The organism is Gilliamella sp. Occ4-3 (genome assembly GCF_001690675.1).
Taxonomy (GTDB): Bacteria; Pseudomonadota; Gammaproteobacteria; order Enterobacterales; family Orbaceae; genus Gilliamella; species Gilliamella bombi.
Map to the genome: position 1 here is coordinate 1 of NZ_LZHR01000029.1, position 44,558 is coordinate 44,558.

Sequence of the window (44,558 nt, forward strand, 5' to 3'; positions counted from 1 at the left end):
ATCGGGCATCGGGCATCGGGCATCGGGCATCGGGCATCGGGCATCGGGCATCGGGCATCGGGCATCGGGCATCGGGCATTTTGTTAATCGTTTTATTTCACCTTTAATATTACGGCAAAACGTTTTATTTTTACTGTTATCTTTCTGTTTTAAACACTTCCATTGCAAATCTCACTTTGTTGCCAAAATAACAACACTTACAGCTCACTCAAAACCGAAACTTGCTCAAATAATGGGTTTAATCTTATTATCACAATGGATACATGTTGGCTCAGCTAATGCAATACTAACAGCAACTTCGAGTCAGGTTATTACAGGGAATGCACCGCAAGTGGTGGCGTTATCGAGTGCAGATAAACATGGTTTTACTGTCAACGGTGTTTTTTACAGTGAGGCGAGTGGCACTATAAAATCTAGTGAAGTGAAAGAATTTGATGGTAATTTAACGCTTAACGATTTTAAAGTGGCGATTTATACTTCAACAAACTTAGATAAAGTTGAAAATTACAGCGATATAGATGGTGATAGTGCCGATCCACAAAAGCCGTTTAAGGTTGAATCGACTAATTATTGGTGGTATGACAATAATGGTGTAAGAATAATAGGTAATGATAAGAAAAAAATGATAGGTTGTGGTAGTGGCTTTTCAATGCCATTAAAGCTCATCATAAAAACCAATGTTAGTGCTCATTCAGCATACGGAATTCCTGATAAAGGCGAGCAGATTACCCTAGCTAAAACTTATCAAATCGCACCAAAATCGCAAATTTGTTATGCTAAACCGAATTCTACTATAGTGCATCCAGAATACCAATGGATTGGAGTTGATTTAAAAACAGATGAATATTATTTTAATCGACCTGAATATGCTAATCGCCACCCTCTAGTTGGTGGTGGTTATACTCAAGATTACGTACCTAATTATGGTTTTAAAGCACAGCCAATAGTTTCATCAAACACTTTCCCAACAACAGGGTTTCCAGGTGCTAAATTTCAATTAGTGATGACAGGAGCACAAGAGGATTACCATTATCAAGTGATCAATAACCCAGGAGGAGGTGCTGCAATTGATCAAAATGGTGTAGTAAAACTTAATAGTAAACCCTCAGGAACTGTTACAGTGAGGGCAACTTTAAAAAGAGATAATTCTGTCATTCATGATTACCGTTTTAACCCAACTTCTATTTGGGGGGTGCCGCAAAATTTTAGAGGATCGTTTAATGCTGTACAACAGCATTGTGGAGGTTTACAAAATATGATGAGTCGAGCCCAATTAACAAATTCGCCACGATATGAAGGTCAAGGGGCTGAATTAACTGGATTGTCTAATAGCTATACTCGTGTAATAGGTGGCTCTATTTTGGGTGAATGGGGGTGGACAACTAAATCTTCTTACCCTGATTCAGAATGGCAAGAATATTATGCTCCGCCTGATTTTACCTCTAGATATTGGACATCGGATTCTTCGGTGATTGAAGGTGTACAGCTTCCATATGTTGTACATAACCATGATGGTTTTACTAGCACGTTTACAACTGAAGCTCCTTGGTTAGGTTACGCTATTTGTAAAGGATAGAAAATATTTTAAATGTGATATTAATTATTTATTCAATAAAGATGCATTTATAAAATAGGATTGTTTTAATAAAATAATGGGTTATTTATATTTCATGATTAAAATAACCCGCTTAAACACATAAAGGCGTTTTACCAGAAATAGCTTTATGTATAACCATATTATAAATGTGAATAAGTAGCTTAGACTTTTGTTCTCTATTTTCTGTATTGTTAAATATTTTTTATATCATGCCACATTGCAATTAAAGTATGTATCATGCTTTCGGTTTTTCATTCGTTTATTGGTGGGCTGGTTTCGTAAATTTTGATTAATAAAATGGCTATCAAACGTTTTAATGAATAGATACAGCGATACTTTAATTAATTATCAAATGGTATAGAGATCTTGAATGTTTCTCACAAAAATACAGCCTAAAAAGTGAATAGTCATGTAAATATTCACAAATCATGCCGAGAATTACATTGTTTATTTTAGTCCTTTATATTAAATGGATGATTATTTAATGCTTCATGCGGTTTTTAGGTGTTATAAATGGAATATGTAAATGTTTGGTGTCGACCTGAAACTGTCGTCTAGCTAGGCTTTGTTATTACTTTTAGCCACCATTGATAAATCTTTAGTTTGATTTTTTTGTATGTTCATTGCTGTCGTTCCTTAAATTACGGTAAACAATGAGAGTAATTTCTACAACTAAAAATAGCATTTACTATATAATCACTTGTTTTACGCACAAAGAAAACATAAATAAAATCAATGCTCTACCTGAACGATTTTATACCTTCAAAAGGCGCTTATTTTACCAGTCAAAGCCGACCAACTAATCTTATTTTACCTCACCACGAACAATTATTTACAATAAATTAACAAAAAGCTAGCCAACCATTTTTTAAATGGTTATACTTTTAACGCTATAGGGAAACAAGCTTATTAAACAAGCAAATAATTATAAAAATATAAATAAAACAAATAATTACTTGACAGGTGAACCATAATGCATTATCATTTTAGGCACAAGGCACAAGGCACAAGGCACAAGCACTGGCAAACCTATGTCTTAAGTTTATCAAATAATCTTATTCGACGAGTTTTTACACGAAACTTATTTATATCTTCCAAATTATTTCTCAACGAATTATCGAAATTATCGCTCAAATCACCTAAATCACCTAAAACAGCTCTGCTAGTATCAGCACTGTTATTATTGTCATTGTCATGGAATGTACAGGCGAATGGTAAAAAGGCTCGAGCAGGTAATCGTAGTGATGCAATAATGCTACAACCGTCGCCAGTTATCAATTATGTAAGGCCATGTCTACATTGGGGTAGAGTTAATTATAATCATGATTTCAGAGGTCCAGCTGACATATGGAATCCTGATAAGGGCTTTTTAGTTCAATCAACCAATCCTGAATCATACAACCTCAATTTTCCGACCACTGGTATGAATGGTTTATATTTTGATTTACTCATAAGTGGAGTAGATATAAATGAATTGACATGGGAACCAGTCACGCATGAGGGAATTACTGCAACAGTGACAAATGTTGTACCTAATAATACTGAGCATTGGATTCCTGATGAAGATAAGGGACAAGTTGTCGCCCGTGTTAAGCTAACAGGTCCAAGGCAAAGATATTGGTGGGAGAATCCCAGTCATAATTCTAATTCTAGTCCTAGTCAAATTACCGTGCCATCTTTGCCGCAGACATTTGAGTTGGTTGGTAGGGATAGAAGTGGTAATGAGGTGATGTATGGCTTTGTGTTGAGGCAGTGGTTCGTCTATCGGGATTCTTGGGAGGATGTGTATTCTAATCAAACCACATGGTGTAATAGTTTTGGTTATCGGATGCCACGGATAAGGGATTTAACCAATGCGAAGTGTGGTGTAGAGAATTATAGGTTCCCATGTATAAATGGCATAGATAGCGCCACGCCTAGCTCATCAGGTAATCATTACCAGCGTAACATAGGGGCAGGTCTTTTCTCGGAGTGGGGCGTCATGATGTACTACGCTGATATAGCAAGCTTACACGACACCGACAACTGGACAAGCGACGCAGCAGGTCGCGCCCCCTTCGTTGTCAACCTGGTTGGCATGGTCGACCTCAGCACCCCTATCCACACTAACCAGGTTTTTTGCACCGCACCCTAGCTTTTAGCGTTTAGTTCTTAATCTTTAGGGCGCGGGGGTGGTTATGGTGCGTGAGAGGATAATATAGACAAGAATAAAGCCTCGGCGTAAGTTTAGGCCATCCTTAGGGTTGTGCGCCACAAAACTGCGCCGCCCCTACCGCCACCGACGCTGAAACCACCGCACCAATCTATTTTATTCACCAAAACAAAAAGAAATTATTTTTCACTAAAAATCAGTCAGAAAAGATGATGATTTTATTAAAGTTTTCTTAACTGTTTTTTTACCGAAAAACACTCCACACACACTGGCAATAAAGCCACAAAACCTTTATACTATATAACAGTTTTTAGTATGACAAATGGCATACTAATATAATTCGTTCTTTAACATCATCAATTGGAATAAATTTATGCATCCGATGCTGAATATTGCTATTCGTGCTGCTCGTAAAGCAGGTAATGTAGCCATCAAGGCTTATGAAAACCCTAGTTCAATCGAAATCGAAACCAAAGGCGCTAATGATTTTGCCACTAATACCGATCGTGCGGCTGAAGCTTTGATTATTGAAACAATTAAAAAAGCTTATCCTGACCATACTATCATTGCCGAAGAAAGCGGCTTAGCTAAAGGTAATGATGCCGATACTCAGTGGATAATTGACCCAATTGATGGTACGACCAATTTTATTAAAAATATCCCTCATTTTGCAGTGTCTATCGCAGCTCGGGTTAAAGGTAAGACCGAAATTGCTGTTGTTTATAATCCAATGAGTAATGAGCTGTTTACTGCTGCTCGTGGTAAAGGCGCTCAACTTAATGGTTATCGTATTCGAGTGAGTAATGCGAAAGATTTAGACGGTAGCGTGTTGGCAATGGCTTTTCCGTTTAAAGCTAAACAATATAGCGATAGTTATTTTGGCGTATTACAAAAATTATTTGTTAGATGTGGCGATTTTCGTCGCACTGGTTCTGCCGCTTTAGATCTTGCCTATGTTGCTGCAGGTCGTTTAGATGGCTTTTTTGAAATTGGCTTAAAACCATGGGATATTGCTGGCGGTGAGTTGATTTTGCGTGAAGCTGGTGGCGTTATTACCGATTTTGCAGGTGGTAATAATTATATGGTTTCGGGCAATGTTGTTGCGGGTAATCCTAGAATTGTTAAGGATTTATTAGTTTCTACTCAAAATGAGTGGCCCGAAAAATTACGTAACTAACGTTATCTTTTTTATTTCCTCTTATTTTGATCGCAAGTTAAATTCTTGCGATCTGTCTAGTATTTTTCTGCATTGTTATCAATTTTGAGTATATACTAATCAATAATCGTATAAAAATTAAGGCTGCATTTTATGAAGACAATACAATATCATCTTAATATTGAAGGAATGAGTTGTGCCTCTTGTGTTAGTCGTGTAGAAAAAGCAATTAAAAAAGTTGATGGTGTGACTGATGTCAGTGTTAATCTGGCTACTGAGAAAGCAACTATTAATGCAGATACTCATGTTAAACTTGAAGCATTAATGTCTGCGGTTGATAAAGCGGGCTATCGTGCTATTAAAATTTCAGATCAACAATCAGGTGCAAAGAAAGTTAACAAACAAGCACCTATTTGGCCGATTGTGATTTCTGTTATTTTAGCCATTCCTTTTGTGTTACCTATGTTATTAGAACCTTTTGGGTTTCATTTGATGATGCCAGCTTGGTTACAACTGGTTATTGCATCTATTGTGCAATTTGGACTTGGTGCTAAATTTTATCGAAGCGGTTTTAATGCGGCTAAAGCGTTGTCGGGTAATATGGATTTATTAGTGGCCATTGGTACTAGTGCGGCATATGGGTTATCAGTTTATCAGCTTATCATGGGCAATGATGAGCACCTTTATTTTGAATCATCAGTTATTATTATTACCTTAATTTTGCTTGGTAAGTGGTTAGAATCAAGAGCTAAACATCAAACAACACAAGCAATTGAAGCCCTGTCTGCGCTACGCCCTGATGTTGCTTTAGTAAGGCGTGATAATCAAGAAATCAGTTTACCCATTAACCAAGTTAAAGTGGATGATATTGTTATTATTAAGCCAGGGGAGCGTATTCCAGTTGATGGCGTTGTGATTGAAGGTGCATCTAGTAGTGATGAATCAATGCTAACAGGTGAGAGTTTTCCTGTAAATAAAGCCGTTAATGATGTTGTTACTGGCGGTACAATTAATGGCGAAGGGGTACTTATCGTTAAAACCACAGCGATTCAAGCGGATTCTACTTTATCCAAAATTATTGAAATGGTTGAATCTGCTCAGGCTAAGAAAGCACCAATCCAACGAGTCGTTGATCGCATCAGCGCTATTTTTGTGCCAGTGATTTTATTGATTGCACTTGTTACGTTATTGGCTTGGGGCGTGATATCGCATGATTGGCAACAAGCATTACTCCATGCGGTGGCTGTGTTAGTGATTGCTTGCCCTTGTGCATTAGGTTTGGCAACACCAACAGCAATTATGGTTGGTACAGGAGTGGCTGCTCGTCATGGTATTTTAATTAAAGATGCCGAGGCATTAGAAACACTGCATAATATTAATATGGTTGCATTTGATAAAACAGGCACATTAACTATTGGTAAACCAGAATTAGTTGAAATGGATGTTATGGGTAGTGAGACGCCTGACCAAATTTTATCGCTCGCAGCGTCATTACAAGCAGGTAGTGAGCATCCACTTGCTAAAGCTATTTTAAGTAAAGCTAAAGAGTATCATTATGCTCAAAATATTACTTCGGTAGCTGGTTCAGGAGTGATGGCAACCGTTGATAACACCGAATATTATTTAGGTAGTTTGCGTTGGATGAAATCATTAAATGCCTATTTTGTTGGTATGGACGATAAAATTAATCAGTTATCGAGTAAAGGTTATACCATTTCATTTTTAGCGAAACAGCAATCAGAAGGTAATGTGGTGATATTAGCACTCTTGGGTTTTGCCGATGTAATAAAGGGGGAAGCCGAAAAAGCTATTCAAGCATTACATCAGTTAAATGTAAAAACCGTTATGTTAACTGGTGATAACCAGAAAGCAGCTAATTATGTGGGTCAGCAGTTAAGCTTAGATAAGGTTATTGCTGAAGTATTACCGCAAGATAAAGCAAACTATATTTATCAGCTACAACAAAGTGAAGATATAACTGGCAATAAGACGGTGGCAATGGTAGGAGATGGTATTAATGATGCTCCAGCCTTGGCGGCTGCCGATATTGGTATTGCTATGGGCACAGGCACCGATGTGGCTATGCATGCAGCAAGTATTACTCTAATGCGTGGTAATCTGTTTTTAATTGCTGATGCGATCGATATTTCTCGCCGAACCTATAATAAAATTAAACAAAATCTATTTTGGGCATTTTTCTATAATTTAATCGGTATTCCGCTAGCGGCATTGGGATTTTTAAATCCAATGATAGCTGGTGCCGCTATGGCGTTAAGTAGTGTTAGCGTTGTAACCAATGCACTTTTACTTAAACGTTGGAAGGCAAAATCAGAAAACCAATAATATAAGATTTTTGTTTTGAATTAAGGAGGCTCTAAGCCTCCTTTATATTGATTAGAAGACAAATTAACTTAATTCATTCTACAAATAAGCGTACATTCTTGTTAAAAAGTTTCAGGTAACATGGTGTTTGAGTATAAAACTGATCAAAAAAAGTACGTCCAATATTGTTAAATAGTAATAATAAACAAGATAAATATGCCTTATTTTGTTTACTGAATTATTTTAGGGTGGTATCGATCTAATAGCATGTTATTGAATTTATTTTCTGGGTCTAATTGTGCTTTAAGTTTAAAAAAGCGATCTGCTTGTGGGTATGCGCGCTGAAATTGTTCACCAGTTGCATGTAATTGATACGGTAAATAATAACTACCACCTTTTGCTAATACTGCATCGATTAATTCTCGTGTCCAGATTCCTACTTTCTTTTTGCTTTGTTCATCAGTATCTTGTTGATAATAAATAACAAAAGCAAACACTTCGGTATTAGCCCATGCTAGTAATGAACCGCTATCAGGATTTGCATGACGAATCGAAATATTAATTACATTGGCCTGATGTTTTTTTAGGATAGCAATTAATTCAGGGTAAAAATCCTCAAACCGCTCTATGGGGATAAAATACTCCTCTAGAGCAAAACTTTTATTTTTGCTTTTAATTGGCTGTAAATTCGACACATCATAACTGGCTTCATAATTACGCCACATTACTGGTTGTTTTGTATAATCTATATCATCATACAATTTACGTAAATGCTTGCCTAAATTTGATGAGGCAACAATTTTTATTTTTTGTTCCTGTTCAAACGAATATTGGTCAGTTGGGCGTAATCTGTCCAAAATAGTCAATGGTTCTTGTGTTTCTTTAAAAGTGACAGCACGAACTTTTTCAAAATCTGGTGGGTAAATTACCGAGTTGTGGAATATGGCACTTTTGTCAGAACAAATCTGTTGCATAAAATATGGGTAATACTTGGCAATTGGCATAACATCGCTAATGCGTTTTACTTTAACATTATCAACAAGTTGCAAAGTGACTTCTGTAATTACGCCTAATCCACCATAACCGCCGATAGCGCCATAAAATATATCTTGATTTTCTTTTGGACTGGCTTCGACAATAGCGCCATCAGCAAGGACAATTTTGAACTTCTCAACAGATAAAATCATAGGGCCTTCTCCAATATAACGCCCATGCACATTTACACTAAGTGAACCACCAATACTAAAATTGGCATAGCTTTGCATGATTTTTACCGATAAATTGTAGGGATCAATCAATTCCTGTACTTGACGCCAAGTTGCGCCTGTTTCAATGGTTAAAAGTTTCTTTTCAGGGTTGAAATCAATCACATGGTTGAGTTTTTGTGTATCTATTTGAATTCCATTGTTTATTGCTGTTTGTCCACCCATGCTGTATTTGCCACCAGCTATACTAATTGGACCAGAGGTATTTTTAACTAGTTCAGAGACCTGTTGAGTCGATTCTGGTTGCATAACCGCAGATGCTTGTACTGGTGTCATACCTGTAACATCATTTACAACGACAGCTTGCGCTTTTAGTGGTAGTAGTAAGAAAAGATAACAGCTCAATAAAGTTAATTTTTTCATTATAAGTTATTATTTATTTTGGATATATTAAAAATATGATTCTATCTATACAAATTAAATAAATCAATGCTTCTATAATTTTTATGTGTTTATTTTTGAATAAAGTAGTATGGGAAAATAAACAGCAGTGGTGAACATCTTAAAAAGTGAGAAAATAAAAATGAGTCATAACTACCTTATTAATCAAAAATTCACCAAAGCAGCCTACCCACAAACAAATGGAAAGCCGAAAGAGTAACACGAACTTTGAATTGCGATGTGGCATAATCAGCAAATATTTAGCGATTCAAAAGGTAGAAAACAAAAACTTGAACGCTTTATTAATTTTTATAATATCGCTAAACCGAATAAAGTGATTTTTGGAAAAATACCTTATGAGTTTTTAGAGGATTATTTTAACCTATGAAGTGCAAACAACTCGGCGTTTTTCTATAGATTATTCCATATCTCAATTCTAATTTCGTATCACTCTATAAAACGTTTAACCCAATCAGTGATAGTCATTTTTTCTTTATGAAAAGGCGTTATATTTTATATTCATTACAATCGTTCCCAAATTATTGTAAAAAACTTGAGTGATTTCTATATGGTATGGGTTTTTACTTATTTAGCTAGGATTTGAAACTAATTACCGCTAAAATACGACGCAATTGTGTTGGCTATGGGATAAATCAAAAATAAACCGATGATACTTTCATGCCAAAGTAAATGAGTTAATGAGGTTGAACGTTGTGATTACATCTGAAGAGATTAAAAGTCGCTTATGGGATGGTGCCAATGAACTGCGTGGTTCGATGGATGCCAGTCGTTATAAAGACTATATGTTAGGTTTAATGTTTTATAAATTTTTAAGCGATAAAACATTATCATCATTTAAAATGATGATAACCAGAGATGAGATCACGCAGTCCGAGCTTATCGCTAATTATCATAAAAGCATGGCTGAACGTGGTCCTCAATTAGAAAGCATGCTGCAAAATACACTAGGTTATTATGTTTTACCCGAACACCTTTATCAAACTTGGATTGAAGATATAAATAAAGGTAATTTTGAAGTGCAAAAAGTGATCGACAGCTTAAATCACTTTGAACGTTCAATTGCCAATAGCAAAGATGCCGATGACTTTAAGAATCTGTTTTCTAATTCAACCTTAGATTTAACCGATACTGCACTTGGTAGTAATTTACATGAGCGCAGTAAAAATATTAAAGCCTTAATCTTATTATTTGCCGATCTTGATATGGTCGCTTTACAAAAAGGCGATGTATTAGGCGATGCTTATGAATACCTGATTGGGCAATTTGCCATGGAAGCGGGTAAAAAAGCGGGAGAATTCTATACACCACGTCAAGTGAGTGAAGTAATGGCACAAATTGCCGCCAAAACGCCAAATATTCGTTCAATTTATGATCCAACGGTGGGGTCAGGCTCATTGTTACTAACTGTTAAAAAACATTTAACGAAACAAGCGCAACAAAGCTTAACCTATTACGGTCAAGAAAAAAATACCGCTACTTATAATTTGGTGCGGATGAATTTATTACTGCATGAAGTCAAACCCAATAAAATGACTATTAGAAATGGCGATACTTTAGCCCATGATTGGCCAGAAGATCCTGAGCGCCCTTGTGAGGGCGTCCAATTTGATGCGGTGGTAATGAATCCGCCTTATTCAGTCAAAAACTGGAATCGCGCAGGATTAAAAGTCAGCGATCCCCGTTTTGAAATAGCTGGCGTATTACCGCCCGATTCAAAAGGTGACTTTGCCTTTTTATTACATGGACTATTCCATTTAGGGCAAAGTGGCACTATGACGATCGTACTGCCACATGGGATCTTATTCCGTGGCGCGGCTGAAGGCGAAATCCGCAAACGATTATTAGAAAAAAACTATATCGACACTGTAATTGGCTTGCCAAGTAATCTTTTTACCAACACTGGCATTCCCGTTGTTATTTTAGTGTTAAAAAAGAATCAGTCAACTGACTGATCCGGTATTAATCATTGATGCCTCAAATACCTTTATAAAAGTCGGTAAGCAAAACGTCTTGCAAGAAAAGGACATTGCCAGAATTGTTGATACTTATGTATCACGCCAAGCGCAAGCAGGTTATAGCCATTTAGCCAATCGCCAAGAGATTATTGCTAACGAATATAACTTGAATATACCCCGTTATATCGATGCTATTGACGATGATATTGCCCACGATGTTGAAGGTCATCTATTAGGTGGCATACCACAGCACAATATTGAACAACTTGCCGTTATCCGTGCCACCACGCCCGACTTATTACAGGCAGCATTAACACCTGTGCGTCCGCAATATTTCACCTTAAAAGAAGAGATTAGCGAATTAAGCACTAAAATCTTAAATGATGAACGGATACGACAGCAATCGGCGCAATTAGCGCAGCAAACGCAAGCTTATATAGAGCGCTATTGGTCACAAATCATTGCAATTAATGATCCTGAGCAGATTCACCCGCTAATGGAAGCGATGTTAAACGACATAAAAAGCCTACTAGCTAGCTTTAATCATCTTGATATCTATGACGGCTATCAGATTATTGCCGAAATTTGGCAAAATGCATTACTGCATGATATTGAAATTATTTCAGCGCCTAAAACTAATTTTTATACCGCAGCACGTAACCGAGTACCGAATATGGTTAACAAAGGTAGCGGTGCGAAAAAACGGTCTGAGCAAGACGGCTTTATCAGCAGTCTAATCCCAAGCGAATTAATTGCTCGTGAATTATATGCCGATGAGCTAACCAATATCGACAACAATAAACAGCAAATCCAAACGCTAGAAAGCGAACTTGCGGATCTTATTGAAGCGGCCAAAGTGGAAGACAGCCCTGAGTACGATGCGCTGTATGAATCGTTGAAAAAGAACGATGACGACGAACCATTAGACTCATTTGATAATAAAAAACTCAAACAAGAGTTAAAAGATACACCCAAAGATAGTGAAGCCTATTTAATACTTAAAAAAGTCGATAAATTAATCAGCCAAAAATCGACATTAAGTAAAAAAATCAAAACGGAAGAATTGGCATTAAAAGAAGCAGTGCAAGAACGAATTTTAAGCTTAACGGATCAAGAAATTAACACACTAATGTACAAAAAATGGTTTGGTAATACCATTGCATTACTGAGCGAATTAATCGAAAAACCGATTAAAGCCGAATTAAAAACCCTGCAAATGTTAAACGAACGTTATCAAGATACCTTAACTTCGATTGATAAAGAAATCGAACAACTCGAAGCCGAGTTACAAGCGATGATGCAAGATCTGGTGGTAACGCAATGAGTGAAAGTAAAAAATTAATTCCTAAGCGGCGGTTTAAGGGGTTTGAGGGAGCTAGCCATTGGAATATTATACAATTAGGGGACATAGCCGATATTATTGGTGGTGGAACACCTAGTACAAATATTAAAGCTTTTTGGAATGGTAATATAGATTGGTATTCTCCAACAGAAATTGGTGAACAAATATATCTGAATAATAGTGAAAAAAAGATAACTCAATTAGGGCTAGAAAAAAGTTCTGCTAAGATTCTACCGATTGGTTCAATCTTATATACTTCTAGAGCAGGGATTGGAAATACAGCTATTCTTGCCAAAGAAGGATGCACTAATCAAGGATTTCAATCTATAGTTCCTGATAAAAATAAGTTAAATTCTTATTTCATTTATTCAAGAAGTAAAGAATTAAAAAAATATGGAGAGATAAACGGCGCTGGTTCAACGTTTACTGAAATTTCAGGAAAACAATTGGCTAAAATGCCAATTACATTACCAAATCTAAAAGAACAAACCCAAATAGGCGAATTCTTTAAAAAACTTGATAACCTTATTAATACTCAACAAAAAAAACTAGAAAAAGCCAAAACCCTAAAATCTGCCTATCTGAGGGAAATGTTTCCGAATGAGGGGGAATTAAAGCCTAGATTGCGGTTTACTGGATTTAATATTAGTTGGAAAGAAAAAAAATTAGAAGAAATAACTAAAACAACTATTGGGGAGTTTGTTATTAAAACTAAACAAAACCCAAATAGTCCTTATCCTGTTTATAATGGAGGTATTTCGTATACGGGGTTCTATGATGAGTTTAATAATGAGGCTAACAAAATAGTTATAAGTGCAAGAGGTGCAAATGCTGGTTTTATAAATATTGTTAGGAATAGATATTGGGCAGGAAATAGTTGTTATTCTATAAACATAATAAATAATACGTTATTATCAATTGACTATCTTTTTTATTCATTGAAAAGAAATCAACATTTTTTTACACAAAATCAACAGGCTGCAAATATACCTTCAGTATCAAAGAAAGAAGTCGAAACTTTTACCGTTCTGTTAACTAATATCACAGAACAAACCAAAATCGGTAATTTCTTTAAATTACTCGATGATAAAATTGCATTAGAACAAAAAAAATTAGATAAATTAAAAAATATCAAACAAGCTTATTTAAACGAAATGTTTGTATAAAAAGGAGTTAAGGAATGAGTCAGGTTGTAAAAGATGCCGCAGAAAAAATTTTTCAAGAAAACTTTGTTAAAGAATTAGAAATATATAAATGGCAGGCACCTGACTTTTTAGATGGTAATCGACGTAAAGTAACGGTTAATGATTTAGTCACCCACTGGCGGAGTGAACTTAATCGGCTTAATGCCGATCAGCTTGAGGGCGTTGAGTTAACCGATAACGAATTTAGCCAAGTAATGGCAAAAGTTAACCAACTACAAAACAGCTACCAAGCGGCAAAACTGCTCGCCATGGAAGAGTCAAAAGGCAAAATCGATGGCATCTATCGCGATGATAACCCGCTTATCACCCGTAAACAAATCACCTTAACTATCTTTAAAAAACCCGAGGTGCGTGGCGGTGATTCCTGTTATCGCATTGCCCGCGAAGTGCAAACACCTAACGGTAACCGTTTTGATTTGGTGCTGTTAATTAATGGTTTACCGTTAATTAATATCGAACAAAAACGTACCGATAAAAACCTTGACGAGGCATTCGAACAGTTTAAGCGTTATTATCGAGATGGCGAATATAGCAACAATTTTATGGCTTTTTCGCAAATGATGGTAATAAGTAGCGAAATCGAAACCCGTTACTTTGCCACGCCCAAAACAATTAATGACTTTAATCCTAGCTTTGTGTTTCATTGGGCGAATAAATCAAATCAACCGATCAATCATTGGCAGCAAGTAATAGAACAATTTTTAATGATCCCAATGGCGCATCAAATGGTGGGCGACTACCTAGTCATTGATGAAGCCAAAGAAGAAGAAAACCGCCGACATATGCTAATGCGCCCTTATCAGGTCTTTGCTTTGCAAGCGGTAGAAGGGGCGGCATTTGGTTGGGATAATCCCGATAAAAAACCACATGGCGGCTTTGTTTGGCATACGACGGGTTCAGGTAAAACCATTACCAGCTTTAAAACAGCTCTATTTTTATCGACCCGTGCAGGTTTTGATAAAGTGGTCTTTTTGGTCGATCGGCGTGAACTTGATAGCCGTACCAGTGATAACTTTAAAGCTTATGCTGCTTTTGAACCAGTCACCGTTGATGATACGCACAGCACCGCGCAGCTTAGAAAACACCTTAGCTCGCCACACAATGGTATTGTGGTAACCACTATCTTTAAACTGCATAATTTGGTTAAAGCCTTAGAGGAAGGCAAGGATAGTCACTTAGCCGATAAAAAAATCGTCTTTATTGTTGACGAAGCGCACCGTTCCACTATGAAAAATATGATGGGCGAAATAAAAAGCCATTTTAGAATAAATGGGCTATTTTTTGGATTTACAGGTACGCCGCTTTTTGACGAAAACAAAATTAAAGGCAAAATAAACGAAAACAGCGAAGTGATTAACACTACCGAAAAGCTATTTGGTCCTAAATTACATCAATATACCATTGATGAAGCTATTGCTGATGGTAACGTGCTTGGATTTCATGTTGATTACATCAATACTGGCGAATTTAGCAGTTATGACGATTTGCGTGATAAGCTTATTGAGCGTATAAAAATCGAAAAGCCAGAACAATCCGATCGCGAAATCGCCCGATTAGTACATAGCTGGAGCGAAAGCGAAGTTGAAAAGCAAGCCATTGATAAAGCGCTATTAGTTTATCATGATCAAACTCATATACCACAAGTGGTTACAGAGATTTTAAGCAACTGGCAAGCGCAATCGCAACAGCAACAATTTAATGCTATTTTAACCGTCGCTTATAAGGAACGGGTGATTGCCTATTATCAGGAATTTAAAAAACAACTTTCAATCCAACAGCAAAAAATCAATATTGCCATGACCTTTAGCTTTGGTAACGAAAATGATCCGGATAATGTCGATCCCGAAATTATCAACACCATGTTTAATGATTACGCTGAATTTACTGGCATTAAGTTTATCGCAGGTGATAAAAAACATGGTGAACAAGCCTATTTTGAGGATGTGGTCGAGCGTGCTACCCGTGGCGGTAGTGGTCGTAATAGTAAGAATATCGATTTAGTGATTGTTGCTGATCAGCTATTAACAGGCTATGATTCTAAACGACTCAATACTCTTTATGTTGACCGCACTTTAAAGCTACAAAATTTAATTCAGGCTTATTCACGCACCAATCGCGTGTTTGGTTCTAGCAAAGAGTTTGGCACAATTGTAAATTTCCAAACCCCACGCCTGACCGAACAAATGGTTAACCAAGCCCTTGAGCTATATGGTAGTGGTGGTGGTAATAGCAAAGCGATTGTTGAAACCTATGCCACTGCTGTGCGAATTTTAGCTAACGATTTGGAGCAATTAGTTTTAACCTTAGCCGATCCAACCCAATGGCAATTAATTCAACATGATGATAAAAAACTAACTGAATTTAGCAAAGCATTTAAAATAGCGGCTGATCAGCTTAATATTGTCCAACAATATTATGAATATCAATGGGATAATGCCACTTTTGGTATGACCGAGCACCGTTGGTTGCAATATGTTGGCGCATTTAAAAACTTAACCGCTAAAGAAACTACCACTAAAAAGCCAACCATTGTGCCCACTTTAATTGGTAAAACCAAATTAGCAGGCACACAGGTGATTGATGCTGCGCATATCCTTAGCTTAATTGGATCTAAAGTGTCGCATGTTGATGGTGTACAAACCATTAACGACGAAACTAGGCGCATTATCTACGAACAAATTCAAGAATTAAGCCAAATGGGCGAAGATCAGCAAGCAAAAATATTAAAGGAATTTGTCGATACCGAATTATTAACCGGTCGCCTATCTAGCCAAGTCCATTTTGATCAAGCATTTACCAATTGGAAAAACGATAAAATCAAACATGCCGCAAACGAATTTGCCAACGAATGGGGTATTGATAGCAAGCTATTATTACAAGCAATAACTGAGTTTGAACTATCAAAATCGGACATTGTGCCTTATTTTGCTGAAATTATTCAAACAATTGACTTAAGCAAAGCGAATAAAGATATTGATAACTTATTTATGCTAAATTTAGCCTTACATGACGAACTTCCACGTTGGATGACCGAGATTAAACAACAATTTAACTGATTACTTTTAAATAGATCCAAACCTTTAAAGTAAGGTTAATTAAAAACGGATAATTATTTATGGCTTACTATACCAACATCTTTTCACCCGAAACGTATCAAGCTTTTATGAATTCAGATAAAACAGTATCTGGTTTTCGGGTTCGACAAAAATTATTGGCAGAAAAAGTAAAAGCTGGGGATATTTTTATTTGTTATCTCACCCGACTATCTCGCTGGTGCGGGCTGCTTGAAGTGGTTGATGGTCCTTATGAAGATAGCACGCCCCTTTTTTTAGCATCGGATGATCCGTTTATTATACGTTTTCATGTTCGGGTTAAAGTGTGGTTACCATTCCCCCAAGCTATCCCTATGTATACTGACCAAATTTGGCAACATCTTTCTTTTACCCAAAACATTGAGAAAAACAGTAAAGGTTGGACCGGATTGCTGCGTAATAGTTTAAATAAAATCAACGAAAAAGATGGCAAATTATTAATGCGCTGCCTATTACAGCAACATGACATCGCCGCTGATTATCCCCTTAATGAGCAAGATCAAAAGAAATTAAAAACCCATACTGTCAATCGAACCGATAAAGTGATTGAGGTTTCGGTCCCGAGTGATAATGAACTGGTCGATGATGAAGCCCCAAACCAAACAACCCCAGAAGTACGCGAATCGATCAAAATGCAGGCGTTACTTGCCCAAATTGGTGCCTGTATGGGGATGAAGATTTGGCTACCGAAAGCGGATCGCAGCCGGGTATTAAAAGAGTGGAAAAAAGGCACCGAAGCATTATTAGAAAAATTACCACTTAATTATGACGAAACCACCTTAAGCACCATTGAACAAATTGATGTGATTTGGTTAAAAGGGCGCGCTATCACACGCGCGTTTGAAGTCGAACATACCACTTCGGTTTACTCTGGTATTTTACGCATGGCGGATTTACTCGCCTTACAACCCAATATGAATATTAATCTCCATATTGTCGCCCCAGACAGTCGTCAGGAAAAAGTATTTCAAGAGATCCGTCGCCCTGTATTTTCGTTATTAGAAAGTGGGCCATTATCGGAGCGTTGTAGCTATATTCCTTACAGTAATTTAAAAGACCTTAGCAAAGTCAAACATTTAGACCGTATGACTGATGCGGTGTTAGAAGATTATACGGAGCATGAGGAATTGTAAAAATCGATAATACCTGTATTTAATATAAACTAAAAAAGAGCGGTAGTTGATCATCTATAGAATGCAAAACAACGTGCTTTTATTGGTTATCTGATAACAAAGAATTCATCAACAAAGGTAAGGTCTAATGTTGTTAAATAGTGATAATAACCAAGATACATTTCATCTTTATAAATTTTTAAGCACATTTGAAAAACGGGTTCATTATAATCTTCCGTTAAAATCACACTTAAGCTTTCATGAAAAGTAAGTGTTTGGGTCTCTTGTTTAGTATTAAGTTCTAATTCTGTGTAGTGATCATTAAGAATATGTTTTAAGTTTGTCATAGCAACTTTTTTTAATTTAGTATTGATTAATTCAATATCTGTAGATTTTAGATAATCAAATAGTAGCATTATGTTGATCACTCCTCGATATTTGTTAATCATTATATTAATGTTAATGGCTTTTGTTTATTTATCTGAGTGTACTGAAATACTGATGTAAAAAAATCAGTGTGTTACTTATCAAAATTGTTCAGGTAGCGTATTGATTTTATTTAAGTTTTTACCTTGATTTTTTTATTAAAATCCTATGGTTATAAAATTATTGCTATTTTCAGTGTAGTTGGATTTTGCTGTCTTTGGTTTTGGAGGAGACTAAAATTTTTGTTAAAAACTTTCAAGTGAATTTGTGTTTATGTAAGAAAATAATCTAGATCTACTCAAGAATGTTTAAAAATTTGGCGTTTAAGCTAAATAGGTATTGCTTTATTATTTTATTGCTATAATATAGCCACTTCTTTGACGCGGGGTGGAGCAGCTTGGTAGCTCGTCGGGCTCATAACCCGAAGGTCGTTGGTTCAAATCCAGCCCCCGCAACCAATTTTAGCTAGTCCGCAACAACTCCACAGTACTCCCAAAAAATATACTTTATCTTTATACCATCACTATTCCGATTTTGGCACCGCTAGCAATGTTGATACTGCTTCGCTAATGCGCCTTGCTATGTAGCTATTGTTCATGGTGTATAAGTGAATGCCATCGACATCTTGCGAAACTAAATCAACAATCTGATCGATTGCATAAGCAATACCGGCATCACGAAATGCTTCTGGATGGTGTTCGTATTTTTCCATCATTTGTTTGAATTTTTTAGGTAAATTCACCCCACACATTGATACCATACGCTCAATTTGGTTTTTATTGGTCACTGGCATGATGCCTGCTTCTATTGGAACATTAATGCCAATATCGCGAGATTTATCTAAAAATGTATAAAAATAATCATTATCAAAAAATAGCTGTGAAATAAGTTGATCGGTACCTGCATTGACCTTTTCTTTTAGGTGGATCAGATCTTGTTTTAGTGTTGCTGCTTCAAGGTGTCCTTCGGGATAGCATGCACCAATCACGTTAAAATCACCGTTTTCTTTAATGAATGTCACCAGTTCGCTGGCGTATCGAAAATCATCTTTAGGTTGCACATTCGGGCTGATGTCACCACGCAAAGCAAGCACATTATCAATTCCTGCACATTTAAGATCGTGTAGGATTTTTTGCATTTCAGCTTTATCAAAATTGATCCCCGGCAAGTGAGCGACGCTTTCAATGCCATAAGTGTGTTTGACTGAGTGGGCAATATCAATGGTGGTTTGACCATTTAAGCTACCACCTGCACCATAAGTGACACTGATAAAATCAGGTTTAAAATAACCAAGTTCACGCAATGTACTATAAATTGTTTCTAAAGGTGAGGTTTTTTTAGGAGGAAAAACCTCAAAGGAGAATACGGTTTTTTTATTAAATAGTAGATTTGTTTTCATTTGTTTCATCCATTGGTTATGTCATTCATTTCCCTTATTGACACTTCCGCCGCCCAAATAGGCGGCGGAAACGTAAGGCTAAACAAAGCCTGATTTGTTAATAAAAAACTCAATGACTTTGTAAAAATAGTACTTAGTTCAGTGTTTTTCTTACTTCTAAAGTGGCTTGTACTAAATGTTGTAAGCTTTCAACCACTTCTTTTTCGCCACGAGTTTTTAAACCGCAATCTGGGTTGATCCACAATTTTTGGTTATCAATCTTCGCTAGTAACTTTTCAATCGTTGCTTTGATTTCGGCTACTGGTGGTACACGTGGTGAATGGATGTCGTAAACCCCTGGTCCTACTTCAGTTTTGAAGTTGTTTGCATTAAGTACGTCAATCAACTGCAAATTAGAGCGGGAAGCCTCGAACGAAATAACATCAGCGTCCATTGCATCAATATCTTTAATAATGTCAGCAAATTCGCTATAACACATATGAGTATGAATTTGCGTATCTGCTTGCACTTTGCTATGTACCAATCTAAACGCAGGGATCGCCCAATCAAGGTATTCACTGTTCCAATCGGCTTTACGTAGTGGTAATTTTTCTTTTAATGCCGCTTCGTCAATTTGAATGATCTTAATACCCGCTGCTTCAAGATCTAATACTTCATCACCAATTGCTAATGCTATTTGGAATACCGATTCTTTTTGAGAAATATCTTCTCGTGGGAACGACCAATTTAGAATAGTCACAGGTCCTGTTAACATACCTTTAACTGGTTTGTCTGTCAGGCTTTGTGCATATTTTGAATATGCAACAGTAATCGGTTTTGAGCGTGAAATATCACCCCAAACAATTGGTGGCTTAACGCAACGAGTACCATAAGATTGCACCCATGCTTTTTCAGTAAACACAAAGCCATTTAAGCTTTCGCCAAAATATTCCACCATGTCATTACGTTCAAATTCACCATGAACCAACACATCAATGCCAATTTCTTCTTGTAATTTAATACACTGCGCAATTTTTTGTTGATTAAACTCAGTGTATTCGTTCAAGCAAATTTCACCTTTTTTGAATTTAGCACGATTTAAACGTACATCAGGTGTTTGCGGGAATGATCCAATAGTGGTTGTTGGTAATAGTGGCAAATTAAAGGCCTTTTTCTGCGCTGCTTCACGCACTGAAAATTCAGGTAAACGAGTAAAGTCCGAATCTTTTAATGCGGCCACTTTTTGGCGTACAGCTTGATTTGCGCCTTCACGCTCACGAGTAAATAATGTTTGGTTAGCTTTATAAGCGGCATTATTTTCAGCGTTTGCATCCTTAAATAATTGACCAAGTTCAGCAAGTTCTTGTAGCTTTTCTTGTGCAAAAGCAAAATAAGCACGTTGTTGAATAGTTAATTTGGTCTCATTTTGCAATGTATAAGGTACATGCAATAATGAGCATGAAGTATTAATCACAATATTTGCGGCTTTTTGTTTGATTTTACCTAGTAATGCTAAGGTTTTTTGGTAATTGTTTTTCCAAATATTTTTGCCATTTACCACACCAGCAAATAAGACTTTATCGGCAGGGAAGCTATTGTTTTCAAGTAAAGCTAATGACTGTTTACCTTCAACAAAATCAAGACCAATACCATCAAAAGGTAAAGCGACAAGTTCTTTATAACAATCACGTACATCACCAAAATAGGTCTGTAGAACAATTTTGGTGTTACCTTTAACCGATAAAATCGCTTGATAAAGTTCGGTAAATAAAGCGATATCGTCTTTATTTAGGTCAGTGACTAAAATGGGTTCATCAATTTGGATCCACTCAGCACCAAGCGTTGTGAATTTTTGGATGATGTCTTGATAAGCTTTAATAATATCAGCTTTAAAATCAACAAGCTGTTTTTTACCTAAATACTGCGCTAATTTAAAAAAGGTTAATGCACCAATCACAACTGGCTTGGTTTGCACACCTAACGCTTTAGCTTCTTGATATTCGTCAAAAGGTTTAGTGCCTGTTAACTTAATTTGTACTGAATCTTCAATTTCAGGTACTAAATAGTGGTAATTGGTGTTAAACCATTTTTTCATAGCGAGTGCTCGCACATCGCCTTTTTCACCCTGATAACCACGTGCCATCGCAAAATAACGGTCAAGTTCAGGTAAACCTAAATCTTGGTAACGTTTTGGAATAACATTAAGTAAACACGCTGTATCTAACACCGCATCATAGAATGAAAAATCATTAGATGAAATAAAAGCAATTTTTTGAGCCGCTTGTTGTTTTAAATGCTCAGCTCGTAGCGCTTTAGCTTCGTTTAATAATTCAGCTTGTGTTTTATTACCTTTAAAATAGGCTTCTGTTGCAAATTTAAGTTCACGAAGCTTACCAACTCGAGGATATCCAATAACAGCAGTATTCATTTTTATTTCCTTTTTATCGACTTTCTTTAGTGATAAAGAAGATAACAAAAAAAACAGATATTGAATAATTCTAGTTTTTTATTGGTTAATATAGTTTTTAACTATAACTAATAAAATAAAAAATCCCACTATAGTTAAATAGTAGGATTTAGTATTAAGTGATTTAGCTTAAATTATTGACGCCACTCGCCACGAATAGGTCTTGAAAAATGAGCAAGAACGGCAATCATACAAATTTCAATTGAAACGCCCCAATAGATATGACCCAAAATTTCGCTCCAAAGTTCATAGCCATTTAAATTCCACAACCAACCAACAGTACCTTCGGCATCATAAGCAGGATGACGAAAGCCAAGTAATGGAATTAAAAAACCATGCATAGAGATAGTAATAATCGTGCCATAAACAGCGCCATACCATAGTCGGATTTTGTTGCAATAATATGCACCAGCCACATAAACAAAGGCAAAAGCAAAACTGAATAACCAGTGATAAAGCGTTACCGCACCAGAAACAGTTGCTGTTTGATAAATATAATCAAGTGAATGAGAATCAATCCCTAACCAACCAAGCCATGCATCAATATGTGCAGCTGGAGGCGAAATTTCACCCGGGACACGAGGAGGCATATTAACCTCGGATCCCCACTTAACTAAAGCACTAATAAAACCACCAATGATTGTTGTCCAAATAATGACTTGACGATTTGTTTTATTTCCAAACATACTGGGTTTTCCATAATTATAATAATAGGTGTATAAATTATACTCCTGTGTAATTTGGGATAAAAGAAGAATAAGTGGGGTTGATGGTAATTATATAAGTTTAGTTAAATGGTGTGGGATTATGGATGTTTTTTACAATATGATAGGTTTATTTTTCCACTAGTAACATAAGGATTTGTTTGGTTATTGAACTGTTATTGTAAATAAGCGAAGTGAAAATGATTGTTGAAGGTAAATAACTCCAGTTGATATCTTTGTAAATTAACAATTTTTATCATACCATTATTATAATATACTTACACAGATACTAAACACGGTAAGGGTATTCATAAAATATGTACATCAAAAAAGTAAAAATTAATAATTATAGGAATTTTAGAAATTTTGAAGCTATTTTACAAAAATTAACTGTTGTTGTTGGTGAAAACTGTACAGGTAAATCAAATTTTTTTTCTGCTTTATCCTTACCCTTAGCAAGCAACAGCATTGCCTACAATCAGAAAAAACTGAATGTATCTGATATTAATAGAGAAAGTATAAAAGAGTTTTACCGTTCAATAATAAATAGAGAACCTGAAGAGGAACAACTCAATAAGATACCAAAAGTTACAATAACGCTCCAGTTTGTAGAACCAGAAAATAGCTATGAGAAAGCTATTTTATTTAATTGGTTAATAAAAGATGAGGATGAGGATTGTTTTAAAATTCGATATGATTTTAAACCCAAAGATAATAAAGAATTCTTAAATACTGTACGTTCTTTATTAAAAGATTCAAAAATAGAAGATATAAACTGTTTTACTCTACCTATAGAATTTTATGATTATCAAATAGTGTCAGTAAATAATGAAAAGCTAATCAGTTTTAATGAACTAAAAAATATTAAAATTAATCATATTAATGCCGAACGTGATAATTTCTCAGATAGTAGCACAATGAAATCCAATAGCATACTCACGAGATTACTAATTAACAATTTAAATGAAACAGAAAAAAATATAATTAATCAAGCTTATATAAGTTTTTTCTCTGAGATTGAGAGAACTAAAACATTTGAAAAAATTATTCAAATAAATGAAGAATTCGAAAATATTACAGACCATCTAAAACAATTGGAGTGTATTCCAAACCTTCCTAATTTAAAAAATATTTTATCTAATATAACATTGAGATATGGGGAAGAGTTTCTTTATCAAAGAGGTTTAGGACAGAGAAATTTAATCTATATTTTCATTCTATTTGCTTATTATAAGATAAATAAATCTACTTTCAATTTATGTTGTATTGAAGAGCCTGAAGCGCATTTAAGTATTAACAACCTAAAACTTGTTACTGATTTTATCCATAAAAGTGTCAATAATAGTAACTCTTTATTACAAACAATCATATCCACGCATAGTCCTACTGTGATTAATAAATTAAAACTATCAAACGTCCTTGTTTTGACTGGTGAAAAAGCTATTAATTTATCTAATACATCTCAAGAATTATTAAACTATCTTAGAAAACGCCCTAATTTCGATATTCTTAAATTGCTTTTTGCTAATAAAGTTATTTTAGTTGAGGGAACTACTGAGGAAATGCTAATAAATGCATTTTTAACTAGAAATTGTTCGAAGCTAAATAACATAGAAGTCATTTCGATTAATCAAAAGGGTTTTAAAACATTTTTAGATGTATGGTTAATTCTTAATAAAGAAAATAATAAGAAAAAAATTGGGATTATAAGAGATTTTGATGATCAACATAATGCAAAAAATGAGCATCAACAATATGATATCAAAAATGAAAATATCACAGTAAGAACAACAACAAAATATACACTTGAAGATGATTTTGTTGCTACAAATGATAATCTTAAGAGTTTAAATAAACTATTTAAAAAAAATTTTAATCAGGAAGAAATGTCAAAGCACCTTAAATCAGATAAAGCTGAAGGTATGCTCCTAATTTGTGATGCTTTACTTAAAAACGAAATAGAATTAAGCCTGCCTACTCATATTGACGAAGTGATAAGGAAAATATTATGTTAGAAATTCAAATAGCTGGAGCTGGAGCAGGTAAAACACACGAGTTAGCGCAAACAATAATTAAACACATTAATACTATAAATGACCATAAGGTAATTTTTGCGTTAACCTATACCAACTCAGCAACCGAAAAAATCTATTACGAGATATTAAAATCATTAGGATATATTCCGAACAATGTAGTGATCGAAACAGTCCATAGTTTTTTACTTAATAAAATTATTTATCCATTTTCATTTTATATTTTAGGGGATAAATATAATAATTGTTCAACAATCGCACTTAAGGATGAAAAAAATAGTTATAAAGGACAGAAAATCAAAAGACTAAAATTAAAAAATATTATTCATTCTGAAAAAATATACAATATTTCTAAACAAATCATTGACGAAAATAATAGAAAACATAGTAACAAAGAAAAGAAAGCGAAGGTCAGGTTCATACTTGATCTATTACAAGCAAAAATTGCAAAGATTTTTATTGATGAAGTACAAGACCTTGATAGTGACGGACTAGAAACGTTTAATATTATAGCTAAAAAATGTTCTGATGTGTATATGATAGGAGATCCTAAACAAGCAATTAAGTATAGCAATGCTTTAATTGATTTTATTAGGAAAGTTGAATCTGAAACCTATGTAATATTGCATCCTATAAATAATGTAACTCGGCGAGTTCCATCAGAAATATTAGCTATTTCTAATCGTTTTTGTTATCCCAATCAAAAACAAAACTCAATAAATCAAAATAAAGGAATTTTGAAATATTTAGAATCAACACATCCACAATTTATCAAGATCATTCATGAATATATTAAAAAGCATATAGTTTGTATTGATAAAAAACAGGGTAGATACTCAACTAGTAAGCATATAAAAGTAACATTTCCTGATTTTATTGAAGAAAAAATTAAAGCTTGTCCCTCTAAATTAGACAAAAACTTATTAGTAAAAGCAGCTCATATTGATTTTCTCGAAGAAATACAACAATCAAATATAGAAAAAGCTATTCAAGATTTACAAGCAAAATATTCCTTTCGTCTGAAAGAAGCTGAATATGCAGAATTTTCTTCTCAATTTAGCAAAAATCCTAAAAACATATTTAATATATCTAGTATAGATTCTATAAAAGGACTAGATTCGGATTCATGTGTCATTATCCTTTCTCTAAATATCTATAATTATTTAATACAAAATAATTTGCCACAAAAAAATAAATTCAATAAGGTGTGGAAGCAAGTTTATGTAGCCTTAACTCGAGCTAAACAAGAACTCATAATTGTTATTGATCATGAATTATTAGAAAAAGAAAACATCGATGCAATGAAAATTGAACTTGAAAAATTAGGTTTTGTACCCTATTAACATTCTTAGCTAAAACTGTGTGTAAATTTTTCTTTTGGTGTTACAACCAATCCTTATTGTCAATATTGATATGGCAAAATCACTTTATACCTATATATATCCTCGCCTCCTCCCAAAAAACAAAAAAAACCACCCTGTATTTATTTACAGTGTTTTTACTGCTATACTGCCAATATTATAACTAGCCTTATGTATTAATTTATTATGATAACTCAACTAACTATTAATAATTTTGCTATTGTGGATCAACTTCTTGTCGATTTTACTTCGGGGATGACGGCGATTACGGGTGAAACAGGAGCGGGGAAGTCGATTGCTATTGATGCATTGGGATTATGTTTAGGTAATCGTTCTGATGCTTCATCTATTCGACATGGCGCTGATCGTGTTGATATTTCTGCAAGTTTTGTGCTTGATGATACGCCAGCGGCTTTTGATTGGCTAAGCGAAAACCAACTTGATGAGGGTAATGAGTGCATTTTGCGACGAGTAATTAATCAAGATGGGCGTTCTAAAGCGTTTATTAATGGTCGAGCTGTTCCTATTTCGCAATTAAAAGATTTGGGGCAAATGTTGATTCAAATTCATGGGCAACATGAGCATCAGCGCCTGTTACGCAGTGATTATCAGCAGTTGTTGTTAAATCATTATATGAATGAACCAACACTACTTGCTCAAATGCATCAAGCCTATAAGAAATGGAAAGAAGCAACACGGGCTTACCAGCAATACGAAACAACAAGGCAAGAGCGTGATGCACATATGCAACTTTTGCAATATCAATTAAAAGAACTTAATGAATTTTCGCCCATTGAAGGGGAGTTTCAACAAATTGATGAAGAGTACAAACGGTTATCTAATAGCGAACAGTTAATTAATCTAAGCCAGCAATCTGTCATGTTGTTAGACGAGGCAGACGACTATAACGTCAGTAATTTACTAAGCAGTGTGAAAAATAGTGTTCAAGAACTAACCTCGCTTGATCCAGCGTTAAATAACGTTTATAACATGTTGGAAGAGGCATCTATTCAAATTAAAGAAGCAAGTGATGAGCTTCGTCATTATAGTGAACGTTTAGAACTCGATCCTGCTCGAGTCATGCAACTAGAACAGCGGTTATCTAAACAGATTGCTTTGGCGCGTAAACATCATGTCTTGCCCGAAGAATTGCCAGATTTACATCAAACTTTGTTAGCTGAATTTAAACAAATTAATCAGCAAGATGAACAAAGTGAACAACTTAAAAATGATATTACTAAATACCATCAAATCGCCGTTGAAATTGCTACAAAATTGCATCAAAAAAGGTTAACGATAAGCAAAACATTAGCTAAAAAAGTCACCACTATTATGCATGAATTATCTATGCCTAATGGACAATTTAGTATCGATATTGCTTTTGATGAAAATCGATTAAATGAAGACGGTGCTGATCAAGTCACTTTTTTAGTTAGTACTAATGTAGGACAAAGCCCCCAACCACTGGCTAAAGTTGCTTCGGGTGGGGAATTATCGCGTATTGCTTTGGCAATTCAAGTTTTAACTGCGCAAAAAATGGATACGCCAGCTTTAATCTTTGATGAAATTGATGTTGGGATCAGCGGTCCAACCGCCGCAAAAGTGGGGCAACTATTAAGGCAGCTTGGACAATCAACTCAAGTAATTACCGTTACTCATTTACCACAAGTTGCAGGACAAGCTAATCAACACTATTTTGTTAGTAAACAAACTAATGGTAAAAAAACCACTACAGATATGCAAAAATTAAACGAAAATGGGCGATTAAACGAGTTAGCGAGATTATTAGGCGGCGATAAAATTACAGACGCAACATTAGCCAATGCGAAAGAGCTACTTATTATCTAACTTAATTGTGGTAATATAACGCTTTCATTTTTGGTGTGAAGGAAGCATGATCATGAGTCTATCGGGTAAACGTATTTTGTTAGGGATTACTGGTGGGATTGCCGCTTATAAATGTCCTGACCTTGTTCGCCATTTAAAAAAATCTGGCGCGCAAGTGCATGTAGTTTTGACTGATTCTGCTAGCCATTTTGTCACTAAAATGACGCTTCAAGCTGTTTCTGGCAATCAGGTTTCTAGCGATCTCTTTGATCCATCGGCCGAGCTTTCTATGAGTCATATTGAACTTGCCAAATGGGCAGATTTGGTATTAATTGCGCCTGCAACCGCCAATATTATTGCTAAAATGGCAAATGGTATTGCCGATGATTTGTTATCAACAATTTGTTTAGCAACATCTTCGCCAATTGCTATTGCTCCAGCGATGAATCAACAAATGTATAAAGCCGCCGCAACTCAACATAATTTATCTGTATTAGCGTCAAGAAATACCTTAATTTTAGGTCCAGACAGTGGTTTTCAAGCTTGCGGTGATGTTGGACCAGGACGTATGCTTGAGCCGCTCACTATTGTTGAGGAAATAACCCACTATTTTAAATCAACCTCAGTGCTTTCAGATATATCAATTACCATTACGGCAGGACCAACAATCGAAGAAATCGATCCCGTTCGTTATATTAGTAATTACAGCTCAGGAAAAATGGGATTTGCAATTGCAAACGCCGCTGCTCAAATGGGTGCCAATGTCACATTAATTAGTGGACCAGTTCATTTACATACGCCGAATAATGTCAACCGAATTGACGTTAAAAGCGCTAAACAGATGTACGATGAAGCAATGAATCACGCTAAAAAATCAAATATTTTTATTTCTTGTGCCGCTGTTGCCGATTATCATGCTAAAACAATTGCGACACAAAAAATTAAAAAAACGGGCGATAACGATGAACTTGTGATTGAATTAGTTAAAAATCCCGATATTGTAGCAAGTGTCGCAGCGCTAAAAACACATCGCCCTTTTGTGGTAGGATTTTCCGCTGAAACTAATGATGTTAAAGCTTATGCACTAAAAAAATTAACCGCAAAAAACTTAGATTTAATTTGTGCTAATGATGTTTCTGATAAAACCATTGGCTTTAATTCCGATCAAAATGAATTAACACTGTATTGGCAAAATGGTGAGCAAACGTTACCATTAAGCAGTAAAAACCAATTAGCAACACAGTTACTTCAAACTGTTATAACACGATATAAAGCGAGTCATGATGAAAAGAAAAATTGATATAAAAGTATTAGACAAACGTTTAGGTAACGAATTTCCTCTGCCTACTTATGCAACTGAAGGATCTGCAGGCATTGATTTAAGAGCAATGTTTGATAAAACAACCGAAATAAAACCAGGAGAAACTATCCTAACCCCGACTGGTTTATCAATGCATATTGCTGATCCTAGTTTAGCGGCATTAGTGTTACCGCGTTCAGGGCTTGGTTCAAAAAATGGTATTGTACTTGGTAATTTGGTGGGTTTGATTGATTCAGATTATCAAGGACAACTATTTGTTCCTGTTTGGAATCGAAGCCAAACTCCTTTTGTGATTGAAGCAGGCGATCGAATTGCCCAACTAATCATTGTTCCGGTTGTACAAGCCGAATTTAACATTGTTGATGAATTTGTTGAATCAGCACGAGGCGAAGGTGGTTTTGGACATTCGGGTAAAAAATGATCGTGAGTAGCAAAAATAGAAATCGCAAAGAAGATATCTTACAAGCATTGGCAAAAATGCTTGAATCTAATGAAGGCACTCAAAGAATAACTACGGCCAAATTAGCTGCAACAGTAGGTGTTTCTGAAGCAGCTTTATATCGACATTTTCCGAGTAAAACAAAAATGTTTGAAAGTTTAATTGTCTATATTGAAGATATCTTGTTATCCCGTATAAATGTGATCATGCATGAAGAGCCAAATACATTTACTCGGTTACAACTTATTCTTGCTTTGATATTAGGATTTTCTGAAAAGAACCCAGGATTAACCAGAATTATGACTGGGCACGCATTAATGTTTGAGCAAGATCAGTTACAAGAACGTATTAGCCAGCTATTTGAACGAATTGAAACTCAAATTAAACAAGTTTTACGCGAGCGAAAAATTCGTGAAGGTGTTGCCTTCATAACTGATGAACGTATTTTATCTAGCCAATTATTAGCTTTTTGCGAGGGCATGATGGCACGTTATTCTCGTTCAGGTTTTAAATATCTACCAACAACTAATTTTGATACACGTTGGTCTTTATTAATCAAACAACTTGTTTAGCCAATTGCGAATTAAAATACTTTAACAAAAATTTCTATTACCCATTACTGAGGATAATAATATGAATTTTGAAGGTTTCTTAAATTACACCCTTTCATTTATCGAAAAATATGATGGGGTTGTTTTTAGCTATATTGCTCATTTCTGCTTTGCCATTATAATTTTTGTTATTGGTAGAACTATCGCTAGATTTATTAGTAACCAATTAAAAAGAATATTATCAAATCGACACGTTGATCCAACTGTTGTTAAATTTGTCAGTGCATTAGCATACTATGCGACTATTGTAATGACATTGGTTGCTGTTTTAGGTCAATTAGGAGTACAAACAGCATCCATTGTTGCAGTGATTGGTGCGGCTGGCTTAGCTGTTGGTTTAGCGTTACAAGGTTCACTATCTAACTTTGCGGCTGGAGTGATTTTAATTATTTTTCGCCCATTTAAAGTCGGTGAAACGGTAATAATCAATAGTCAGCAAGGTATTATTGATTCTATACAAATTTTCTCAACATCTATTGTTACACCAACCAACGAACTAGTTATAATTCCTAACAGCCAAGTAGTAAGTGCTAATATTATCAACTATACTCGCTTACCAGAAAGACGTTTAGATTTGGTGGTTAATGTTGGTTATGATTCAGATATTCAAAAAGTCTATCAAGTATTAAAGCAAGCTGTTGATAAAACTAATAATATATTAACATCCAAAGAGCCTACCATTCGATTAGATGTTTTAGATGCGTCCTCGATGAATTTTAATGTGTTAGTTTGGACATTAAACGAAAATTATGGCGCGGTAAAAGGTGAGCTGCTTGAAAATATCAAAAATGGATTAACTGAAAATAATATTAATATTCCATACCCAACAATGGATGTAAATCTTAACAGTAAGTAGCCAATCAATTATTAAAAACTCCGTCTGTGTTTATCAACGGAGTTTTTTATTATCTAATAACAATTAAATATCTTGATCCATATTTAATGCTGGTTTTTCGCAATCAGGGCAACCCACCACTTTGGCTGGTACACCTGCAACGGTTGTATGCTGAGGTACGGGATCTAACACAACAGAGCCAGCTCCAATTTTAGCACCTTTACCTATTTCAATATTACCTAAAATCGTTGAGTGAGCTCCAATCATCACCCCTTCACGAATTTTTGGATGGCGATCACCATTTTCTTTACCCGTTCCGCCTAATGTAACCGATTGTAAAATAGAAACATCATTTTCAATTACCACTGTTTCTCCAATAACAATACCTGTTGCGTGATCAAACATTACTCCACAGCCAATTTTTGCCGCAGGGTGAATATCAACACCAAATACAATCGCAATTTGGCTTTGTAAAAAAATAGCCAATGATTTACGGTTTTGCTTCCAAAGCCAATGTGCAATTCGATAAGCTTGCAAGGATAAAAATCCTTTGTAATAAAGAAGTGGTGTTGAATAGTAATTAGTGGCTGGATCGCGAATATAAACAGCCATGATATCGCATATAGCTGACTGAATAATATTTTGGTCCGCTTGATAAGCCTGACGGGCAATTTCACGAATTTCAATAGCGGGCATAACCTGAGAAACAAGCTTATTAGCTAAAATATAGCTTAAAGCACTCCCCAGATCTTCATGATTGAGTAAAGTTGCATGGAAATAACTAGCTAACATCGGCTCGCTTTCAACTAACTCAGAGGCTTCTTGTCGAATGGTTTTCCATAACATCTCGGGTTTAACAACTACTTTTACATCGTTCACTACAAGTCCCTATACATATTATCTAAAATTGCTAATATTGTTTCGCAAACTTTCCTTAGAAGCAAGGATTGTATTGATTTAACATCAATATGGAAACAATATGTTTCCATATTTATAATTATAAGGGCTAATTTAAAATTATTGTTGTTTTGCTTTTTTCTCGTCACTTAAAGTAAATATAGCTATTATTGAAGTAATCAAAACAACACCTGCAAGCACATAAAATGTTGTCGCATATCCTGTATTATCAAATAATTTACCCACAAACCATGACAACACAATAACGCCAAGATTCGATGAAATATTAAAACCAACTAAATAAAGTGTAGCAGATAACCGAGCATCAAAATTACCTACAATATATTTAAACATCGCCAAAATAAATAATGGAATTTCAATTGCATGAAATAACTTAACGAATGATATCAGATAAATATTATCTAACGTTGCAGATAATGCAATTCGGCAAATCATAACTAGTGCAGCAACTAATAGCGATTTTTTAGCTCCCATTTTGTTAATAAAATAAGGAGCAATAATCATACAAGTTGCTTCTAAAAAGACTTGGAAGGAATTTAAATAACCGTAAACTTGATAGCCATCTTCTGGTTTTTCAAAAAAACCAGTATAAAAATTAGGAAATAACTGTTGATCATAGATAGTATAAAAACTATAAGTACCAATAACAAACAACACAAACAACCAAAATTTTTGCAAACCAAACAGCGATAAGATTTCGCCCATTGTTGGTATAGTCGTTGTTTTTTCTACTAAAGTAGTATCGTTATTTTCAGTTGGTGATGCTTGATATTGTTTTGGCTTAAATATCATATTAATGGTGAAAAAGATAACCGCAACACCCGACGCCATCCAAAAGTTAATATGAGGATCAATGCCAAATAAAATACCCGCAACAAACGTTGCAGCAGCATAACCAAATGATCCCCAAAAACGAGCAGGACCAAATTCAAAGCCAAATAATCGACTAATACGTTCAATAAAAGAGTCAATCAAAGCACTGCCCGAAATAAAGCTGGCACTTAAAACTGGTGCACCGATACAAACACCCCAAATAAAATCATTTTTTAATAAAGGTTCATACACATAAATTAAAAAAGGGCCAATAATAACCATGATAATACTTTGGAAGGTCACTACGGCTTTACCTATTTGTAATTTATCTTGGATAATGCCATAGAAAATCATGAAAAACATGGCTGCGGCAGAATTAGCCGCATAAACAATACCTAACTGCTCACCGGATAAGTCAATTTTACTTTTTAGCCAAATTGCGTAAAAAGACCACCACAGCGACCACGCAGCATAAAAAGTAATAAGGTAACCAGACGAGAACCAATAGTTTCTATTTTTTATCATATTCATGTTTATTACTCTTATATTGTTGAAAATCGATGAAGTTTAACGTTAACATTATTGTCATATTTGATACTAAATAGATAGAACCAATTGTCATAAATGTTACTTACCTCACACTTTTTATCATTTCTATTTGTGGTATCATCATGCATAGTAATGGCTGATAATCATTTTTATCTTGTTAAACAAAAGGATTTAATTATGGCTTCACTTAAGGATGTTGCAAAGCTAGCATCTGTTTCATTGATGACGGTTTCACGCGCAATAAATAACCCTGAAAAATTAAATAAAGAAACTTACAAACGCGTTAAACAAGCTATTGAGCACCTTAATTACGTACCTGACTTATCGGCAAGGAAGATTCGTGGTGATAATTCAGGACCAAGAGCAATTGGTGTTTTGGCATTAGAAACAGCAATGACGCCATTTTCGGTAGAATTACTACAAGCCATAGAAAAGACTGCACAAGATCATGGTTGGAATACCTTTATCGTTAATTTATTTGATGATAAAGATCCCGATCATGCAATAAACACCCTGCTATCATATCGCCCTAACGGTATTATCTATACCACGATGGGATTAAGAAAAGTTGAACTTCCTGAAAAGTTATTAGATAAAAATGTTGTATTAGCCAACTGTATAAGTGATTCAAAACAACTAGCTTGCTACATTCCAAATGACTATTTGGGTCAATATCAAGCCATGCAACAGGTAATAAAGAAAGGCTATAAAAAACCATTATGCATTTATTTATCAGAAACCACATTAGCAGGGAAAACTAGACGTAAAGCTGTTGAGCAAGCGTGGTTAGATGCGGGTTACAATTTAAATAAGATTACTAGTTACCATACCTCAACTTTATCAGATGATCTTGCTCAAGAATATATGATGACGGTTGATATACTCAAACAGCATTGTAATAAAAACCCCGATTTTGATGTATTAATTTGTGGTAATGATCGAATAGCTTTTGTTGCTTATCAATATTTACTTGGTCAAGGACTTCATATTCCTTCTGATGTGGCTGTATTAGGTTACGATAACATGGTAGGTACTGGAGAACTATTTTATCCCCCCCTGACAACAGTGCAATTGCCTCATTATGAGATTGGAGAACAAGCAGCTTTACATATAATTAATAACAAAAACCAAAAACAGATAATACAGGTAGCATCACCTTATTTAGAAAGGAATTCATTATAGCTTACTTAAATTGACCGCCAAATGGCGATCAATTCAATCATCAATTACGCATAAATAGATTTTAACTGCCAGCTATCTACTTTGGTTATTCTGGCGCTACCATTTTCAGCAAATAAATTAACTACTCGCTCTGCTGGTAATTTTGGATAGATACGGCTTGAAAGGCTATATAAATCACCATTAACAAATACTTCTACAGATGAAGCATCAACATACACATGTAAAGTTAATTTTTGGCTCTCTGGTAATGGTACGCTACGATAACCAGTTAATTCAAGACCAGATAAACTACGATCAAGAACAATACGATTAGATTGTAAATCAACATATAGTAATGTTGCTTGTTTACCATTTTCAGTGGCAGCAAGTTGCAAACCAAAACGCTCAGCATCACTTTCTTTTAGATCAAATTCAACACAAAGTTCACAATAAATTGACTCAATATTGGTATTTTTAAGCTCACTATTGAGTATTATTTCATCAAATGATTTTGGCTTTTCGCGCAATGCTTCAAGTTCCTTTATTGGGCGATTTCTGACTTTATTATCTTGATCTAAAATCAGTTCACGAGGAAGTGTAAATGCGCCTGCCCATTTATCTTTTTTGCTTGGCATGGCTGACTGCCACATATCCATCCAAGCAAAAATAATACGACGTCCATCAGCGGCAAGAAATGATTGCGGTGCATAAAAATCGTGTCCAAAATCCATTTCTTGAAAGGGTTTAACTATTGAAAATTGCTGCCCAGGTTGCCAATTACCTACTATATAGCCTGATTGGAATTGATTACGATACTGATAACCTTTTGCTTTCAACCCTTGTGGTGAAAACATCAAAACCCATTTATCACCAAGTGGAAAAAAATCAGGGCATTCAAGCATATAAACATCAGGATCGATATCACTCACTACAACATGATCCAATTGCCATTCATTTAAATCATCAGATCTAAATAGTAAAACTTGACCAACATTATTTGGCGTTCTTTGACCAACAACCATCCACCATTTACCATCTTGTTGCCACACTTTAGGATCGCGAAAGTGCATTACTCCGTCTTGGGGTATAAGTACTGTGCCTTGCTTTTCAAAATGAATGCCATCTTTACTAGTTGCAAGACATTGGCTTTGTCGAATCTGTTCATCATAACCTTGGCCACTCAACCATATATGACCAGTATAAATTAAGCATAACTCACCATTATTATCTACGGCCGATCCAGAAAAACAGCCTGACTTATCAAATTCTTGATCGGGAGCAATAGCTATTGGCAACCTTCTCCATGTGATTAAATCATCACTAACAGCATGTCCCCAATGCATTGGTCCCCAATTTTCATCATAAGGATGATGCTGATAAAAGGCATGATATTGACCTTTAAAATAAATCAAACCGTTAGGATCATTCATCCAACCAGCTGGTGGAGCTAAATGAAAATGTGGATAATATTGTTTATTCATTACTTTTTCTAAATTTTTAACAGCTAGATTGGCTTTATCAATAGCAGTAGACATAAAAACCCCTTTTTTATCCAATATTAGATACCTTTATTTAATAGTATCTTAATTTAATTGTTAACGTTAACTGTTAATGAAATTAGCGATAAAATATGTGATGATAGTCACATATTTTTAACGTTAACAATGAATTTTTTGTCAAATGATTTAGTCTATGGCGGACTTTTAAAAAATGACTATTATAAATTCAACAACAGATTAACTATTAATGACTTTACTAAAAAGATGACATATTTCAAAAAACTCAAGTAATCTGTCTCTATACTAGATTACCGCAGTAACTAACTATAATCGAGTTAAAAAATGAATAATACTAAAGTTTGGTCCCTTGGGGATGCCGTTATTGATTTATTGCCATTTGGTGATATGAATTATAAAGCATGTGCTGGTGGCGCACCTGCAAATGTTGCAATTGGTGTTGCAAAATTAGGGTTGCCTTCAGCGTTTATTGGTCGTGTTGGTAATGACCCTTTTGGTGATTTTATGGAAACCACATTCCGCCAATATAACGTTGATTGTCAAAGCCTTGAAAAAGATGAACATCATCGAACAAGTACTGTGGTTGTTGATTTAGGAAAAAACGGTGAACGTAGTTTTACTTTTTTGGTTTCACCTTCAGCTGATCAATTTTTATCTCAGCAAGCAATTCCTAATTTTAACCAAGATATTTTACACTTTTGCTCTTTGGCGCTAGTTGGCCACACCTGCCGTCAAACACTTAAAATTGCGATTGAACAGCTTACCGCTAAAAATGGCCTAATCAGCTTTGATGTTAACTTGCGCGAACAGATGTGGGTCAATAAAGACGAAATGCGCACCACCATTACCCAATTTTGTCATGATGCTGATATCCTCAAACTATCAGACGAAGAACTATTTTGGTTAACTCAAAGCAATGATTGGAGTGAAGCATTAAATAAACTACAACAACACTATGAAGCATCATTAAAATTAATTACCAAAGGTAAAGATGGCAGCATTGTATTATGGCAAGGCAAAACATTTTCGTTTGATTCGTACCATGTAAATAGTGTTGATACAACCGGTGCAGGTGATGCTTTTGTCGCAGGATTACTCAGCAGTATTGCATCATCAGGCATGCCTGATGATAAACTGATGTTAGAAAGCATGATGACCATTGCCAGTGCTTGTGGAGCCTTAGCTACAACCAAAAAAGGCGCATTAACTGCACTACCTGATAGTACATTTTTACAATCATTTATTAGCGATAATCCAACATTAACAGCAAAACAAATAGCATACTAAAAATAGTAAAAACTTACTAATAGGGCAGCAAGATTGAACACAATAGTTTCAAAATATAATTATGATTGACTGCCCTTTACCACTCAATAACTTAACTACTCAGTAATTTAACTATTTAATAACTCAACTATTTAGTTAAATTACTGTTTATAAAATCAAATAGCATTTAACACCGACTGCATTGTGATCTTGCCCATTGATCTATCATAAAAACATCATCAATTATCGATGGCTCAGGGAAAGCCAATTGATCTAATACTTTTGATACATTTTTAGCAATATCCATAAAACCAATTTTATGTTGCAAAAATGCTTCAACCGCAACTTCATTGGCAGCATTGAGCGCCGTGGTAGCCGCTTGGCCTTGATTAAAGGCATCGATTGCCAATTTTAAACATGGATAACGGTCAAAGTCAGGTTGTTTAAATGTTAACGACGAAATTTGCGTAAAATCTAAAGGTGGTACGCTTGAAAGCACACGATCGGGGTAAGACATGGCATAAGCAATTGGCGTGCACATATCAGGCACACCAAGTTCAGCCACCACACTACCATCTTGATAACGCACCATGGAATGGATGATTGATTGCGGATGAATAATAATTTCCATTTCATCGGCACTGGCATTAAATAACCAACGAGCTTCAATATATTCAAGGCCTTTATTCATCATCGTTGCCGAATCGACAGATATTTTTTTGCCCATCGACCAATTAGGGTGAGCCACCGCTTGCTCGGGGGGGACATGTGCCAGTTTAGCTAAATCCCAATCGCGAAATGGTCCGCCAGATCCTGTTAACACGATTTTAGTAATACCATGCTCAGCAAGGTTAGCAAAACCTAAATCATGCTGTACCGCCGTTGGTAAGCTTTGAAAAATAGCGTTATGTTCGCTATCTACCGGCAACAACTCAGCGCCATACTCTTTAACCGCTTGCATAAATAAATGCCCACAGGTTACTAGCGATTCTTTATTGGCCAACAAAATACGCTTACCTTTTTTAATCGCAGCAAGGGTTGGTTTTAATCCTGCGGCTCCAACGATTGCGGCCATCACTTGATCGACCTCGGGCAACTGCGCTAAGTCGCAAATGGCTTGTTCACCACTTAACACTTCAATATCCAATTTTAAATTAGCAAGATTTGCTTTTAACTCTGTCGCGGCTTGTGCGGTTGCCATGGCAACGTATTTAGGCTTAAACTCTTGGCATTGCTCGGTCATTTTCGTCACATTACTTGCACCAACTAAAGCATAAGCCTTAAAGCGCTGTGGGTTTTGACGAATAACCGCTAGCGTACTGCAACCAATTGAGCCGGTCGAACCTAAAATTGTGATATTTTTCATATTAATAAATTAACGTTATCTTATGGTTATTAAAAAAAGTAATAAACTCATTACTCGGCGCTTTATCTGTAATAATTTGATTAAACAAAGTTAACCCACCAATAAAAGCTGGCCTAACTTGATCAAACTTAGTATGATCCGCAATTAACATAGCTTGACCTGAACGTTGTATTGCTGCACGCTTCATATTAAGCTCATCAAAATGATAACACGTTACGCCTTGCTTAATATCAATCCCCGCGGCCGAAATAAACGCTTTATTTGGGAAAATCGAATTTAATTCACTATGCTGTCCAATAGCGCTAAAAATCGCATTATTAGCCTGATAATGACCACCACATAAAATTGTCTTACAATTAGATTTATTTTGTAATGCTAAAAATGCGTTTAATGAATAGCAGATAGCGGTAAAAGTTATTTCATCATCAATGGCATCAATAATAAAAGGAATAGAGGTACCACAATCAAAAAAAACGGTATCGTTTTCTACAATGTATTTACTAGCTATATTGGCAATATATTGTTTTTCATAAACCTGTTTATCTTGTTGGTCTGACAAAAAATACGGGGTAATTTGATGACGAGCATCACTAACAACATAGCCACCCAAAACACTTAGGGAACAACCAACATTGCTCAAATCTCGGCGAATGGTCATTTCTGAAACAGCCAACAACTTAGCGGCTTCTTTTAAATGAATCTTATCTGTTTTTTTTAAAAGTTGAATAAGATCATTCACTCTTTTTTGTGATTGTGTTTCCATGCTGATCCCATAAATCAATAATAACAAGCTACATAAGTAGCTTATTAATTGATATCATTGATTAATAATCACTGGTCGAAGTTACATTACCAGAAACAATCGCAATACCAGCACTAGCCCCTAAACGCGAAGCCCCCGCTTGAACCATTTTTTCAGCCGTTTGACGATCACGAATACCACCCGATGCCTTAACGCCCATCTCATTGCCAACGGTATCACGCATCAACTTAACATCCTCAACCGTTGCGCCAGATACACTAAACCCAGTCGAGGTTTTAACAAAAGCAACACCGATTTGCTTACAAATTTCACAGACTTTAGCAATTTCGTCTTTAGTTAATAAACAAGTTTCTAAAATCACTTTTAATGGCACAGCGCCACAAGCGTTAAATACCGCCTCAATATCTTGTTTAACCGCATCCCAATCATTGCTTTTTAACCAACCCACATTGATAACCATATCGATTTCTTGCGCACCTGCTTTAACCGTCATTTCGGTTTCAAAGGCTTTAGCGCTAGTTAGCATTGCACCTAAAGGAAAGCCAACTACTGAACACACTTTTACATCGCTACCTTTTAGTAAACTAGCCACTAAAGGAACATAGCCTGAATTAACACAAACTGAATAAAAATGATATTGTTTAGCTTCTTCACAGAGTTTAGTTATTTGGTCTTTTGTTGCGTTCATCGCAAGTAAAGTATGATCGATATACTTTGCATAATTCATAGTGATGTCCTTAATTTTTTTAGTTTTGATGTCTAATTTAATGAATTTGTTAGGTGTAAAATGTTATTTTAATAACAGATATAAGGTGATAATGTTATTATAGTAACATTATGTCGTAATTGCTTGAAATAGTACAGATAAAAATTGAAAATCATCTTTTACTTTTAGCATAAAAGTTACAAAATAAATATTTGAAATATAGCTTAACTGTAGGATTTACAGCGTTATTTACAGTAATTTGAGAAACTACTGTAATGAATATACATAAAAAAACAAAACTAACGCCTTATCACAGACAAGAGATATGGCGCTTATATCATAAAGAAAAAATAACGGTCACTGATTTGGCAAAACGCTTTATGGTCAGTCGGCCTACCATTTATAATGTACTAAAAAAAGCCCGATTGAAGCTTTTTGTGCCTTTAACCAGTAAGAATGAACGTTATAAAACCATTCGTTATGGAATTAAACGTCTGGTTAAAGTCGAAAAATCGATTGCAGATAAATTAAGACGGCAAGCTAAACGCTATAACAAAACCTATCCGGGAGAAATGCTACACGTTGATACCAAACGTTTACCTTTACTTAAAAATCAAACGAAACAGCAAACTAGAGAATATTTATTTGTCGGTATTGATGATTTTTCACGTGAGTTTTATGCAGACATTTACCCCGATAAATCCCAATTTAGCCAAGCACTATTTTTACAAAATGATGTGTTAGCCCAATATCCTTATATAATTGAATGTATTTATCCCGATAATAGACGTGAATATCAAGGCACCAACGAATACTAATTTGTTAAAATGTGTCATAACCATCATATCAATCAAAAATTTACCAAACCCGCCTGCCCACAAACGAATGGGAAAGCCGAAAGAGTGATACGAACTTTGAATTGCGATGTGGCATAATCAGCATATATTTAGCGATTCAAAAGATAGAAAACAAAAACTGAAACGCTTTATTAATTTTTATAATACCGTTAAACCACATAAAGCGATTTCAGGGAAAACGCCTTATGAGTTTTTAGAAGATTATTTTAACCATGAAGTGTAAACAACTCTGCGTTTTCCTACAGTTCATTTTTACTGGCTAAAGGAATAAATAGCTTCAACCTGACTTTCTTTAGCACTTTATAAATGGTCGGACGACTAACCATAAACATTTAGCCAAATCAATAACGGTTATCTGCTCTTTTTGATATAAGCGCCATATCGCTTGTTTGTGATACGATGTTAGAATACGAAAATGAAAATTACCACATTGAGCCACCCACAGCCGTGATAGCAATTAAATTTAGAATGGAACAACAAGACCTAACGGTAAAAGGCCTTTCCCTAGCAATTGGATGACCGAATCAAGTTTATGAAAGATTAAACGACAAACGTAAATTAACCCGGTCAGTGATTAAAAGATTTAATCATTTGTTTAATATCCCACTTGATAGCTTAATCCATTAATCGAAATCAATCCGTCGCTTGAGGGATTTTTAAAAGAGCCCTGTACTTATTTTTGTGCACATTGTTATTAATATAGGAAATTATATTTCTTTCAGTCGCAACAAGCGCAAGCTAATGGGAAGCCTAAACTACGCAAGGGCTTGTTTCTTTGTTATATTACTCTCTATTTGCTCCATAAGCGCTCCCCCCCTAACTAAGGAGTAGTACAAACAGCAGGATGTTCGCCGCCGCGGTATCTGTAGACGTAACCATTATTCGAGTTGACATCAAAATAAGTGTCGTATATCGCATCACTCGTCCAGTAGCCAGTGAAAAGGAGGAAGCCCGCATCGGCGTACCTGCCCATGTTGCCCCACTCCGTGAAAAAACCTGCACCTATATGACGCTGGTAATACATAGTACCTGACGACGGCGTGGCGCCATCTATCCCATCAACACATGGAAACCTATCATTCGCCTGTACACCACATTTTGCATTGGTTAAATCCCTTATCCTAGACAGATGATAGCCCAAACTACTACACCATGTAGTTTGACCTGAAGGAGTATCCGTATAATTCCCCCGATTGACAAACCACTTCTGCAATACAAAACCATACTTCACCACATTACCACTTTTATCCCTACCGACCAACTCGAAGGTCTGTGGCAAAAATGGACGTGTAAGTGGACTTGGACTACTTGAGTTTATTTGACTACTATCAGCCTTAGGACCTGTTAATGTTACCCGTGTTACATATTGTGATTTATCCGTAATCCATCCATCTTCGTTTGTACCTTGGTTTGGCAACCTCCAAGCCACCGTTGCATTTAGATTACCACTTGTATTAACTGTCCAACGCAACTGACTTGCGTCAATACCCGCTATATCCAAATCAAAATACAAGCCATTTGCACCTGTAGTAGGAAAGTTTAAACCGTAAGATGATGGGTTTGTTGACTGAACTAAAAAGCCCTTTGTTGGACGCCATATGTTAGATGGGCCTGCCCAGTTGCCTGTGCCACGGTCTAGATTCGGCCTGACCGAACAAATAACCGGCTGTGACGACAAAGTGATATAATAATTCGCCGCCCCTGCGTAAAACCGACTTGTCTTTGGCATACCATAACGCGTCTCTAAAGTGCCCCCTGTACTATCTAAAGTGACCTTATAAGGCGCGTTACATAGACTTAATGTGTCACTACGATTAACCGCAGTGCCATTTCTATCCTTTATTGCTAACGATATACTCCCTGATGCCGTTACTCCCCCTACTCCCTGTCCGTCGCCATCATCATCTCCCCATTTCCCTTGGCTGATTAGACTACTTAAACTAGTTGATGTTGCACCCGACGGTATTACCATATGAATATCATTAAAGGTGAAATTTCCACTAGGTAACCTTATCGGATTTGTAAAACTTGATGTGTTAGTTGACTGCGTAATACGTCTTCCATCTGGCAACTCGATTGCCAGAAAGGTGTCTGTATTGGTTGCCTTTGTCTGCCCTCCATCAAACGTTAAATAAGGCGCACTGCCCGCAATTGCCTTTGTGGTTTGCGCCGATAACGCTTGTGTATCAAACGAACACGGCAATAACAACAACGGTGCAAAGACCAATGAATACCTTGATAATAACGATAAAGGCTTAAACCTAGACCTCAACGACAGTCCTGCCGATAAACACAGCTTCGCTACGCAAAATGACTTAGGTGATAAAAATAAGAATTGTGTCTGTTTCTGACTATGATGAAATTGAAAAAAATTTATAGCGAAAGTTTGGCATACAAGATGTCGTAGATAATAACGCATTTCGATTATTCCTTTAAGTAATTACTTGTTTTTTTTGTTTTTTTTGTGATTAACTACTCAACTAATGAGCTTTCCCTTGCTTCGAAGGAGTTTAGATTATAACTGAATGATTAAGAATGCGCTGGTTTTTTTGTTAAAATTTTGTGAAGATCTGTTAAGTGAGTAAAGTTAAGCTTTTGGTGGCGTGTTTTGGAGAATGTTTTTTGAATAAAAAACCTAGATTACACCATGAAGTGCAATTTGTCTTAACTCCTTCGAATAAAAGGAGGCAGGGCTTTTAAACTTATGCCGTTTTCTTGGGCGTGTGTTCAATAGATATTGTATTTTCTTTATCTGTTTGTCGTCAACTAATGAAATGGCCGCTGACTTTGGTATAAACTGACGTATTAAGCCATTGGTGTTTTCATTTGTGCCCCTTTGCCAGCTTTTATAAGGCTCCGCAAAGTATACGGTAGTATTTAAATAATGCTCAATAGCATGATGATAATTAAATTCGGTTCCATTATCAAAGGTGATGCTTTTAACCATTTTTTTAAACGGCGTTAGCAATTTTATTATCATATCTCTCGTTTCGGAGGCGGTACGTTGATTGAGGCGCCCAATTAATACTAGCCCTGTTTTGCGTTCAACTAATGTCACCAATGCTTGCTTGTCTTTACGGCTAATAATCGTATCTCCCTCCCAATGTCCTCGCGTTTTCCGGCTTTCTACATAACTTGGACGTTGTTTAATTGACCGTTTATATCGGCGGTCTCCTTCTTTAATACTCGGTGCCTTACAATGCCTATAGGCTTTGCCTTTTCGTCTTAGATAAGGTTTGAATTGTTCATAGCGCGCTTTATTTTGATAAAGATAGTTATAGATTGATTGGACGCTGACTTTCTTTAAACGTGCAGCAATCTGCTCTGGGCTGTAATAAAGCATGAGGTATTTTTCAACTTGGCGCCATACCGAAGACTCTATTGGCTTACCATTACCGCTGTTTTTTCGCCTTTTCCTAGCTAGGGTTACCGCATCATGTGCTTGATAGGCTTGATTAGGTTTTGAGTTTCTTTTTATCTCTCGACTTATTGTCGAAGGATGTCTATTAAGTAGCTGTGTAACTATCCCCTAAAATAGTACAGCAAAAAAGTAGAAAATTATCTATGATAAAAGTAAAAGGGGATTTAATTATGAAAAAAATGACTGAACATCAAATCGTCGCTATTTTAAAAGAAGCTG

The 44,558-nt window shown here is 35.6% G+C and carries 30 protein-coding genes, 1 tRNA gene and 2 pseudogenes; 20 read left to right on the forward strand and 13 right to left on the reverse strand.

Going from position 1 to position 44,558, the window contains the following annotated elements; genetic code table 11:
• From A9G44_RS03435 to A9G44_RS03450, 4 genes and pseudogenes are all read left to right on the forward strand, one after another.
• Window positions 1–1,576, forward strand: a pseudogene (locus A9G44_RS03435) (hypothetical protein); the annotation flags it as partial.
• A 994-nt stretch (window positions 1,577–2,570) separates the two neighbouring features.
• Window positions 2,571–3,731 (forward strand): hypothetical protein, encoded by a 1,161-nt coding sequence (locus A9G44_RS03440; protein WP_065609202.1) that lies wholly within the window; start codon window positions 2,571–2,573, stop codon window positions 3,729–3,731.
• Between the two features lie 391 nt (window positions 3,732–4,122).
• Window positions 4,123–4,926 carry an inositol-1-monophosphatase gene (gene suhB / locus A9G44_RS03445; RefSeq protein WP_065590228.1) on the forward strand — a complete coding sequence of 268 codons (804 nt, stop codon included), beginning with the start codon at window positions 4,123–4,125 and terminating at the stop codon, window positions 4,924–4,926.
• A 132-nt stretch (window positions 4,927–5,058) separates the two neighbouring features.
• Window positions 5,059–7,248: a heavy metal translocating P-type ATPase gene (locus A9G44_RS03450; RefSeq protein WP_065609203.1), complete on the forward strand. Its 2,190-nt coding sequence runs from the start codon at window positions 5,059–5,061 to the stop codon at window positions 7,246–7,248.
• A 209-nt stretch (window positions 7,249–7,457) separates the two neighbouring features.
• On the opposite strand, the gene A9G44_RS03455 is transcribed toward A9G44_RS03450, so the two are convergent.
• Window positions 7,458–8,855: an FAD-binding oxidoreductase gene (locus tag A9G44_RS03455; protein ID WP_065609204.1), complete on the reverse strand. Its 1,398-nt coding sequence runs from the start codon at window positions 8,853–8,855 to the stop codon at window positions 7,458–7,460.
• Window positions 8,856–9,586: 731 nt separating this feature from the next.
• Here A9G44_RS03455 and A9G44_RS13960 point away from each other — a divergent pair.
• The 4 genes and pseudogenes from A9G44_RS13960 (at window position 9,587) to A9G44_RS03475 (ending at window position 17,621) form a co-directional block, all read left to right on the forward strand.
• Window positions 9,587–12,173 (forward strand): annotated as a pseudogene (locus A9G44_RS13960) (type I restriction-modification system subunit M).
• Window positions 12,170–13,357, forward strand: coding sequence for a restriction endonuclease subunit S (locus A9G44_RS13450; RefSeq protein ID WP_065609205.1), 1,188 nt, complete (start codon window positions 12,170–12,172; stop codon window positions 13,355–13,357). The pseudogene A9G44_RS13960 and the gene A9G44_RS13450 overlap by 4 nt, the downstream one beginning before the upstream one ends.
• A 14-nt stretch (window positions 13,358–13,371) precedes the next feature.
• Entirely contained in the window at window positions 13,372–16,452 is a 3,081-nt protein-coding gene (locus A9G44_RS03470; RefSeq protein WP_065609206.1) for a type I restriction endonuclease subunit R, EcoR124 family, read from the forward strand.
• Between the two features lie 59 nt (window positions 16,453–16,511).
• Entirely contained in the window at window positions 16,512–17,621 is a 1,110-nt protein-coding gene (locus tag A9G44_RS03475; protein WP_065609207.1) for a hypothetical protein, read from the forward strand.
• An 86-nt stretch (window positions 17,622–17,707) separates the two neighbouring features.
• Here the strand turns inward: A9G44_RS03475 and A9G44_RS03480 are convergent, their stop codons facing one another.
• Window positions 17,708–18,016 carry a hypothetical protein gene (locus tag A9G44_RS03480; protein ID WP_065609208.1) on the reverse strand — a complete coding sequence of 103 codons (309 nt, stop codon included), beginning with the start codon at window positions 18,014–18,016 and terminating at the stop codon, window positions 17,708–17,710.
• 391 nt (window positions 18,017–18,407) lie between these two features.
• Between A9G44_RS03480 and A9G44_RS03485 the strand changes: the two genes are divergently transcribed.
• Window positions 18,408–18,484, forward strand: a tRNA-Met gene (locus tag A9G44_RS03485).
• A 65-nt stretch (window positions 18,485–18,549) separates the two neighbouring features.
• On the opposite strand, the gene metF is transcribed toward A9G44_RS03485, so the two are convergent.
• The 3 genes from metF to A9G44_RS03500 all read right to left on the reverse strand — a co-directional run bounded on the left by metF (window position 18,550) and on the right by A9G44_RS03500 (window position 22,557).
• Complete coding sequence (metF, locus tag A9G44_RS03490; protein WP_065609209.1) at window positions 18,550–19,425, reverse strand: methylenetetrahydrofolate reductase [NAD(P)H]; 876 nt, start codon at window positions 19,423–19,425, stop codon at window positions 18,550–18,552.
• A gap of 133 nt (window positions 19,426–19,558) precedes the next feature.
• Complete coding sequence (metE, locus tag A9G44_RS03495; RefSeq protein WP_065609210.1) at window positions 19,559–21,832, reverse strand: 5-methyltetrahydropteroyltriglutamate--homocysteine S-methyltransferase; 2,274 nt, start codon at window positions 21,830–21,832, stop codon at window positions 19,559–19,561.
• Window positions 21,833–22,005: 173 nt separating this feature from the next.
• Window positions 22,006–22,557, reverse strand: a complete 552-nt coding sequence (locus tag A9G44_RS03500; RefSeq protein WP_065561279.1) for a YagU family protein — start codon at window positions 22,555–22,557, stop codon at window positions 22,006–22,008.
• Window positions 22,558–22,892: 335 nt separating this feature from the next.
• Here A9G44_RS03500 and A9G44_RS03505 point away from each other — a divergent pair, with 335 nt between their 5' ends.
• From A9G44_RS03505 to A9G44_RS03535, 7 genes are all read left to right on the forward strand, one after another.
• Window positions 22,893–24,590: an ATP-dependent nuclease gene (locus A9G44_RS03505; RefSeq protein WP_065609211.1), complete on the forward strand. Its 1,698-nt coding sequence runs from the start codon at window positions 22,893–22,895 to the stop codon at window positions 24,588–24,590.
• Window positions 24,584–25,951 carry a UvrD-helicase domain-containing protein gene (locus A9G44_RS03510; RefSeq protein ID WP_065561280.1) on the forward strand — a complete coding sequence of 456 codons (1,368 nt, stop codon included), beginning with the start codon at window positions 24,584–24,586 and terminating at the stop codon, window positions 25,949–25,951. Before A9G44_RS03505 ends, A9G44_RS03510 begins: the two co-directional genes overlap by 7 nt.
• A 204-nt stretch (window positions 25,952–26,155) precedes the next feature.
• Window positions 26,156–27,817: a DNA repair protein RecN gene (gene recN, locus A9G44_RS03515; RefSeq protein ID WP_065609212.1), complete on the forward strand. Its 1,662-nt coding sequence runs from the start codon at window positions 26,156–26,158 to the stop codon at window positions 27,815–27,817.
• Between the two features lie 52 nt (window positions 27,818–27,869).
• On the forward strand, window positions 27,870–29,096 hold the full coding sequence (gene coaBC, locus A9G44_RS03520; RefSeq protein WP_065609213.1) for a bifunctional phosphopantothenoylcysteine decarboxylase/phosphopantothenate--cysteine ligase CoaBC: 1,227 nt from the start codon (window positions 27,870–27,872) through the stop codon (window positions 29,094–29,096).
• Window positions 29,080–29,538, forward strand: a complete 459-nt coding sequence (gene dut, locus A9G44_RS03525) for a dUTP diphosphatase (RefSeq protein ID WP_034909576.1) — start codon at window positions 29,080–29,082, stop codon at window positions 29,536–29,538. Before coaBC ends, dut begins: the two co-directional genes overlap by 17 nt.
• Complete coding sequence (gene slmA / locus A9G44_RS03530) at window positions 29,535–30,128, forward strand: nucleoid occlusion factor SlmA (RefSeq protein WP_034909580.1); 594 nt, start codon at window positions 29,535–29,537, stop codon at window positions 30,126–30,128. The genes dut and slmA overlap by 4 nt, the downstream gene beginning before the upstream one ends.
• Before the next feature lie 61 nt (window positions 30,129–30,189).
• Entirely contained in the window at window positions 30,190–31,023 is an 834-nt protein-coding gene (locus tag A9G44_RS03535) for a mechanosensitive ion channel domain-containing protein (RefSeq protein WP_065609214.1), read from the forward strand.
• A gap of 63 nt (window positions 31,024–31,086) precedes the next feature.
• On the opposite strand, the gene cysE is transcribed toward A9G44_RS03535, so the two are convergent.
• Together cysE and A9G44_RS03545 are read right to left on the reverse strand one after the other, a co-directional pair.
• Window positions 31,087–31,848: a serine O-acetyltransferase gene (gene cysE, locus A9G44_RS03540; RefSeq protein WP_065609222.1), complete on the reverse strand. Its 762-nt coding sequence runs from the start codon at window positions 31,846–31,848 to the stop codon at window positions 31,087–31,089.
• Between the two features lie 171 nt (window positions 31,849–32,019).
• A complete protein-coding gene (locus A9G44_RS03545) occupies window positions 32,020–33,264 on the reverse strand; it encodes an oligosaccharide MFS transporter (RefSeq protein ID WP_065609215.1) in 1,245 nt (414 codons plus the stop codon).
• A 195-nt stretch (window positions 33,265–33,459) separates the two neighbouring features.
• On the opposite strand from A9G44_RS03545, the gene A9G44_RS03550 reads away from it, so the two are divergent.
• A complete protein-coding gene (locus tag A9G44_RS03550; RefSeq protein ID WP_065575290.1) occupies window positions 33,460–34,464 on the forward strand; it encodes a LacI family DNA-binding transcriptional regulator in 1,005 nt (334 codons plus the stop codon).
• 44 nt (window positions 34,465–34,508) lie between these two features.
• On the opposite strand, the gene A9G44_RS03555 is transcribed toward A9G44_RS03550, so the two are convergent.
• The gene (locus tag A9G44_RS03555) at window positions 34,509–35,978 is read right to left on the reverse strand and encodes a glycoside hydrolase family 32 protein (protein WP_065609216.1); all 1,470 of its coding nucleotides are present in this window, start codon (window positions 35,976–35,978) and stop codon (window positions 34,509–34,511) included.
• A 306-nt stretch (window positions 35,979–36,284) separates the two neighbouring features.
• Here A9G44_RS03555 and A9G44_RS03560 point away from each other — a divergent pair, with 306 nt between their 5' ends.
• On the forward strand, window positions 36,285–37,247 hold the full coding sequence (locus tag A9G44_RS03560) for an aminoimidazole riboside kinase (RefSeq protein ID WP_065609217.1): 963 nt from the start codon (window positions 36,285–36,287) through the stop codon (window positions 37,245–37,247).
• A 166-nt stretch (window positions 37,248–37,413) separates the two neighbouring features.
• On the opposite strand, the gene ispC is transcribed toward A9G44_RS03560, so the two are convergent.
• From ispC to deoC, 3 genes are all read right to left on the reverse strand, one after another.
• Window positions 37,414–38,592, reverse strand: a complete 1,179-nt coding sequence (gene ispC, locus A9G44_RS03565; protein ID WP_065609218.1) for a 1-deoxy-D-xylulose-5-phosphate reductoisomerase — start codon at window positions 38,590–38,592, stop codon at window positions 37,414–37,416.
• Window position 38,593: 1 nt separating this feature from the next.
• Window positions 38,594–39,355: a DNA-binding transcriptional repressor DeoR gene (deoR, locus tag A9G44_RS03570; protein WP_065609219.1), complete on the reverse strand. Its 762-nt coding sequence runs from the start codon at window positions 39,353–39,355 to the stop codon at window positions 38,594–38,596.
• Window positions 39,356–39,416: 61 nt separating this feature from the next.
• Window positions 39,417–40,088: a deoxyribose-phosphate aldolase gene (gene deoC, locus A9G44_RS03575; protein ID WP_065568913.1), complete on the reverse strand. Its 672-nt coding sequence runs from the start codon at window positions 40,086–40,088 to the stop codon at window positions 39,417–39,419.
• Between the two features lie 248 nt (window positions 40,089–40,336).
• Here deoC and A9G44_RS03580 point away from each other — a divergent pair, with 248 nt between their 5' ends.
• Entirely contained in the window at window positions 40,337–40,879 is a 543-nt protein-coding gene (locus tag A9G44_RS03580) for an HTH domain-containing protein (RefSeq protein ID WP_218837518.1), read from the forward strand.
• Between the two features lie 106 nt (window positions 40,880–40,985).
• Window positions 40,986–41,141: an integrase core domain-containing protein gene (locus A9G44_RS13965; RefSeq protein WP_141672665.1), complete on the forward strand. Its 156-nt coding sequence runs from the start codon at window positions 40,986–40,988 to the stop codon at window positions 41,139–41,141.
• A 597-nt stretch (window positions 41,142–41,738) separates the two neighbouring features.
• On the opposite strand, the gene A9G44_RS03585 is transcribed toward A9G44_RS13965, so the two are convergent.
• Together A9G44_RS03585 and A9G44_RS03590 are read right to left on the reverse strand one after the other, a co-directional pair.
• The gene (locus A9G44_RS03585) at window positions 41,739–43,145 is read right to left on the reverse strand and encodes a hypothetical protein (protein WP_143426297.1); all 1,407 of its coding nucleotides are present in this window, start codon (window positions 43,143–43,145) and stop codon (window positions 41,739–41,741) included.
• A gap of 408 nt (window positions 43,146–43,553) precedes the next feature.
• Window positions 43,554–44,444, reverse strand: a complete 891-nt coding sequence (locus A9G44_RS03590; protein ID WP_143426298.1) for an IS30 family transposase — start codon at window positions 44,442–44,444, stop codon at window positions 43,554–43,556.
• Window positions 44,445–44,558: the final 114 nt, after the last annotated feature.

Bases quoted from the DNA above. Each gene is read 5' to 3' on its own strand.
- A9G44_RS13450 (WP_065609205.1), top strand. From the start codon at position 12,170: ATGAGTGAAAGTAAAAAATTAATTCCTAAGCGGCGGTTTAAGGGGTTT.
- A9G44_RS13965 (WP_141672665.1), top strand. From the start codon at position 40,986: ATGTGGCATAATCAGCATATATTTAGCGATTCAAAAGATAGAAAACAA.
- ispC (WP_065609218.1), bottom strand. From the start codon at position 38,592: ATGAAAAATATCACAATTTTAGGTTCGACCGGCTCAATTGGTTGCAGT.
- A9G44_RS03480 (WP_065609208.1), bottom strand. From the start codon at position 18,016: ATGCTACTATTTGATTATCTAAAATCTACAGATATTGAATTAATCAAT.
- A9G44_RS03510 (WP_065561280.1), top strand. From the start codon at position 24,584: ATGTTAGAAATTCAAATAGCTGGAGCTGGAGCAGGTAAAACACACGAG.
- deoR (WP_065609219.1), bottom strand. From the start codon at position 39,355: ATGGAAACACAATCACAAAAAAGAGTGAATGATCTTATTCAACTTTTA.
- A9G44_RS03550 (WP_065575290.1), top strand. From the start codon at position 33,460: ATGGCTTCACTTAAGGATGTTGCAAAGCTAGCATCTGTTTCATTGATG.
- slmA (WP_034909580.1), top strand. From the start codon at position 29,535: ATGATCGTGAGTAGCAAAAATAGAAATCGCAAAGAAGATATCTTACAA.
- A9G44_RS03500 (WP_065561279.1), bottom strand. From the start codon at position 22,557: ATGTTTGGAAATAAAACAAATCGTCAAGTCATTATTTGGACAACAATC.
- dut (WP_034909576.1), top strand. From the start codon at position 29,080: ATGAAAAGAAAAATTGATATAAAAGTATTAGACAAACGTTTAGGTAAC.
- A9G44_RS03535 (WP_065609214.1), top strand. From the start codon at position 30,190: ATGAATTTTGAAGGTTTCTTAAATTACACCCTTTCATTTATCGAAAAA.
- A9G44_RS03505 (WP_065609211.1), top strand. From the start codon at position 22,893: ATGTACATCAAAAAAGTAAAAATTAATAATTATAGGAATTTTAGAAAT.
- A9G44_RS03580 (WP_218837518.1), top strand. From the start codon at position 40,337: ATGAATATACATAAAAAAACAAAACTAACGCCTTATCACAGACAAGAG.
- A9G44_RS03440 (WP_065609202.1), top strand. From the start codon at position 2,571: ATGCATTATCATTTTAGGCACAAGGCACAAGGCACAAGGCACAAGCAC.
- A9G44_RS03470 (WP_065609206.1), top strand. From the start codon at position 13,372: ATGAGTCAGGTTGTAAAAGATGCCGCAGAAAAAATTTTTCAAGAAAAC.
- A9G44_RS03450 (WP_065609203.1), top strand. From the start codon at position 5,059: ATGAAGACAATACAATATCATCTTAATATTGAAGGAATGAGTTGTGCC.
- A9G44_RS03475 (WP_065609207.1), top strand. From the start codon at position 16,512: ATGGCTTACTATACCAACATCTTTTCACCCGAAACGTATCAAGCTTTT.
- A9G44_RS03455 (WP_065609204.1), bottom strand. From the start codon at position 8,855: ATGAAAAAATTAACTTTATTGAGCTGTTATCTTTTCTTACTACTACCA.
- recN (WP_065609212.1), top strand. From the start codon at position 26,156: ATGATAACTCAACTAACTATTAATAATTTTGCTATTGTGGATCAACTT.
- metF (WP_065609209.1), bottom strand. From the start codon at position 19,425: ATGAAAACAAATCTACTATTTAATAAAAAAACCGTATTCTCCTTTGAG.
- A9G44_RS03555 (WP_065609216.1), bottom strand. From the start codon at position 35,978: ATGTCTACTGCTATTGATAAAGCCAATCTAGCTGTTAAAAATTTAGAA.
- metE (WP_065609210.1), bottom strand. From the start codon at position 21,832: ATGAATACTGCTGTTATTGGATATCCTCGAGTTGGTAAGCTTCGTGAA.
- suhB (WP_065590228.1), top strand. From the start codon at position 4,123: ATGCATCCGATGCTGAATATTGCTATTCGTGCTGCTCGTAAAGCAGGT.
- A9G44_RS03545 (WP_065609215.1), bottom strand. From the start codon at position 33,264: ATGAATATGATAAAAAATAGAAACTATTGGTTCTCGTCTGGTTACCTT.
- A9G44_RS03560 (WP_065609217.1), top strand. From the start codon at position 36,285: ATGAATAATACTAAAGTTTGGTCCCTTGGGGATGCCGTTATTGATTTA.
- cysE (WP_065609222.1), bottom strand. From the start codon at position 31,848: ATGTTATGGAAAACCATTCGACAAGAAGCCTCTGAGTTAGTTGAAAGC.
- coaBC (WP_065609213.1), top strand. From the start codon at position 27,870: ATGAGTCTATCGGGTAAACGTATTTTGTTAGGGATTACTGGTGGGATT.